This window comes from Vagococcus proximus (genome assembly GCF_029143285.1).
Classification (GTDB): Bacteria; Bacillota; Bacilli; order Lactobacillales; family Vagococcaceae; genus Vagococcus_D; species Vagococcus_D proximus.
The window spans coordinates 1-57,671 of sequence record NZ_JAPDSH010000010.1 but is presented as its reverse complement, the minus strand read 5'-3'; the positions used below and the strand labels follow the sequence as shown (position 1 = coordinate 57,671).

50 protein-coding genes, 2 tRNA genes and 1 riboswitch (1 of these 53 running past the window's edge) are annotated in these 57,671 nt (G+C 35.7%); of the genes, 12 read left to right on the top strand and 40 right to left on the bottom strand.

Translation table 11 applies throughout. The features are described 5' to 3' along the window. The 11 genes from dusB to pth all read right to left on the bottom strand — a co-directional run. On the bottom strand, positions 1 to 236 hold the beginning of the coding sequence (dusB, locus tag OL233_RS10830) for a tRNA dihydrouridine synthase DusB (RefSeq protein WP_275472321.1). It extends 757 nt beyond the left edge of the window; the window shows 236 of its 993 coding nt (coding positions 1-236); the start codon lies at positions 234 to 236; the stop codon falls past the left edge of the window. A 16-nt stretch (positions 237 to 252) separates the two neighbouring features. Continuing rightward, entirely contained in the window at positions 253 to 1,128 is an 876-nt protein-coding gene (gene hslO, locus OL233_RS10825; RefSeq protein ID WP_275472320.1) for an Hsp33 family molecular chaperone HslO, read from the bottom strand. Between the two features lie 133 nt (positions 1,129 to 1,261). Then, a complete protein-coding gene (gene ftsH, locus OL233_RS10820; protein WP_275472319.1) occupies positions 1,262 to 3,319 on the bottom strand; it encodes an ATP-dependent zinc metalloprotease FtsH in 2,058 nt (685 codons plus the stop codon). A gap of 72 nt (positions 3,320 to 3,391) precedes the next feature. Then, positions 3,392 to 3,940, bottom strand: a complete 549-nt coding sequence (gene hpt, locus OL233_RS10815) for a hypoxanthine phosphoribosyltransferase (RefSeq protein ID WP_126832957.1) — start codon at positions 3,938 to 3,940, stop codon at positions 3,392 to 3,394. A gap of 16 nt (positions 3,941 to 3,956) precedes the next feature. After that, a complete protein-coding gene (tilS, locus tag OL233_RS10810; RefSeq protein ID WP_275472318.1) occupies positions 3,957 to 5,360 on the bottom strand; it encodes a tRNA lysidine(34) synthetase TilS in 1,404 nt (467 codons plus the stop codon). A 63-nt stretch (positions 5,361 to 5,423) separates the two neighbouring features. Beyond that, positions 5,424 to 5,864 carry a S1 domain-containing RNA-binding protein gene (locus OL233_RS10805; protein ID WP_126832953.1) on the bottom strand — a complete coding sequence of 147 codons (441 nt, stop codon included), beginning with the start codon at positions 5,862 to 5,864 and terminating at the stop codon, positions 5,424 to 5,426. A gap of 46 nt (positions 5,865 to 5,910) precedes the next feature. Further along, positions 5,911 to 6,336: an FtsB family cell division protein gene (locus OL233_RS10800; RefSeq protein WP_275472317.1), complete on the bottom strand. Its 426-nt coding sequence runs from the start codon at positions 6,334 to 6,336 to the stop codon at positions 5,911 to 5,913. Positions 6,337 to 6,407: 71 nt separating this feature from the next. Next, positions 6,408 to 6,683, bottom strand: a complete 276-nt coding sequence (locus tag OL233_RS10795; RefSeq protein ID WP_275472316.1) for an RNA-binding S4 domain-containing protein — start codon at positions 6,681 to 6,683, stop codon at positions 6,408 to 6,410. Between the two features lie 15 nt (positions 6,684 to 6,698). Further along, positions 6,699 to 8,288, bottom strand: a complete 1,590-nt coding sequence (locus OL233_RS10790; RefSeq protein ID WP_275472315.1) for a putative polysaccharide biosynthesis protein — start codon at positions 8,286 to 8,288, stop codon at positions 6,699 to 6,701. Between the two features lie 19 nt (positions 8,289 to 8,307). Then, the gene (gene mfd, locus OL233_RS10785) at positions 8,308 to 11,853 is read right to left on the bottom strand and encodes a transcription-repair coupling factor (protein WP_275472314.1); all 3,546 of its coding nucleotides are present in this window, start codon (positions 11,851 to 11,853) and stop codon (positions 8,308 to 8,310) included. Between the two features lie 21 nt (positions 11,854 to 11,874). Next, complete coding sequence (pth, locus tag OL233_RS10780; protein WP_275472313.1) at positions 11,875 to 12,444, bottom strand: aminoacyl-tRNA hydrolase; 570 nt, start codon at positions 12,442 to 12,444, stop codon at positions 11,875 to 11,877. Between the two features lie 282 nt (positions 12,445 to 12,726). On the opposite strand from pth, the gene OL233_RS10775 reads away from it, so the two are divergent. Next, the gene (locus OL233_RS10775) at positions 12,727 to 14,118 is read left to right on the top strand and encodes a L,D-transpeptidase family protein (RefSeq protein WP_275472312.1); all 1,392 of its coding nucleotides are present in this window, start codon (positions 12,727 to 12,729) and stop codon (positions 14,116 to 14,118) included. A 17-nt stretch (positions 14,119 to 14,135) separates the two neighbouring features. On the opposite strand, the gene OL233_RS10770 is transcribed toward OL233_RS10775, so the two are convergent. Then, positions 14,136 to 14,417 (bottom strand): chorismate mutase, encoded by a 282-nt coding sequence (locus tag OL233_RS10770; protein WP_275472311.1) that lies wholly within the window; start codon positions 14,415 to 14,417, stop codon positions 14,136 to 14,138. Between the two features lie 15 nt (positions 14,418 to 14,432). Further along, positions 14,433 to 15,131, bottom strand: a complete 699-nt coding sequence (locus OL233_RS10765) for an NAD-dependent protein deacylase (RefSeq protein ID WP_275472310.1) — start codon at positions 15,129 to 15,131, stop codon at positions 14,433 to 14,435. Between the two features lie 148 nt (positions 15,132 to 15,279). Here OL233_RS10765 and OL233_RS10760 point away from each other — a divergent pair, with 148 nt between their 5' ends. Next, positions 15,280 to 15,579: a hypothetical protein gene (locus OL233_RS10760; protein ID WP_126832934.1), complete on the top strand. Its 300-nt coding sequence runs from the start codon at positions 15,280 to 15,282 to the stop codon at positions 15,577 to 15,579. 286 nt (positions 15,580 to 15,865) lie between these two features. On the opposite strand, the gene OL233_RS10755 is transcribed toward OL233_RS10760, so the two are convergent. After that, positions 15,866 to 16,477, bottom strand: coding sequence for a 50S ribosomal protein L25/general stress protein Ctc (locus tag OL233_RS10755; protein ID WP_126832932.1), 612 nt, complete (start codon positions 16,475 to 16,477; stop codon positions 15,866 to 15,868). Between the two features lie 466 nt (positions 16,478 to 16,943). Here OL233_RS10755 and OL233_RS10750 point away from each other — a divergent pair, with 466 nt between their 5' ends. Continuing rightward, a complete protein-coding gene (locus OL233_RS10750) occupies positions 16,944 to 18,683 on the top strand; it encodes an ABC transporter ATP-binding protein (RefSeq protein WP_275472309.1) in 1,740 nt (579 codons plus the stop codon). Further along, on the top strand, positions 18,683 to 20,437 hold the full coding sequence (locus OL233_RS10745) for an ABC transporter ATP-binding protein (RefSeq protein WP_275472308.1): 1,755 nt from the start codon (positions 18,683 to 18,685) through the stop codon (positions 20,435 to 20,437). Before OL233_RS10750 ends, OL233_RS10745 begins: the two co-directional genes overlap by 1 nt. Before the next feature lie 30 nt (positions 20,438 to 20,467). Here the strand turns inward: OL233_RS10745 and thiT are convergent, their stop codons facing one another. Beyond that, on the bottom strand, positions 20,468 to 21,028 hold the full coding sequence (gene thiT / locus OL233_RS10740) for an energy-coupled thiamine transporter ThiT (protein WP_275472307.1): 561 nt from the start codon (positions 21,026 to 21,028) through the stop codon (positions 20,468 to 20,470). Positions 21,029 to 21,120: 92 nt separating this feature from the next. Beyond that, positions 21,121 to 21,223, bottom strand: a riboswitch (TPP riboswitch). 276 nt (positions 21,224 to 21,499) lie between these two features. Here thiT and OL233_RS10735 point away from each other — a divergent pair. The 3 genes from OL233_RS10735 to OL233_RS10725 all read left to right on the top strand — a co-directional run bounded on the left by OL233_RS10735 (position 21,500) and on the right by OL233_RS10725 (position 24,424). Next, the gene (locus tag OL233_RS10735; RefSeq protein ID WP_275472306.1) at positions 21,500 to 23,038 is read left to right on the top strand and encodes a flavocytochrome c; all 1,539 of its coding nucleotides are present in this window, start codon (positions 21,500 to 21,502) and stop codon (positions 23,036 to 23,038) included. 88 nt (positions 23,039 to 23,126) lie between these two features. Then, positions 23,127 to 23,879, top strand: coding sequence for an exodeoxyribonuclease III (locus tag OL233_RS10730; RefSeq protein ID WP_275472305.1), 753 nt, complete (start codon positions 23,127 to 23,129; stop codon positions 23,877 to 23,879). 11 nt (positions 23,880 to 23,890) lie between these two features. Beyond that, positions 23,891 to 24,424, top strand: a complete 534-nt coding sequence (locus OL233_RS10725; protein WP_275472304.1) for a 3'-5' exonuclease — start codon at positions 23,891 to 23,893, stop codon at positions 24,422 to 24,424. Positions 24,425 to 24,458: 34 nt separating this feature from the next. Here the strand turns inward: OL233_RS10725 and OL233_RS10720 are convergent, their stop codons facing one another. The 4 genes from OL233_RS10720 to OL233_RS10705 form a co-directional block, all read right to left on the bottom strand. Beyond that, entirely contained in the window at positions 24,459 to 24,983 is a 525-nt protein-coding gene (locus OL233_RS10720; RefSeq protein WP_275472303.1) for a GNAT family N-acetyltransferase, read from the bottom strand. A 15-nt stretch (positions 24,984 to 24,998) separates the two neighbouring features. Next, on the bottom strand, positions 24,999 to 25,460 hold the full coding sequence (tsaE, locus tag OL233_RS10715) for a tRNA (adenosine(37)-N6)-threonylcarbamoyltransferase complex ATPase subunit type 1 TsaE (protein ID WP_275472302.1): 462 nt from the start codon (positions 25,458 to 25,460) through the stop codon (positions 24,999 to 25,001). Positions 25,461 to 25,562: 102 nt separating this feature from the next. Next, positions 25,563 to 26,537 (bottom strand): phosphate acetyltransferase, encoded by a 975-nt coding sequence (gene pta / locus OL233_RS10710; protein WP_126832912.1) that lies wholly within the window; start codon positions 26,535 to 26,537, stop codon positions 25,563 to 25,565. A gap of 156 nt (positions 26,538 to 26,693) precedes the next feature. Continuing rightward, positions 26,694 to 27,362 carry a uracil-DNA glycosylase gene (locus tag OL233_RS10705; protein ID WP_275472301.1) on the bottom strand — a complete coding sequence of 223 codons (669 nt, stop codon included), beginning with the start codon at positions 27,360 to 27,362 and terminating at the stop codon, positions 26,694 to 26,696. 121 nt (positions 27,363 to 27,483) lie between these two features. Here OL233_RS10705 and OL233_RS10700 point away from each other — a divergent pair, with 121 nt between their 5' ends. Together OL233_RS10700 and OL233_RS10695 are read left to right on the top strand one after the other, a co-directional pair. Further along, on the top strand, positions 27,484 to 28,353 hold the full coding sequence (locus OL233_RS10700; RefSeq protein ID WP_275472300.1) for a Cof-type HAD-IIB family hydrolase: 870 nt from the start codon (positions 27,484 to 27,486) through the stop codon (positions 28,351 to 28,353). 30 nt (positions 28,354 to 28,383) lie between these two features. Next, on the top strand, positions 28,384 to 28,917 hold the full coding sequence (locus OL233_RS10695; RefSeq protein WP_275472299.1) for an LURP-one-related/scramblase family protein: 534 nt from the start codon (positions 28,384 to 28,386) through the stop codon (positions 28,915 to 28,917). A gap of 35 nt (positions 28,918 to 28,952) precedes the next feature. Here the strand turns inward: OL233_RS10695 and OL233_RS10690 are convergent, their stop codons facing one another. From OL233_RS10690 to OL233_RS10675, 4 genes are all read right to left on the bottom strand, one after another. Next, positions 28,953 to 29,516: a GNAT family N-acetyltransferase gene (locus tag OL233_RS10690; protein ID WP_275472298.1), complete on the bottom strand. Its 564-nt coding sequence runs from the start codon at positions 29,514 to 29,516 to the stop codon at positions 28,953 to 28,955. Positions 29,517 to 29,636: 120 nt separating this feature from the next. Then, positions 29,637 to 30,800, bottom strand: a complete 1,164-nt coding sequence (locus tag OL233_RS10685; RefSeq protein ID WP_275472297.1) for a 3D domain-containing protein — start codon at positions 30,798 to 30,800, stop codon at positions 29,637 to 29,639. Between the two features lie 161 nt (positions 30,801 to 30,961). Further along, the gene (locus tag OL233_RS10680; protein WP_275472296.1) at positions 30,962 to 31,516 is read right to left on the bottom strand and encodes a flavoprotein; all 555 of its coding nucleotides are present in this window, start codon (positions 31,514 to 31,516) and stop codon (positions 30,962 to 30,964) included. Beyond that, positions 31,516 to 32,262 (bottom strand): phosphopantothenoylcysteine decarboxylase domain-containing protein, encoded by a 747-nt coding sequence (locus OL233_RS10675; protein ID WP_275472295.1) that lies wholly within the window; start codon positions 32,260 to 32,262, stop codon positions 31,516 to 31,518. The genes OL233_RS10680 and OL233_RS10675 overlap by 1 nt, the downstream gene beginning before the upstream one ends. A 257-nt stretch (positions 32,263 to 32,519) precedes the next feature. Between OL233_RS10675 and OL233_RS10670 the strand changes: the two genes are divergently transcribed. After that, positions 32,520 to 32,873: a GNAT family N-acetyltransferase gene (locus OL233_RS10670; protein ID WP_275472294.1), complete on the top strand. Its 354-nt coding sequence runs from the start codon at positions 32,520 to 32,522 to the stop codon at positions 32,871 to 32,873. A gap of 44 nt (positions 32,874 to 32,917) precedes the next feature. Here the strand turns inward: OL233_RS10670 and OL233_RS10665 are convergent, their stop codons facing one another. The 4 genes from OL233_RS10665 to trhO form a co-directional block, all read right to left on the bottom strand. Continuing rightward, positions 32,918 to 33,451 (bottom strand): DUF308 domain-containing protein, encoded by a 534-nt coding sequence (locus tag OL233_RS10665; RefSeq protein WP_275472293.1) that lies wholly within the window; start codon positions 33,449 to 33,451, stop codon positions 32,918 to 32,920. 2,354 nt (positions 33,452 to 35,805) lie between these two features. Beyond that, positions 35,806 to 37,608 carry a glucosaminidase domain-containing protein gene (locus OL233_RS10660; RefSeq protein WP_275472292.1) on the bottom strand — a complete coding sequence of 601 codons (1,803 nt, stop codon included), beginning with the start codon at positions 37,606 to 37,608 and terminating at the stop codon, positions 35,806 to 35,808. A 331-nt stretch (positions 37,609 to 37,939) separates the two neighbouring features. Next, a complete protein-coding gene (locus OL233_RS10655; protein WP_275472291.1) occupies positions 37,940 to 38,788 on the bottom strand; it encodes a YitT family protein in 849 nt (282 codons plus the stop codon). A 100-nt stretch (positions 38,789 to 38,888) separates the two neighbouring features. Continuing rightward, positions 38,889 to 39,839: an oxygen-dependent tRNA uridine(34) hydroxylase TrhO gene (gene trhO / locus OL233_RS10650; protein ID WP_275472290.1), complete on the bottom strand. Its 951-nt coding sequence runs from the start codon at positions 39,837 to 39,839 to the stop codon at positions 38,889 to 38,891. Between the two features lie 200 nt (positions 39,840 to 40,039). Here trhO and OL233_RS10645 point away from each other — a divergent pair, with 200 nt between their 5' ends. Next, complete coding sequence (locus OL233_RS10645) at positions 40,040 to 40,462, top strand: NusG domain II-containing protein (RefSeq protein WP_275472289.1); 423 nt, start codon at positions 40,040 to 40,042, stop codon at positions 40,460 to 40,462. Positions 40,463 to 40,500: 38 nt separating this feature from the next. On the opposite strand, the gene OL233_RS10640 is transcribed toward OL233_RS10645, so the two are convergent. Together OL233_RS10640 and OL233_RS10635 are read right to left on the bottom strand one after the other, a co-directional pair. Further along, positions 40,501 to 42,414, bottom strand: a complete 1,914-nt coding sequence (locus tag OL233_RS10640; protein ID WP_275472288.1) for a heavy metal translocating P-type ATPase — start codon at positions 42,412 to 42,414, stop codon at positions 40,501 to 40,503. Between the two features lie 143 nt (positions 42,415 to 42,557). After that, on the bottom strand, positions 42,558 to 43,460 hold the full coding sequence (locus OL233_RS10635) for a prenyltransferase (protein WP_275472287.1): 903 nt from the start codon (positions 43,458 to 43,460) through the stop codon (positions 42,558 to 42,560). A 142-nt stretch (positions 43,461 to 43,602) separates the two neighbouring features. Between OL233_RS10635 and OL233_RS10630 the strand changes: the two genes are divergently transcribed. Continuing rightward, a complete protein-coding gene (locus OL233_RS10630; RefSeq protein ID WP_275472286.1) occupies positions 43,603 to 44,580 on the top strand; it encodes a polyprenyl synthetase family protein in 978 nt (325 codons plus the stop codon). 40 nt (positions 44,581 to 44,620) lie between these two features. Here the strand turns inward: OL233_RS10630 and cydC are convergent, their stop codons facing one another. The 11 genes from cydC to OL233_RS10575 form a co-directional block, all read right to left on the bottom strand. After that, entirely contained in the window at positions 44,621 to 46,384 is a 1,764-nt protein-coding gene (gene cydC, locus OL233_RS10625) for a thiol reductant ABC exporter subunit CydC (protein ID WP_275472285.1), read from the bottom strand. After that, a complete protein-coding gene (gene cydD, locus OL233_RS10620; RefSeq protein WP_275472284.1) occupies positions 46,377 to 48,125 on the bottom strand; it encodes a thiol reductant ABC exporter subunit CydD in 1,749 nt (582 codons plus the stop codon). The genes cydC and cydD overlap by 8 nt, the downstream gene beginning before the upstream one ends. Positions 48,126 to 48,130: 5 nt before the next feature. Beyond that, positions 48,131 to 49,138, bottom strand: a complete 1,008-nt coding sequence (gene cydB, locus OL233_RS10615; RefSeq protein ID WP_275472283.1) for a cytochrome d ubiquinol oxidase subunit II — start codon at positions 49,136 to 49,138, stop codon at positions 48,131 to 48,133. 1 nt (position 49,139) lies between these two features. Beyond that, positions 49,140 to 50,540 carry a cytochrome ubiquinol oxidase subunit I gene (locus OL233_RS10610; protein ID WP_275472282.1) on the bottom strand — a complete coding sequence of 467 codons (1,401 nt, stop codon included), beginning with the start codon at positions 50,538 to 50,540 and terminating at the stop codon, positions 49,140 to 49,142. Between the two features lie 118 nt (positions 50,541 to 50,658). Further along, positions 50,659 to 52,008, bottom strand: coding sequence for a glutathione-disulfide reductase (gene gor / locus OL233_RS10605; RefSeq protein WP_275472323.1), 1,350 nt, complete (start codon positions 52,006 to 52,008; stop codon positions 50,659 to 50,661). Positions 52,009 to 52,096: 88 nt separating this feature from the next. Further along, positions 52,097 to 53,338 (bottom strand): peptidase U32 family protein, encoded by a 1,242-nt coding sequence (locus tag OL233_RS10600; protein ID WP_275472281.1) that lies wholly within the window; start codon positions 53,336 to 53,338, stop codon positions 52,097 to 52,099. Positions 53,339 to 53,350: 12 nt separating this feature from the next. Next, positions 53,351 to 54,274: a peptidase U32 family protein gene (locus OL233_RS10595; protein WP_275472280.1), complete on the bottom strand. Its 924-nt coding sequence runs from the start codon at positions 54,272 to 54,274 to the stop codon at positions 53,351 to 53,353. A gap of 143 nt (positions 54,275 to 54,417) precedes the next feature. Next, positions 54,418 to 56,877, bottom strand: a complete 2,460-nt coding sequence (locus OL233_RS10590) for an ATP-dependent Clp protease ATP-binding subunit (protein ID WP_275472279.1) — start codon at positions 56,875 to 56,877, stop codon at positions 54,418 to 54,420. A 3-nt stretch (positions 56,878 to 56,880) separates the two neighbouring features. Continuing rightward, on the bottom strand, positions 56,881 to 57,348 hold the full coding sequence (locus OL233_RS10585) for a CtsR family transcriptional regulator (protein ID WP_275472278.1): 468 nt from the start codon (positions 57,346 to 57,348) through the stop codon (positions 56,881 to 56,883). A gap of 142 nt (positions 57,349 to 57,490) precedes the next feature. Next, positions 57,491 to 57,564: transfer RNA gene (locus OL233_RS10580), tRNA-Pro, on the bottom strand. A gap of 10 nt (positions 57,565 to 57,574) precedes the next feature. Further along, a tRNA-Arg gene (locus tag OL233_RS10575) sits at positions 57,575 to 57,648 on the bottom strand. Positions 57,649 to 57,671 lie beyond the last annotated feature (23 nt).

The window sequence follows — 57,671 nt, the reverse complement described above, 5'->3', positions numbered from 1 at the left end:
TCTTTACCGCCACCCATAATTTGGACGCTGAGCGGGTATTCATTTTCTTCTATATGTAACATTGACAATGTTTTTTTATTTCGCAGTTGTATACCTTTGTCACTAATCATCTCGCAGACAACCAGTCCTGCACCAAATTCCTTCACTGTTACACGAAAAGCCGCGTTACTAATACCAGCCATAGGAGCGACTACTACAGGATTAGGGATATCAATATTTCCTATCTTCCAAGTCATATTTTATCTCCCTATCTTACATTTCTTGCAAAATGTTGTTTAAATCATCTTCAGTAAAGTTGTATTTATTATTACAGAAATGACAAGTCGCTTCTGCACCGTGATCTTCGTCGATCATCGCTTGAATTTCTTCTTTGCCAATAGATACTAACGCTTTAGAAAATTTTTCCATAGAACAATCACACTTAAATTGTACAGGTGTTTCTGTTAGGAAGTTTACATTCTCATCCCCTAATAAACGATTTAGAATGGTTTCCGGTGTTTCTCCTTGTTCAATCATACGAGAAACGAATGGCATATCTGCAATGCGTTTTTCAATTTCCGTAATTGTTTCATCCGTCGCACCAGGCATAACTTGAACAATAAAACCTCCTGCTGCTTTAACTGTATCATCATTGTCGATTAATACACTTAAACCAACTGCTGATGGCACTTGCTCTGAATTTGCTAGATAATAAGTAAAATCTTCACCTAGTTCACCCGAAACAAGCTCCACTTGACCTGTAAAGGGTTCCTTCATCCCTAAATCTTTTGTGACTGATAAAGAACCTACAGTTCCAACTGCTCCACGTACATCAATTTTACCTTTATCATTTAGAGGTAAACTTAATTGTGGGTTTTGAATGTAGCCTTTTACATTACCTCGACCATCACTCCCTACAACAATCGCTCCAGCAGGGCCGTTACCTTGTACTTTAACTGTGATGATATCATCACCTTTGTTCATCGCACCTAACATGACTGACGCAACCATTGTACGACCTAATGCTGCTGTAGATGTATTCCATGAATCATGGCGACGTTGCGCCTCACTAACTGTTTTTGTTGCGTTGACTGCATAGGCTCTAATTTGTCCATCGAAGCACAACGCTTTTAATAAATAATCTTCCATCAATACTCACCTTTATAATAAATTTTTTAGTTAACTCAGTTCATTCTTACTAATAGAAAAGTGGGTTGCCTAGGCAACCCACTTTATATTATAACGTATTTGATAGAACCTTCAATAAGATACGCTCAGTTTATTATTCTGCTGAGCCATCCTTTGTTTCTTCCACAACTTCTTCAGCTGTTTCCGTTAAAGATTCTTCTTTTTTAGCTTCTAATTCTTTTTGTGCTTCTTTTTCTTCTAACGCATGTTTCGCTTCTTCAAAAGAACCTGATTTTTCACTAGGAAACTCATCGTTCACAACATCTGCTGGCATTACACCCTCTTCAAATAATGATTTAATACTACGAGCATCTAATGTTTCAAATTCTAATAATTTTTCAGCAATTAACTTGTGTTGTTCTGAGTATTCTTCAATGATTTCACGCGCTTTTGCATGAGCTTCATTTAAAATAGCACGAACTTCTTGGTCAATTTCGTATGACACTTGATCAGAAAATGCTTTTGATTGTCCATAGTCACGACCTACAAACACTTGATGGTTTCCTTCGTATTGAACAGGTCCAAGTTTTTCACTCATACCATACTCAGTTACCATACTACGGGCAAGACCAGTTGCTTGCTCAAAGTCATTACTTGCTCCTGTTGTTTGAACACCGAAGATAATTTCTTCAGCTGTACGTCCACCAAGTAAACCTACAATACGCTCAAACATTTCATTACGAGTAATTAAGAATTGGTCTTCTTTAGGAAGAGCAATCATGTAACCACCGGCACGACCACGAGGAACGATAGTTACTTTATGAACCGTATTAGCATCATCTAAAACCAAACCACAGATAGTATGTCCTGCTTCATGATAAGCTACCAATTCACGTTGACGTTTACTAATCACACGGTCCTTCTTAGCTGGACCAGCAATGACACGGTCTTGCGCTTCATCAATATCAGAAGCATCAATAACTTTTTTATTACGACGAGCTGCTACTAGAGCCGCTTCGTTTAAGACATTTTCTAATTCCGCACCAGCAAAACCTGGTGTTTGTTGTGCTACGACTTTTAAATCAACATCGTTAGCAAATGGTTTGTTTTTAGCATGTACTTTAAGAATCGCTTCACGTCCCTTAACATCTGGACGACCCACTAAAATCTGACGGTCAAAACGACCCGGACGAAGTAAAGCAGGATCTAGCACATCTGAACGGTTTGTTGCAGCAATAACAATAACACCTTCATTGCCACCAAAACCATCCATTTCTACTAATAATTGATTAAGTGTTTGTTCACGTTCGTCATTTCCGCCGCCCATACCAGCGCCACGTTGACGACCTACAGCATCAATTTCATCAATAAAGATAATCGCTGGTGCTGTCTTTTTAGCATTTTCAAATAAATCCCGAACACGGCTTGCCCCAACCCCAACAAACATCTCAACGAAGTCTGAACCAGAGATTGAATAGAACGGAACACCCGCTTCTCCTGCAACTGCTCGTGCTAATAATGTTTTACCTGTACCTGGAGGGCCCTCTAAAAGGACACCTGCTGGAATTCTGGCCCCAAGTGCCGCAAAACGACGTGGGTCTTTTAAGAATTCAACAACTTCAACAAGTTCTTGTTTCTCTTCTTCAGCTCCCGCTACGTCAGAAAAACGAACAGTGCTTGCTTTTTTATCTGCTTCTTTAGCTTTTGATTTACCAAAGTTCATAACGCCACGGCCACCGCCGCCACCTTGTTGACCTTGGTTCATCATCATATAAAAGAAGAAAATCATCAGAAGTAATGGTAAGAATGATAAAATCATTGTCATCCACATCCCGTTGCTTGACTCTTCCTTGATATGAACTTTTGTTTCTGAACCTGCTGCATTTTTAGTGATTTCTGCTAACGTAGCATCGTTTGGTAACACAAGTGTTGTAAATCGATCTGACGTTGTTGCAGAACCAAAAATAGGTAGGCCATTATTCGATACTTTTTGTTTGTCATAATACGTTCCAGAAACTCTGTACGCACCGTTTCCAGGTTGAATGGTCAACTCTTTGATTTTATCATTTTTTAATTGTTCAGAAAATTTCGAATAGGTCACTTCTGAACCGGGGCTTTGGTTATCTCCAAAGACAAAAAATACTAGCATTGCCATTCCTAAAATCAATAGGACGTAATATAGCGTATTTTTCCCATTTTTCTTTTTATTCATACATAGCCTCCCTCTATCTTACCTAACTTATGTCTTATACATTAACCAGTTTAACATATTTTGGAAAAAACATTAGTTTTTTGATTCGTAAATTTCAGGCTTAAGTACCCCAACGAACGGTAAATTACGGTATTTGTTTTTGTAGTCTAGTCCATAACCAACAACAAATTCATTAGGTACGTGGAAACCAAAGTAATCAGGAGCGATTTCAACCATTCTACCTTCAGGTTTGTCTAACAGTGTGACTAACTTAACTGATTTTGCTTTACGGTATTTAAACAATTCCACTAAATATTTAAGGGTACGGCCACTGTCAATAATATCTTCAACAATTAAAATATCGCGCCCTTCAACGTTAGTGTCTAAATCCTTAACAATTTTGACTTCACCTGATGACACCAAGGCATCACCATAGCTTGAAACATCCATAAAGTCCATCTCTAAATAAACATCAATTTCGCTAACTAGCTCGGCCATAAACGGTACAGCACCTTTCAAAATACCTACAACTAAAGGTTCTTTATCCGCATAGTCTTTTGTAATTTCTTTACCTAGTCGCTTTGTTACTTCTTCAATTTGCTCTCTTGAATATAATGTACGTTCAATGTCTTTTTCTAACATAAAACTCTCCTTCCAACTAATGCTCTTCTTTAAAATAAACGAGCCTGTAATGTATTTTATCAGTTTCTTTCTTAATACTCAAATAACTTTTACCAATTGTAAACACTCCGAGAACTTCTCGTTCGGAATTTACTACAACCCACATTTCTTCCCTCATTGATTGAGGAATTTTTTCATCTATAAACAGCCGTCTTAATTTCTTATGATTCCCTTTCTCATTATAAATAATAGCATCACCTGGCGCTCTTCTTCTAATAGAAAGAGGAAAATCAGACGAAGTCAAATATAACGACACTTCTTCTTTACAGCCTGTAAATAAATGACAAAAATTAACGGCCTCCTCCTCTCGATAAAGCATAACTCTATCAGACTTCGTCAACTCATATTCTCCCGTTCTTGGCAACTCAGTACCTTCCGGTAAATCCCCAGTTTTTTTTTCAAAAACTTGCTCAATATAGCCAACACTGTACTCTTTCCTAAATCGCCAGTCAGCTTGGAGATCAATCCTTCCTTGTGATTTTCCATCTTCAATAAGCGATAAGATTGTCTCCACTTGTACTTCCGACATAGAGTATCCTTTTTGAATCATCACTTTCTGAATAAGCTTCGTTAGCAACAAATAACGCATCTCCTTGGATTGATTTAAAAATAATTCTAAATCTATTTTCCAACATTTTTTACTTTCTAAATGTGTCATATCATCCAAAATAGGGTCCAGCGTGGCTGTTAATACTTTATCTGTATAACTTATTTGCTTCGTTAAATTTTGAACCTGATTTAAAAAATTAGGGTTTTCTTCTTTCAATAACGGCACAACTCGATGTCTAATTCTGTTTCGGTGATAATCTAAACTATAATTCGATTGATCTTCATAATAGAATAGCCTTTTAGCTGCAGCGTACTCCCGTAATTCAAGCTTAGAAAAAGCAAGAAGCGGTCGGTAAATTTTCATACCTAAACGACTTGACTCCGCTTTTATACTTGCTAAGTTAGTCCACTGAGTTCCCTTTGTTAATTTCATAATCAAAGTTTCAGCCAAGTCATCTGCATGATGAGCCGTTACTAATCCCGTGTAACCCTCTTTTCTATATATATCAGCAAAAAAATCATAACGAACTTTCCTAGCTTTAGATTCCATATTCCCTTGTTCCAACTGAGATTGCCACACATATGTATAGAAAGATAAGTTTTTTTCTTCGCATAACCGTCTAACCATTTCTTCTTCTTCTTCGGACTCTCTTCTTAATTGGTGATTGACATGCGCAACACCAATTTCTGGTCGTTCTTCCTCCGGAATAGCTAATAATAAATCTAGAAGCACTATCGAATCAACTCCACCTGATACTGCGACCAATAACTTCGTTTGTTTAGACCACTGAAAAAACTGACTACTATCAGAAATAAATTTCTTTCGTAACATATCAACACCTCCTAAAAAAAGAAAAAAGGATAAGTTTCCTTATCCTTCATCGTATATTCTAAACTAGTTACGACGGCCGCCACGACCGCCACGTTTCCCTTCAGTATTACGTTTTAAAGAAGTTAAACGATCATCACTATCTTTTAAGAAAGAGTTCATTAATGAATCAAAATCATCTTTCTTAGGTGCTGGTTTAGCAACCGGCTTTTTATATTCTTTACGTTGTGGACGACTATACTCTTTCTTAGGAGCTCTTTCAGGAACTTCATCAGAAGAGGCACGACGAATTGATAAACCAATTTTCCCATCTGTTCCAACTGACATTACTTTAACTTCTACAGCTTCGCCTACTTTAAGAACCTCGTTGATATCTTTAATAAAACTGTTTGAGACCTCACTGATATGAACCAGCCCTGTTTTTCCTTCACCTAAATCAACAAATGCTCCAAAATTTGTAATTCCTGAAATTTTACCTGGAATTTTAGCTCCTACTTCGATTGACATAAAAAAGTTGTTCCTCCTTAAATTTTAACTCTCTTTAATAATTTTTCTAATTGCGAAGCGCTTTTTCCGCTTGTTTGTCCATCGCTTCCTCTGTTTGAGGAATGCTATAAACTAACTCATCATCTTTTGTATAAAAGAATTTTTGACGGGCGACTTTCGCTAAATAATCATCGCTATTCAATAACTTAACATCATACTCTAAAGAAGCAACCTGCTCAGAAAGTTGCGCTTGTTGTTTCTGTACCGCAATCTTTTCTTTTTTCAACTCTTTAATATGATGGTAACTTCTAAATATATTGAGTCCACTTACCAGAAAAATGATACTCGCTACTGCGGCTATCACTCCTAATCTGCGTCTCTTGAAAATTATTTTTTTATTAACTTGATTAGATTGATCCCACTGCTCTATCGTAAATTGATTTCCAATAGAAGATACATTATTACCTTCATTTTGTACTCTCTCTTCGTTCATTTCATTCATCTCAAAAACTCCGTTTCTGGATTTTGTATCATAGATATTATAGCAATAAGGACAAGCATTGTCTAATCTAATTTTTCAAATCCTTCTTCTCTTGTTTCACTGATAATCTCATACATTTTCTCAGCATCTTCTTTTTTCGTCGAGTCTTTTAACTGTAACACTTTAATCTCTAAAGTTTTATTACCAAATAAAATTTTAATGCTATCTCCTACTTTAACAGAAGTCGATGATTTAGCCATCTGACCATTCACTTGGATACGACCTTTATCTGCTACTTCTTTCGCTACAGTACGACGCTTTATAATACGTGATACTTTTAAAAATTTATCTAAACGCATATTTTCTACCTCACTCTATTTTTTTGAAAAATTTCTTACTTTACGAACTATTTTATTTCCCTTAGGAAGTAAAAGCCACTCTCTTAATGTAAACATCCTCATTTTAAAAACAAATGCCACATATACTCCACCGCCAATCACCACACCTACTAAAGCCTGTATAAATAAAATAAACCGCGATGTGGTGCTTTCAAAGACAGATAGCGTTAGCCAACGATAGAGGGTCAAGCTCACTATCATCATACCTAATGCTACTAGTAATTTCCAGATAAAGACAGAATTTGTAACACTTTTTTTTGTCTGAGCCTCTAGACCTGACACTAATAAAACTAGCGCACCTATTAATCCACACAGGGTTGCCAAACTAGCCCCTACTGTTCCGAATTTTGTTGTGAGTAGAAACCCGAGTATGATTTTTACTAAACAACCTACAAGTAAACTATACGCTGGTATTCTATATTGATTTTTTGTTTGATAAATAATTTGAAACATTAGGACAAGTGACATAAAGAAGACCGTTCCCATCAATAGTGACAGTGATAGACTTTCCTGATTATCACCAAACAGGCTACCATTCAAATAGGGCAACAACATAATCAACCCTACACTTGCAGCACTCGATACCGCCATAACTACCTTGACAAATAAAGCAATTGTTCGGCGGTAAGCCCACTCATTCTTCTCCGTTACATACCTTATTAACATCGGAAGAAAAGCTGTTGTTAAAGCTATACCTATTACCATGCCAACTTGTATTAATGGCTGTCCTCTATCATAACTTCCTTTAATAATCTTAGAGTGTTGGTCCGAAAACCCTTGTGCAACCAAGGCATTTTTAATTAAAAATGAATCTATCAATTGAAAAATGACTAATAGTGAGCTGTAACCACAAATCAAACCACCTTCAACTAAAAATCGTCTCAAATACTTCCTACTATTATATAATTCTAATTTTGAAGGAATGACTATCGACTTTAAATTCGGCTTAAAAAGCAGTAACGTTATTAAAGCGACTACTCCGCCAAGAATAGCACCACTCATCGCATATCGTCCCATCGTGTATACCGTCCAATTTGCCGAGGTATATAACCCAGCTACCGCCAAAATCATACCCACACGAACGAGTTGTTCGAATAATTGAGAGTAGGCAGTTGGTTCCATCTCTAATTTCCCTTGAAAATAACCTCTATAAGTCGTTAAGTACGGCACCAACAAAAATACTATAGCAGCCATTTCTATGACCGGAGCAAGTTTAATATCCCCCATCAATTGAGCTAATACGCTACTGGCTAAGAAAAATACAACAAATAAAATCAAGGATAATACCCAATATAATGGAAATAACCCTCGAATAACCGCTTCTTGTTTAGTGTGTGTCTCTTGCTCTGCCACCATTTTAGACACTAGAATAGGTAAACCTGACAACCCAAGCGTCATGGCAATACCATAAATAGGGTAAACCTGTTGATACACATAGAACCCTTCATCTCCGACTAAGTTTTGAAAAGGGACTCGGTAAACTGCGCTTAATATCTTCACAATAAAAGAGGTGAGTGTCAGAAGAAGAGCGCCTTCTACGACTGCTTTTTGTTTTGTTTTCAACATAGAGCCTGCCACTACCTCCTTATTCTTTAGGGTGTTGATTCACTCGTTCTAAACTTATATATTTTTCTTTACGTAGTGCCGACATAACTTTAGACAACTCTAATAGCCATCTCGCTTCACTCATATTTTTACCAATAGTCAACTTCAAGACCATCTTATCTTCTACTGTACCCACATCTGCTTTTAAATCTGTTGCTGATAATGCACGTAATAATTGTTCAATCGTGTACAGATTTGTTCCTGCTTTACTAATCGTAACGATTAATTGTTGCTTATCTCTTCTAATTTTATCAACTAAAGCGTAATCCCCATCCATCTTAATTAAACCTACTGATAATAAATAACCTACTTCATCAGGATAATCACCAAATCTATCAATCAAGTCATCTTCTAACTCTTCAAACATCACTTGATTTTCAAGCTGACGGACACGTTTATAAATTTCGATTTTTTGTCGCTCATCATTAATGTAGTCTGATGGAATATACGCATCCACCCCAACATCAATTTCAACAGACGTCTTACGGTCTTTCTTCTCATTACCTTGTTTGCGATCAACTGCTTCACTTAACATTTGCGTATACATATCAAATCCGACTGAATCGATAAACCCATGCTGTTGCGCCCCTAATAAATTACCCGCACCACGAATAGACAAATCACGCATCGCAATTTTAAAACCTGCACCCAATTCAGTAAAATCTTTAATCGCTTGTAGACGTTTCTCACTTACTTCATTTAAAACTTTTTCTGGCTCGTACATAAAATAAGCAAAGGCGACACGATTACTTCGACCAACACGGCCACGCAATTGGTACAGTTGTGACAACCCCATATAATCTGCATTTTCAACAAATAACGTGTTAACATTTGGAATATCTACACCCGTTTCAATAATAGTTGTGGTTACTAACACATCATATTCTTTAGCAATAAACTCTAATAGAACATTTTCTAGTTGAACTTCTGTCATCTGACCATGTGCAAACGCAACACGTGCACCTGGCACTAGTTCTTGAATCTCAGACACTTTTTGGTCAATCGTGTCAACACGATTATACAGATAGAAAACTTGCCCCCCACGGCTCATCTCACGCTCAATGGCATCTCTAATAGCGCCTGGATTTTTTTCCATAACATAAGTTTGAACGGGATAACGGTTAGAAGGTGGTGTTTCAATAACTGATAAATCCCTTACTCCTAACATCGACATATGCAGCGTTCTAGGAATCGGTGTTGCTGTTAGGGTTAGAACATCAACTTGTGATCGTAATTGTTTCAATCGCTCTTTATGTTTAACACCAAATCGTTGTTCTTCATCAATAACCAACAATCCTAAGTCTTTAAACTCAACATCTTGAGATAAAATACGATGCGTCCCAACTAATACGTCAACCTTCCCTTCAGATACTTCCTCTAGAGTTTCCTCTTGTTGCTTTTTAGACCTAAAACGACTCAACAAACCCACCGTCACAGGAAAACCTTCAAATCGTTCCATCATATTTTCATAATGTTGTTGTGCCAAAATAGTAGTCGGGACAAGTACTGCAACTTGCTTGCCATCCTGTACTGCCTTGAATGCCGCACGTATTGCTACTTCGGTTTTACCAAACCCTACATCACCTACCAATAGGCGATCCATCGGTTTTACTTTTTCCATATCTTTCTTGATTTCAGCTGTACTTCTTAATTGGTCTTCAGTTTCACTATAAGGGAAGGCATCTTCAAATTCTTTTTGATACGAATCATCTGGAGAAAAAGCATATCCTTTTTCTGCTTCTCTAGCAGCATACAGTTTAATCAAATCATCGGCAATATCTTCGATTTTAGAAGACACTTTACTTCTCGTTTTAGACCATTCCGTACCACCCAATTTATTAACTTTTGGTGATTTAGATTCTGAAGCTACATATTTTTGAATCATATCCAGCTGTGTAACTGGAATAAATAGCTTGTCATTATTTTTGTAGAGGATGCTCATGTAGTCTTGGTGAATACCATCAACTTCAAGCGTCTCCATTCCTAAATACTGCCCAATACCGTGATTCACATGAACAACATAATCGCCTGCTTTAAGTTCAGTGTAGCTTTTCAAACGTTCCGCATTAGAAATATTTTGTCTACGGGCCTTTTTCTTCGTCACTGTTTGAAGTATTTCTTTTTCTGTTACGACAACCAGTTTCTCTTCCGGCAACTCAAACCCTGCTTGTAAATCACCCAATGTTACTTGTAACTGACCTGGCAATAGCTCATTGGGTTTAGTCACAACAGCTTGAATATCATGATCCAAGCACATTTCTTCTATTTTTTTCAACTTTTCTTCAGTTGACACTAAAAAGACAACTGTATTTTTCTTTTTAGCCCATCTGTCTACTTCTACTTTCAAACTAGCAAATTGTCCAAAGAATTGTTGCATTGTTCTAAATTGGAAGGCATGAATTTCTTGAAACTTCAAATGCCCCATCCCTTTTTGGAACAATGAGAAGTACGATGTTGCTGCGGGATGTTCTTTTAATTTCTTTCTAAAATCTGTCCCAAGCTTCTGTTTTGGTAACGCTTTGTTGTCTGCAAGCTTTAGCGTCAACCATTCGCCCTCTTCTTTGACAACTTCTCTCTCTATTTCTAGCAACCTTGGGTAATCATCTATGATAATATCATCTGTCTCATCAAAATAATCTAAAATAGTGGTTTTATCTTTATACAAATAATCACTATATAAACGATCTTCTGATGTAGGTAGTCCTGATTTCCAAGTTTCAATAACCGGTCTAAACTGCGCTGATACTTGAACTTTATCAGACTCATCTGTTAAGTGAGCCACATATTTATCTAAAGCTTTCTCAAGTTTTACTGCCCCTTTTTGGTACGCGTCACTTGTTAATAACAAGTCTGATGCCGGCGTAATCAAAACGTTATCAATTTTTTGAACAGATCGTTGCGTGTCCGCTTCAAAATAACGTAGTGATTCGATTTCATCATCAAATAAATCCACACGAACAGGATAATCTGTCGTTAGTGGATAGATGTCCAAAATACTTCCTCTTAAACTGAACTCCCCTGGTTTTCCTACCATACTTTGACGTGTATATCCCATTAATACTAAATCAGTTATTATTTCTTCTAATGAAATTATTTCTCCTAAAGCAAATTGTCTTTCGAACCCTTGCCAACATTCTTTGCTTGGTAAGTACTTTCTAGCCCCCGCAAGTGGCGTTACAATAACACCTGGCTTATCACTCGCTAAAAATGATAAGGTTGCTACCCTCTCTGCCATTGTTTCAGGTGACGAATAAGACATTTCAATAGCTGTCATCTCATTGACAGGAAAAAAATGAACACTCTCATCTGGGATAACATTTCTTAGATCTTCCATTAAATTACTAGCGTAATACAAGTTCGGTGTAATAATTAATGTCTTCTTACGTTTATAATCATATAAACTTGCCATTGCTAACATCTTGGCAGAACCAGTTAGGCCTGTAACTAATTGTTGTTTACCTTCTTTGGTATGAGCCATCCAGTCTAGAACTTTTGGTGATTTCGATATAATTTCTAACATCTTCATTCTTTCACTAGCTCCTATTTTTTATTTCTTAACATTAAATTGATTCATAACATCTACGAAAGAGGCACCTTTTAACCACATCTCTGTTGCATCTGCTGCAGTCTTGACCGCAACCCCTATCTCTTCATGTGTTTCTTTAGGAAATGTTCCTAAAACATGTGAGACAACGTCTTGTCCTGGTTTAGGTCTATCAATTCCTATCTTAATACGGTTAAATTCCTTCGTATCTAAATGCGCAATCAAACTCTTAATACCGTTGTGACCACCTGCGCTGCCTTTCTCTCTTAAACGAATACGACCTACCGCTAAATCTAAATCATCATATATAACCAATAAGTCTGATACATCTAAATTGTAATAATCCATTAACGGTCCGATCGAACGACCCGATTCATTCATAAATGTTATCGGTTTAACGAGTAATATTTTCTCTCCCGCTATAAAATACTCTGCTATATCAGCTTCACATTGTTGTTTAGTAAATCGGCAACCCTCTCTTTGAGCTATCTCATCCAGTGTAATAAACCCAATGTTATGCTTTGTTGCCATATATTTTGTACCTGGATTTCCCAGACCAACTATCATCTTCATAAATCAAAATCTCCCATTCTATTCAATATTCCCAAATAACAGCCATTTTAAAAACGGACGTTAATTAGTCGTTTTCGTTTTACACATACTAAATACAAAATAGCCGAGAAGCGTTCAAAAGCCCCTCAGTTCTTGTTAATTATAGCATATAGTCACTGTTCTTGTAGTATTTTTACCTTCTATAATTCCTTAAAAAAACCAGGATTGTGCAAAAAATAGTTCTATAATAAATGTTTTATGTTACAATATGATTACAAATGATACATTGGAGGAATTTGATTCATGACGATTACACGGCGCAGATGGATTTATTTACTTGTAACCACCCTTATTTTTATCTTAGTTGCACTTTACACCATGCAAGCTAATTTTTATAAAACCCACTTTTTACCCAAGACGACCATAAATGGTCTAGCCGTTGGGCGTATGCCACTCTCTAAGGTCGAGAAGATGTTATACGACGAAGAAGAAAAAGGGACATTTAAAATTTTAAACGGTGAAAAAGTTTGGAAAGAGGTTCATAAAAAAGAACTTGGAATTGAAACCGACTTTAAACCTGGTCTTCATAAAATTCTTGATTCTCAAAATAAATTACTTTGGGTTACTTCATTATTTAAACCAACTACCCTTAGTATCGCAGCATCTTCTTTAAACGAAGATGGTCTAAATGACTTCATCACGTCTTTAGAGCCAGAAATCAAAGAATTTAATAAAGATAAAACCTCTTCTGTCAACGCAACCATCATTAGTGAAGAAGAAGGTTTAACTATTAAAAAAGAAAGTTATGGTAATGATATTGGCTATGACAATCTTTCAAAAGCTTTAAAAGAAGCTGTGCGAAATGGTATACCTGATGTTAACTTACAAGATTATGTTGCATTACCTGAGTTAACTACTAAGAGCCCTGAACTGAAAGACTTACTGACAAAAGCAAATGATTTAGTAGACCAAAAAGCAACCTACTTAATCAATGGCAAATCTATCACTATTCCCAAAAAAGAATTAGTAAAATGGGTAACTGTGGACCAAAAAGAAAAAAAAGTTGGTGTCAATCAAGAGGTCATCACTAAATACGTAACCGAACTTGGTGAAAAATACAATACAAGTACGGTTCCAACTGAATTCAAGAGTACAAAACGTGGCACAGTAAGCGTCCCCGCTGGAACATACAGTTGGACTATTCAAACAGAGGAAGAAGCTAAGGCATTAGCGGCAGACTTCTTAGCTGGTAAAGGCATTGATCGTTCTCCTATTAGTATGGGGAGTGCATCATCTGGCCCTGCTTTAATTGGTAATACTTACGTCGAAGTCGATTTAAAAAATCAACATATGTACTTCTATAAAGAAGGAAAAACAATTATCGATACAGACATCGTTTCAGGAAAACCTAAAACGCCAACACCTCCTGGTATTCATTACTTGTGGAACAAAGAATCTCCATCTATCCTAAGAGGTAAAAATGATGACGGTTCTGATTACGCAGCACCTGTAGACTTTTGGATGCCTATCGATTGGACTGGTGTTGGTCTTCATGATTCTAACTGGCAGCCCGTATATGGTGGCGCTCGTTGGAAAGATGGCTTCGGATCACATGGTTGTATCAATACACCACCTGATTTAGCAGCAAAACTTTACGCTGAAATCGAAATCAACACCCCTGTTATTGTCTTTTAATAAAAAAAGCGATGAGCTTACAGCTCATCGCTTTTTTTGATTAATTTAGATGATTGATACTCTTTCGATACTCTCATCATTTCTTGGTATAACGCTTTAATAGTAGAAGCATATTCTTTATTTTTAACTGCTCCTTCAACTTTATCGAGAACGCTCTTTTCTCTCTCACTATCTAATACCTCTATCTTTTCCTGCTCTTTAATCCCAACAACCTCACTTACAACATCTAAACGCGCCTCGAGTAAACGTATAATTTCTTGGTCAATTCTATCAATTTCTTGACGTTGCTTTTTTAACATCTTTCTCTTCTCCTCTTATACCTTACTAAAAAAATTTTGAGCATCACCTTTAATAAACAAGTGATTGTCGCTCGTTTCTATTTCCTCTTTATTAATCACCACAATCGGACTATTAGACTGGCGATATTCTATTAATTGACTGAACGGGTAGACTTTGAAACTCGTTCCTACAATCAAAATTAAATCTGCTTCACTCACTGCTTTAATCGCTGCCTCTATCCTATTATTAGGTAAGCTCTCTTCATATAGAACAATATCCGGACGTATAATCCCTCCACAATCCTCATGATAATTACTTACTAAATAATCATCAACTAAACAAGTCTTGTTACATTTAGTACAGTAACAGTGATATAAACTCCCATGAAAATTTATCAAATTCTTGGTATCAGCCTCTTCATGTAGATGATCAATATTTTGAGTGACCACTTTTGCTGATTCTTTTTCCTTCGTAAGTTTCGCAATTTTCAAATGACTCTCATTAGGCTTAGCCTCTGGATGATATAACTTTTTTACAAACGTATAAAATTTTTCTTGTTCCTGCTCGAAACAACTTCGACTCAGTAAATATTCAGGTAATTCTAAATCGTGATAAACGCCCCCTAAAGAACGATAATCTGGAATACCTGAAGGCACTGAAAGTCCTGCTCCTGTTAGAAATACGGGTCTCTTAGATTCGGTTAAAAGCTTCAACACTTGTTCCTCAACTGACATAATGTTCTCCCCTTTCCAAACATCATCGAATCACTTACTAACTCTAATAAATACCCCGTTACTTTTTGAAAAAATTTTCATATATTTTCAATGACAAGTTAAAAATAAGATGATAAACTATAAAGTGACAAAGAAAGAGGTGAAAAAAATGGTAGCATTTTTAATTTATTGGGCAAGTATTCTTGTAAGTATTGCTTGGATTATTATTAGCACTGGTTTTTCTATTTATTATTTAGCAAACAAAGAAAACGGAAATCTTTGGGCTTTCGGTTTCTTAAATGTTATTGCAGCAATTGTTTTAGCTATTGTTTTAGTTGTCTACAAAACTTGGGATTTCGACATCACTACATACAGTTCACTAATGTATGGCTTGATCGCTGCAGAATTAGTTTTAGCAGTTCTGAAATTCATCTTAGGTCGTGAACCAAAATTAGCACCCGCTAAATAAGACGACTATCTCGTCCTTATTATAGGCAATAAAAGTCTCGTTATCAAATTGATGACGAGACTTTTATTTTATTTTTACTAGTTATTCACATTATACCCAGAACTTACACTTTCTTATCCCCATTGTTATACACATCTAAAAGTCTATATTTTTAAGCTTTTATAGAGTTATCCCCTGTTAATAACGAGTTATCCACAGAAATCTGTTGATAACTTTCCTTTTTCGGTGGATAACTCTGATTAAAAGCAGAAAAAGAGCGAATCTGATTGATTCGCTCTTTTTTATATTATTCTTTTTCACCAATCACTTCAGGTGCAGCTGCGACACCATCCGTTTCTTCTTCTTCATGAACACGAGGTTCTTCAACAATTGCAATTTGTTCTTCCATATCCATTACAATGTCATATTTATCATTCTTAGGTAAATCACCTAATGTAATAGCATCACCAATTTCTAATTCACTTACATCCACTTCAATGACATCAGGAATATTATCTGGTGTTGCTGAAACCAAGACTGTGTATAAGTTTTGACCCAATGAGCCTCCAACTTTCACGCCTTTAGGTGTCCCTGTTAATAGTACTTCTGCTTCTAGTTCTGTTTTCTCTGACATATCAACTGCCAAGAATTCCACGTGCAACCAACGACGGTTAAAGGTATCTTGTTGTTGGTCAAAGATTAATGTAGGTGTTTTGGTTCCATTGATGTCTAATGTGTACACCGCATTCTGACCATTCTCTTTAATAGCCTTCATCAATTCTTTTTCATCAATTGAAATTGATGTTGTTGTCATTCCATTACCATATACAACCGCTGGAATTATTCCTTCCTCACGTAATTGTTTTTTCAATGATCTTGGACGTACCGCTCTTTCGTTTACTTTCAATAAGACTGCCATAAATAATCTCCTCCTTAAGATATTTTCCAAAAATGAGATCCTTTTGTTACTCTTGTTAATCCGTTTCATCCTCAATCAAATCACTAATACGACCAACACAGATAAACAACCGGTCCCTTTTTGTCAGTTCCTGAAAAGCGAACTAAACCTAACATTATAGAATGATCTTATTTACCAAAGGATAGTAGCAGTTTTTAATCTATCATTTGATTGCTCATCATGACTCTTTCATAAAAATCGCCCTTTTGAAATAGTCACACTATAATATAAGCTTATGTCTACACCATACTAGCCAATTGAAATTAAGTCAAGAAAAGAGACGTTTTTGGTAAAAATCCGTTTACAACTATATTTGTAGAATAAAAATTAACTCTATTTACTTTTCTTAACGGACTTTATTTATCTATTATCATGGAGTACAATAACAGTCAGTATATTAGATTTTACAACGAATAGGAGAAATTATATGGCAAAGCTCTTACGATTCACCAAAAACTACCGGAAAGAAGTACTCTTAGGCCCCTTTTTCAAATTTTTAGAAGCTGTTTTTGAATTACTTCTTCCTATTTATATGTCTTACTTGATTGACAATGGCGTAGCAAAGAATGACTCACATTACATTTTTAAAACAGCACTTATCATGATCGCCATGTCCATCATTGGTTTAATCTGCGTTATGATTTGTCAGTACTACTCTTCAGTCGCTTCACAGGGGTTTGGAACAGAGTTACGCTCTGCATTACTGGAAAAAATCAACACGTTTTCACATAAAGAGCTTGATAACTTCGGAACCTCAACCTTAATCACACGTATGACAAATGATATTAATCAATTACAATTGGCATTAGCCATGTTAATTCGCTTAGTATTTAGGGCACCTTTCTTAAGTATCGGCTCACTTGTCATGGCTTTTTACATTAGTCCTAAACTAGCTGCTATCTTTTTAACAGCCCTTATTTTATTTTGTCTAGTCTTATTTATCATGATGACTAGAACCGTCCCTCTTTACAAAAAAGTACAAGCAAAAGTTGATAACCTAAATACTATTTTAGTTGAAAATTTAAGCGGTGTTCGTGTTTTAAGAGCTTTTGGGCAGAAAAAATATAGCCAACAAAAAATGGCAGATACAACTGATGACCTTGCACGCGCATATAATCGCGTAGCTAACATCTCTGCTCTTTTAAATCCAGCTACCCTTTTAGTAATGAACGGCGCTACTATCGCTCTACTATATCTTGGTGGTGTTTCAATTAACAGTGGCAGTCTGACTCAAGGGGAATTACTTGCCCTTATTAATTATTTAATGCAAATGCTCCTAGCTTTAATTGTCGTCTCTAACTTAGTTATTATTTTTACCAAAGCTGCTGCTTCTGCAGAACGTGTCAATGATATCCTTGAAACAGAGTCATCTATTACGGATACTCACACTGATCAAACGGACATACCTCCCCTTACAGATACTGACTATGTCCTAACTTTTGAAGAGGTCTCATTTCGGTATACTGCTACAAGTGGTTTAGCTCTTGATGCACTTGATTTTTCACTACATCCTGGGGAAAGTTTAGGAATTGTTGGGCCAACCGGTAGCGGAAAATCTACCCTTACTCAACTAATCCCACGTTTCTATGACCCAACTGTAGGAACTGTTACGCTTTTTGGTCACGCATTAACTGACCTACCGCTAACCACTCTACGTGAAACTATTGGAATTGTGCCACAAAAGAGTGTTCTATTCACCGGAACTATTCGAGACAATTTAAAATGGGGTAAACAAGGTGCTACCGATGAGGACTGTTGGCAAGCCTTAGAAACGGCCCAGTGTTTAGATTTTGTTAGCACCTTACCTGATAAACTAGACACCATGGTCACTGAAAGTGGAAAAAACTTTTCGGGCGGTCAGCGTCAACGTTTAGCTATTGCTCGAGCGGTTATTAGAAAACCACTTATTTTAATTTTAGACGATTCGCTTAGTGCGCTAGATTATCAAACAGATTTAGAATTACGCCAAGCTTTAAAGCGTGACTTAGACCAAACAACTTTAATTATCGTGTCGCAACGCATCAGCTCCGTCCAACACGCTGAAAAAATTGTTGTCTTAGATGATGGCAAACAAGTCGCAAGTGGGACACACGAGGTTCTTATTAATGAATCTGAAACTTATCAAGCAATCTATGCCTCACAACAAGAAAAGGAGGATGAGAACTAATGAAACAGTCAACCAGACCTTCTTCATTTAAACGTTTTTTACCTTATCTCTCTCAGTATAAAAAAGAAATTATCGGTGCTATCTCACTTGGTCTTTTAGGAGGAGCTGCCACTGTTATGATGACGTACTACATCGGCCAAGCGATTGATACCATGCTTGGTGTCGGTCGTGTTGATTTCAAACAACTAGTAAGTTACTTACTAGTATTAGCTGGTCTACTAGGTGTGGCAAGTCTTTCCCAGTGGGGTGTTCAACTCCTTGGCAATAAAATGGCCTATCAATCTGTTGCTACCTTAAGAAAAGAAAGTTTTGATCACCTGAACCATTTGCCTGTCAATTACTATGACCAACACTCACATGGTGATATTATTAGCCGATTTACCAATGATTTAGATACAGTATCGGAAGCATGTGTTGCCATATTTAATAACCTTTTCTCAGGTATGACCATTGTTTTAATTGCTTTTGTTTCCATGCTTGCTTTGAGTTGGCAACTTACCCTTATCGTATTGATTGCCACACCACTTATCTTTTTAATCAGTTGGCTTGTCGCTCGCTCTAGTCAAAAACGCTTCGCTTCTCAACAGCGATTAGTCGGAGACATTTCAGGTTATGTAAATGAAGTTATCGGCAATCAAAAATTAGTAAAAGCGTTTCAGTACGAGGACCAGTCACAGCACCAATTCGATAAACTAAATCATGCGTTACAAATTGAAGGTCAAAAAGCGCAGTATGCTTCATCTTTAACCAATCCTTTATCACGTTTCATTGATCATCTGACATATGTTTTTATCGGGTTAATTGGAGGCCTTTTAGTTGTTAAAGGAAATACGACGTTAACAGTAGGAATGATTTCAAGTTTTACCATATATTCGGGCCAATTTTCTAAACCATTTATTGAATTATCTGGTATCACCACACAAATTCAAACTGGACTTGCTGGTTTAGATCGAACGTTCCAACTATTAGATGAGCCAATTGAAACGGAAGATACCCCTGGTAGCCTACCTCTGGAACAAGCCAATGGGGCTATTGAATTTAAACACGTAGCATTTTCTTACACACCGGATAACCCACTTATCAAGGACTTAAACCTGAGTGTTAAGCCGGGTGAAACCATCGCCATTGTTGGTAAAACAGGGGCGGGAAAATCTACCCTAGTCAACTTACTTATGCGTTTTTATGACGTGTCTGCAGGAGATATTTTAATCGATAACCATTCTATAAAAGACTATAAGCGTGATTCTCTGCGAAAAGCGTTTGGAATGGTATTGCAAGATACCTGGTTATTCGATGGTACCGTTAAAGATAATTTACGCCTGGGTAAGCCTGAGGCAACAGATGAAGCAATTATTGCCGGTGCCAAATCAGCTAATATCCATTCTTTTATCATGAAACTCCCTCAAGATTATGACACCGTTATTGGTTCTAGTGGTGTTAAAATTTCTGAAGGTCAACGTCAATTGTTAACTATTGCTAGAACAATGATTTCAGAACCTCCTATGCTTATTTTAGACGAAGCAACCAGCTCTGTTGATACTCTAACGGAGCAAATTATCCAAGAAGGCTTCTTGAAAATGATGACAGGACGCACGAGCTTTGTTATTGCCCATCGTCTCTCAACCATTCGAAACGCCGATAAGATAATGGTAATGGATCAGGGAGAAGTCGTTGAAATTGGCAGCCACAATGACTTACTAACCATTCCAAACGGGGCATATTCACAACTTTATCACTCACAATTTGCAAAATAAAAAAAGACGAAGCCATGGCTTCGTCTTTTTTTACTTCCCTATAACTACTGCTGGATATTTTTTAACAATCATAAATGAAATAATAGCTGTAACTATCGCAGTAGCTAGTCCACTTGCACCATTCATTACAAATGAGAAAGCCCATGGATTCAATCCCCACATTGCAAATTTCCCCCAAAAAATAACACCTGCGATAAAGTGCCAGAAGAAACGAGCTGCACACCCTACTAAACTAGCTAAGACAACTGTTCCTAAAACACTTTTCGTCTTATTTTCCGATAATTGCTTGGCTAATTTAGTTGCATATAACCCACCAAAACCTGCAAAAATAAAAGCAATCACATACTCGATTAACACTTGACTTACTGTTAAGAAAGCAATATTTCCTACTAAAAAGTGAAGTAACCCCCACAATAATCCCGAAAATAGCCCTGCCTTAAAGCCACGTCTTAATGAATAAATCGTAATAGGAATCATTCCTAAAGAAATAGTGAAGCTACTGCCGATATTTGTTGGTATCATGGATAAAACCATACATAATGCTGCCACGATAGCCCCTTCAATCCAAACTTGCAAACGCTGATTTAACATAAAAAACTCCTCCTTAAAATTGTATAGAACAAGAGCCATACAACAAAGGAGGAGCCTATCGTCTTAATTATTAGCTTCATATAATAAAAGAGTCTCTGCTCCATCACAATCCCTACGTAAGTCTCAACTTAATCAGGTTCGAAGGGTCCAAGCTTGCGCTCAATCTCAGCCTAAACGGCACCCCTTTGTGATGGTAAAGTTCTATTTAGTTTTTTGTAACACCCTTACATTAGCATGAATTGAGGAGTAAGACAACCTGTAAGTTTGTGAAATTTCATATACCTTATAATAAATAACACGGAACCCTTTCCATTGTGACAACTGTCAACTTTAACTTGTCATCTATTGCTACAATTAAACCAACCATATAAGAAAAGTTACTTAAATTACTTAATTAATATTGAAATACTATCAAACCCTTGATATTATAGGTTTGTGAAATTAATAACTAAATGTTTTGGGGGAATTAATATGAAAAGTAAAATCAAAGTTGGGTTAGCTTCACTTTTATCAGTTCTATTCATCGCAACTGGATGTACACCTGATCAACCAAAAGAAAGTGCTACAAAAGCAACCGAAAAGAAAGAAAAAACTGAGCAAACTGCCGATGCAAATACCGGTGCGTCTGAACAAAAGAAAACATCTCTTGACGATTTAAAAGATGAATACGATGTTGTTATCGTTGGTGCTGGTGGCGGCGGAATGTCAGCTGCTATTCAAGCAAAAGATATGGGAATGAACCCTGTTATCTTTGAAAAAATGCCTGTAGCAGGTGGAAATACAGTTAAAGCCTCTGCTGGTATGAATGCTTCAGGAACTAAATTCCAAAAAGAAGCTGGCGTGAAAGATTCTAACGATTTATTCTTCGATGAAACTCTTAAAGGCGGAAAAGAAACAAACGACAAAGAATTATTACGTTACTTTGTAGACAGTTCAGCTGATGCTATCGACTGGCTAGACGGTATGGGTATCACGCTTAATAACTTAACAGTAACAGGTGGCATGAGTGTCAAACGTACACACCGTCCAGCTGATGGTTCTGCAGTAGGACAATATTTAGTTGAAGGCCTACTACGCAACGTTCACGAACGTGATATTCCATTATTTACAGATGCTGACGTTAAAGACATCAAAGAAAATGATGGCGCTGTTTCTGGTGTTAAAGTTAAATTCAACAATAAAGATGAAAAAGAAATCAAAACAAATGCAGTTGTTGTCGCAACTGGTGGTTTTGGTGCTAACTTAGATATGGTGACAAGCTACAACAAAGACTTAGACGGCTTTGTTACAACAAACCAAGCAGGTAGCCAAGGTGATGGCGTGAAAATGATTGAAAAATTAGGCGGCGACACTGTTGATATGAAAGAAATTCAAATTCATCCAACTGTTGAGCAAGAAACATCATTCTTAGTAACGGAAGCGGTTCGTGGCGAAGGTGCTATCTTAGTTTCTCAAGAAGGCAAACGTTTCGTTAACGAATTAGAAACACGTGACAATGTTTCAGCAGCTATCATTGGACTTAAAGATCAATATGCTTATCTAGTATTAGATTCAGGTGTTAAAGACCGTGTTAAAGCTATCGACTTCTATGAAAAACAAGGTTTTGTTAAAAAAGGTGAGTCTATCGCTGACTTAGCAAAAGAAATTAACATGGATGCTAAAACACTAGAAAATACAATGACAACATGGAATGACACTGTCAAAGCTAAAAAAGATGCTGATTTTGGTCGTACAACTGGTATGGATAATGATTTATCTAAAGGTCCTTTCTATGCAATTAAGATTGCACCAGGTATTCACCACACAATGGGTGGGGCCAAAATTAATACAAAAGCTCAAGTCTTGAAAAAAGATGGCACACCAATTACTGGTTTATATGCAGCTGGCGAAGCATCAGGCGGACTACATGGTAAAAATCGTATTGGCGGAAACGCTGTAGCTGACATCATTATTTATGGTCGTCAAGCTGGAACACAATCTAGTGACTTTGTTAAATCATTAAAAAAATAAATAAGTCTCTTAAGAAGTAGTGAAATCCTTTCACTACTTCTTTTTTTTCGTTACAATAGAATCAGAAGTTTTTAAGGAGGAAAAAAGAGTGAAGTTTATTTCATGGAACGTCAACGGCTTACGTGCTGTTGTAAAAAAAGGCTTTGTTGATATTTTTAATACATTAGATGCAGATTTTTTCTGTTTACAAGAAACCAAATTACAAGAAGGACAAATTGACCTTGAATTACCTGGTTACACTCAATATTGGAACTATGCTGTCAAGAAAGGTTACTCTGGTACAGCTATTTTTGCTAAAGAACCAGCACTAAGCGCAACTTATGGCATAGGGATTGAAGAACATGACCAAGAGGGGCGTGTTATCACCTTAGAGTACACTGATTTCTATCTTGTAACTTGTTATACCCCTAACTCACAGAACGAGTTAAAACGTCTGCCATACCGTATGACATGGGAGGAAGATTTCCAAGCGTACATCAATGAACTCGACCAAACAAAACCTGTCATCCTATGTGGTGACTTGAATGTGGCCCATCAAGAAATTGACTTAAAGAACCATAAAACAAATAAAAAAAATGCAGGCTTCACACCTGAAGAACGTGAAAAAATGTCGCAATTTTTAAATAGTGGCTTTATCGATACCTTCCGTCATTTTTACCCTAATTTAGAAGGTGCCTACTCTTGGTGGAGCTATCGTTTCAATGCTCGCCAGAATAATGCTGGATGGCGTATTGACTATTTCTTAGCTTCACAAAAACTAGAAGACCGTTTAGTTTCAGCAACCATTCATGCCGATATTTTAGGCAGTGATCATTGTCCTGTAGAACTAGTGATTGAGTAAGGAGGATGACTATGAATTTTATCGCATTTGATTTTGAAACAGCTAATTTTAAAAAACACAGCGCTTGCTCTGTTGCCTTAATCATGGTTCAAAACAGCAAAATTGTCGGTCATTATTACTCACTGATTAATCCTCAAACTGATTTTCACTGGAAAAATATTGAAGTCCATGGTATTCAACCCGATGAGGTAAAGAATGCACCCACCTTTCCTGCAATCTGGGAAGAAATTAGTGAATTCTTTCAAGATAACCGTCTGATCGTTGCTCACAATGCCCCATTTGATAACGGCGTCCTTAAAGCATGTTTAGAACACTACAATTTAGAGCAACCTCACTATTTATCGCTATGTACCGTTCGTACAAGTAAAAAACTTTACCCTCAATTTGAAAATCATCGGCTTAATACCGTATGTAAAAACCTAGGGATTTCACTTGAGAATCATCACCATGCTCTCGATGATAGCATCGCATGTGCCAACATTTTACTTCAACAAGAACGTCAATTTGGCGTCGAACCTTTAAAGGAACTCGTTAAATATATGTAAAAAAAAGAACGTGCCGTAATTGGCACGTTCTTTTTTAATTAATCATCAAACTCATCATATAAACATCTAAAAAGTCACCTTCTGATGAAAGTGCCCCTCTTTTTAGTGTCGCTTCTATCTCAAATCCTAATTTCTTATAAAGATGTACCGCTCGTTCATTCCTAGCTTGAACACGTAATTCCAAACGGTGTAATACTTCCATCTCTTGTGCCCATAAAACAACCTCTTCTAATAGCAACTGACCTAAGCCCATACCCCAATAGTCTTTCAAAACACTCACACCAACATCTCCAATATGAGCAATACTATCACAGTCCTCACCTTTAACACTGACTAAACCTATCATCTTCTCTCCATCATAAGCTGCCAGTAAAAAATGTCGGTCACTCTCATAAATAGCCCCTAACTGAGAAGCTAATAAGTCATCTGATAACGTCAATTCTGCTTCACTTATCGTCACAAAATCTGTTTCTAAAGCAACTTTTGCTAATAATCCTTTCACATCCGCTGCTTCTTCAGGTGCTACTTCTCTAAGCGTAATAGCCACTTCTTCTGTCATGATTTCCCTCGCTTCCTACAAAACAGCCTTAATACGAGCAGCTAATTCTGCCCCTTGCTCACCTGTACTAGCAACACTTAAACTACGTGTATCTTGCTCTTCAAGATAACTTAATGTCAATTCAGCATAATCCTCAGGTAATTCATCACGGATTATTTGGCCCCATTCTACAATAGAGACACCCTCTGATTCGAAATATTCTTCTAAACCTAATTCACCCGCACCATCTTCTAAACGATAGACATCCATATGAAATAACGGTAGTCTCCCCTCACGGTACTCTCTCACAATTGTATACGTCGGGCTCTTTACCATTCTTTCAATCTCTAAGCCTTTCGCAATTCCTTTAGTGAAAGTTGTTTTACCGGCCCCTAACTCTCCTGTTAGTACAATACAATCGCCACTTTCTAATACTTCGCCGATTTTTGTTGCGACTGCTAACGTTTCCTCAGCGCTATTTAATAACCATTTCTCCATCTTTGGTCACCTACTTTTTCTAATCTCTATTATCTTTATTAGTATAACGATAATTCAAAAAAAAAACTACCCAATCACTAGGATTGAGCAGTTTCATTATAATTAACCCATTAAAGCTTGGCCAGCAGTAATTAAAGCTAATTTGTAAACATCTTCTTCATTACAACCACGTGATAAATCAGAAACTGGTTTGTTTAACCCTTGTAAAACAGGACCAATAGCTTCAAATCCACCTAAACGTTGTGCAATTTTGTAGCCAATGTTTCCTGATTGAATTTCAGGGAATACGAATACTGATGCTTGACCAGCAACTTTTGAACCTGGTGATTTTTGTTGACCAACTGATTCAACAAAAGCAGCATCAAATTGTAATTCGCCATCGATAGCGTATTCTGGAGCTAATTCTTGAGCAATCTTAGTTGCTTCAGCTACTTTTGTAACTTCATCAGATTTAGCTGACCCTTTTGAAGAGAAACTTAACATTGCTACTTTTGGTTCGATACCAAACATTTCAGCAGTTTTAGCACTTTCAACAGCGATTTCAGCTAACTCTTGAGCCGCTGGGTTGATGTTGATTGCACAATCTGAGAATAAGTATTTTTCTTCACCACGTACCATTAAGAACGCACCGCTTGTACGGCTAGCACCTGGTTTAGTTTTGATAATTTGTAACGCTGGACGAACAGTATCACCTGTTGAGTGAACCGCACCACTTACCATACCTGCAGCTTTTTCCATGTATACTAACATAGTCCCAAAGTAGTTAGGGTCTTTTAAGATTGTACGAGCTTGGTCTTCTGTTGCTTTGCCTTTACGACGGTCAACGAATGATGCAACCATTTCATCAAACTCACCATAAGTTTCAGGGTTAATAATTGTTAAGCCTTCCACTTTTAAGTTGTTTTCTGCAGCTAAAGCTGAAATTGCTGATTCTTCACCAATTACGATTGGCTCTAATAACCCTTCAACACCTAAACGAATAGCAGCTCCTAATACACGGATGTCATTTCCTTCTGGGAAAACGATTTTAACATTTTTTCCATCAATTTGTTGTTTTAAACCTTCAAAAATATCCATTGTAAAACCTCCAAGTTTGTTTTATTACATTCTTACCTATCATACACCTAAATTTGAGAAAATAACAGTTTAAATTCCTGTACTAGGTGTTAAAACCGTGACTGATTCATAAAACAATTTGTAAAAACATAAATACTGATACAGAACAAAAGATTGTTATACAGTTTCTGAAAGTTTCCAGTCTATTATTTCTTGATGACTCTCTTTTAAATACTTATTGATTGTCGAAAACGGCTTGCTTCCAAAGAAGCCTCTATAAGCTGCCAGCGGGCTTGGATGAGGCGCTGCTATAATTTTATGTTTCGTTTGATCAATCATTTTTATTTTTTGCTGTGCCGGCTTCCCCCATAAGACAAAAATAACAGGTGTTTCTTTCTCATTCAACGTTTCAATAATTCTATCAGTGAGCATTTCCCAACCTTGACCCTTATGTGAATTCGGCTCACCTTGTCTAACTGTCAATACTGTATTAAGCATTAGAACACCTTGTTTAGCCCACGACTCAAGGTAACCATGCGTCACAGGTTGATGGCCTAGATCTGATTCTAACTCTTTATAAATATTAACTAACGATGGTGGAACTTTATTTCCAGGTAATACTGAAAAACTCAGACCATGTGCCTGATTCGGTCCGTGATAAGGATCTTGTCCTAAAATGACAACTTTAGTCTCTTCATATGAGGTTAAATCCAGTCCTTCAAAAACTCGGTTCACCTCTGGATAAACTGTTTCAGTTTTATATTCTTTTTCTAAAAATAAATTTAGCTTTTTATAATGCTCTGATTCTAAACAATCAGATAGATATTCTGACCAATCATTCTTCATCTCTAACACGTTTACCCACTCCTTCGTCTTACTATCCTATCTTCATCTCTATTATATGCGAAAGCCCTAAAAAAATGGTACACTTATTTTACGAACAACTGATAATTAGGGGGAATACACTATGATTAAATTAATAGCATCCGACATGGATGGAACACTTTTAGGTAAGAAAATGGAGATACCTCAAGAAAATATCGATGCCATTCGTTACGCCACTGATAAAGGAATTACTTTTATGGTTGCAACTGGACGTGGTTCAACAGAAGCCATCCCTGTACTAGAGGAAGCCGGCATCACTTGCCCAATGATTACCGTTAACGGTGCCGAAGCCTTTGATGAAACAGGTAAGAAATTATTTACTGTTGGGCTAGAAAAAGATACAGCACTTTCGATTATTACTCTTCTAAAAGAAGCCGATGTTTACTTTGAAATTGCCACGGATAAAGGAATTTTTTCTGATAATCCACACTTAAGAATTGAAAATGCAGCTACTATGCTTGCAAGCCAACTGCCTCATTTAACTTTCAAAATGGCAATCGCTATGGCCTCTACGCACCTTGCTATGCTTGAGGTAGATTATGTTAAAGATTACCAAGAGCTTCTTGATGATCACTCTATTACTATTTTAAAAGTCATTGTTTTTGAGCAACAAGGGGATATAATCTTAAAACCTTTACGAAAGAAAGTCGAAACAATACCAGATATCGTTGTGACTTCTTCCTTCCCTAATAATATTGAAATCAACCATATGAATGCTCAAAAAGGGATCGCCGTTAAAAAATATGCAGAACAACTTGGTATTTCTATGGATGAGGTCATGACAATTGGCGATAACTTTAATGATGCTAGTATGCTTGAACTTGCGGGTGTGAGCTTCGCTATGGGAAATGCCGAAGATGGTGTTAAAAAAATTGCTCGCTTTGAAACGGATAATCATGATAATGGTGGTGTTGCCAAAGCCATTCGACGCGCTATTGATGAAGACTTATAAATTAAGGATTTAATGAAAGGTGTTGAAAGTATGGTTACTTATTATATTCGAAAAAATGTATTAGGTTCCAACTGTCGCTCCCTAATAAAGGATGAAAATGGACGTGATGTCTATCTCATGGTTGGAAGATGGGGATCTAGGGGCGATGTCTTTTCACTCTATCATCTTGATGGGACATTGATTGCTTCCATTAAGCAGGCAACTTTTTCTTTAACTATAGGCACACGTTTTGATCTCTTTTATGATAGTGAAAAAATCGCTAGCCTTAATCGTTTCTTATCCTTACAACGTGATTTTTACTATGTTAGAAAACTAAATTGGGTTGTTATCGGCTCTGTTGACACTCAACGTTATAATATCTATCACTTTAATCAAAAAATAATGACGATAGAACCGGTTACAAAAAATGACCGCCATGAACTTAAAATGACGGTCATTTCTGAAGCGGATACACCTATTTGCTTATGTATTGCGGCCATTTTAGATTATTGGTCACTACGTTCAGACCCTGATCCATTAACACTATTAAAAAAAGGCCCAGCGTCTTCTGCACCAGCCAAATAAAAAGAGGAGGTCAGTTAACTGACCTCCTCTTTTCTTTATATATTTTTTTGCATATGGTCATATAAGTGACCACTAATCGTTTTACGTCCGACTTCTTCAAATCCTTCACGCATATAAAGTTTTTTGGCACGAGGATTAGCATCATCTACGCTTAAGCCTAATTTATCAGCGCCTTGGCTTCTAGCAAACTCTGGCAAAGCATTTAATAATAATGCGCCAACTCCTCGACCACGTTGGTCTGAACGTACTGCAATACTGTCCAAGTACCATTCATTTTCAAATGCTTCTTTATCCGTAAACATCTTCTCAGCTTCCTCGATTCCTTCTTCTTTAAGTATCGGGAACAACGGATCATCAATTGTTGCTTCTTCAGACTCATTATAGCCAAAAGCTACACCTAAAATTTCTCCTTCTTCTTCCACTACTAACGCTCTTTTATAACTATAACGGTATGTTTCTGTTGAAAAACCTTTTTTTAGTACCGTCATCACTTTCTCTTCTCCATACTTCAATAAGAAAGGTAACTCCATATCTTTCAAAATAATCATAATTAGTGGCACAACTTGTTCTGCGTCACTTATTTTAGCTGAACGTAACATATCTATCTCATCCTCCTATATCATGTCTAAAAGTTTACGTGTCCCTAGGTTATAAGTCAAATGAATCTACTAAAAAAGAACGATGGTTGGAAAATCGACTCTCCAAACATCGTTCTAATTTTATAAAATAGTGAAAGTAATCGACTGTCTTCCAAATGAAACAGCTTCTCCTTGGCTTCCCACAAATATATCGATAATAGCTCCTTTAACAACGCCACCTGTATCCTCAGCAATATAGACTCCTGAATAAGATGGTGCTCCAGGAACTGTAATTTGAACAGCTGACCCTAATGGAATAAGTCCGGGATCAACCGCAATTGTTCTTCCTACTTGTGGAACAGTTCCTGTTGCAGTCTGATTACCTGTTGCAATATAAGCTGTTGCCTGTCCAGACATCCCACCCGTTGATGGTTTTTCTTCTGGTTTTGGCTCTTTAGGTTTAGGTTCAGTTTCTGTTGTCACCTCAGATTCTGTAGACTCTGTTACTTCTTCAGATGTTTGATTTTCAGAATCTGATTGCGTTGATTCTGTTGTCTCTGATTGTGTTTTAGGTGACTCTTTTTCAGCTTTTACACTCACTTTAGGCTCCGCGCCCTTACTTTCTTTTTTCTTAGTTCTTTCTACCTTTTCTGCCTTCACTAAGGCTTCTTTACGTATTTTTTCTTTTTCAATTCGTTCACTCACTAATTTTTCAAGTATATCTTTATTATTTGCTAACTTATCTTTTAAACCAGACATTCTACTATCTAGCTCTTCTTTCTCAACAATCGCAACTTCCTGCTGCTCTTTTAAACCTTTTTGATTATCTTCTAACTTTTCTTGTAACTTTACCAGTTTTTCCTTGTCTTGATGCAAGGATTCAACTTTATCTTTTTGAGCAAATGACAACACACTAATGGCATACGCTCTGTTGAAAAAATCACTCACACTTTTTGAATCAAGTAGCGCCAATATAGTGGGCTTAGTTGTCCCTCTTAACTGTAAAATCTGCATTTGTTTCGCAACATAATCACTGCGTTTAGCTATATGATCTTCAGTTTGAACAATGTCTTGCTTAGCCGTTTTTATCGTTTCTTTTGACTTCGCGATTGTCGTATCAATCTCATTTAATGCTTTATATTTCTTATTAATAACAGAAACTAAATCTTCTATTTCTTGGCTAATAACTTCTCCTTCGGCAGCCACTGAAGATTCTTCTGTCCCCGCAGCTATCCCCACAACTGGGCTCACTAATAAACATAGAACAGTGATACCTTGAACTACTAATAATTGTTTTAATTTCATAAATCTGGACACCTCCATATGTCTCATACTAACCCTCTAATTATACTTTATAAAAAAAATATATAGATAACGAGAACATTACAAAAGATGTCATTTAATGCATTACTATTAAAATTAGAAAACAAAAAGAGACGTTTCCATTTTGAAACGTCTCTTTTTATTTAAACTATGGGGCTTTCATTTAATTTAGCCATAACTAAATCTACAATTTCAGAAACTGGAGCCATTGCACCAATACCAACATCACCACAAGCTAACTTCTCTGTTATTGGTTTAATTTCTTCGTAACCATAACGTTTTAACTTCTCTAGATTATCTTGCGTAACAGGTTGCTCATACATTTTTGTATTCATTGCTGGTGCAAATAGTCGAGGAGTTGTCTGTGGTGTTGCCATACACACTGTCGAAAGCATATCATCAGCAATACCATTTGCTAACTTACCAATCATATTGGCCGTGGTCGGCGCTACCAATAGTAAATCCGTATTTTGAGCCAAGAAAATATGATTGATTCTCTCAACTGAAGGCTCTGTCATAACATCGACATGAACAGGATTACCTGATAAAATTTGTAACGTCAGTGGTGTAATAAATTCTGTACTGTGCTCTGTCATAACAACATGTACATCAACACCTCTTTTATTCAACTCTGATATGATCGATGCAGCTTTGTATGCTGCAATACTTGCACTTACTCCTAATACTATACGTTTCATTATCTATTCTCCTTCATCAACTCTACTGCTATTCCTTCAGCAATAGATTCTTTTGTATTAAATCGCTGAATGTTTCCATCAGAACTCACTAAAAGTCCGATGTGTTGACCAGCTTTAATCAATGACTTATCGTTTGCTAAAACATAATCACAGTCATTTTTTTCCATTAAAGCTTTTGCCACAGATACTAACTTTTCTTCAGGAACATCCACTAATAATTTAAATCCAACCAATGTAGTAGTTGGTTGTAATTGCTTTATTTCTCTAATCACTTTTGGTGTTTCTTTTAATTGCATATAAAGCGTCGACATATCCGATCCTAATTTCCCTACAGATTTAACTTTACTAAACGCCTCATTAAGTTTATCTTCAAACTTTTCTCTGTCTAGTCTATCTCCCTCGGAAAATAATTGTGTGGTTAAGTCTTCCTCTCCTATAGAACCTACCAAATAATAATCACTTACAGCCATAGCATGTACAATCACATCATATGATTTTTCAGTTAGCTTTTCTCCAATAACCTTTAACAAATCATCAACAGACACTATCTGAGTTGCAACAATATTATCACTCTTTGGCATCTTAGATCCCAAACCATGAACATAATCTACCTCAACTAAACTTTGAGAAGCAAATTCATCAGCTATTAAGCTGCCTAATGTCCCTGTTGAAAAATTAGTAATCCCTCTAACATTATCTATTTTTTCAGTCGTGCCTCCTGCGGTAACCAATACATTAATAGTCATAATATTCTTCCATTCATTATTATTTTATTCTTATCCTTCTAGTTTAGTCTAGAAGACTAAAAATATAAAGTACTTTGTTTAGTATTAAAAAAAAATTAATCACTCTCAATTCAAAATATGATATTATCATATTGAGGTGAATCACTATCGATAAATACATAAAGTTAACAGACATTACCAAAGAAAATTGGCGAACTATTGTCAATCTAAAAGTTAATCTCGCTCAACAAACACATATCGAGAGTAACGCAGATTCGTTGCTAGAGGCCGCTTATGATATCAACTACTCTTGGATCCCTAAAGCAATATTATTCAATCAAGTCTATATCGGTTTTACCATGTATGGTGACTATAATATAAAAGATAAATCAATCTGGTTAGACAGATTAATGATTGACTCTCATTTTCAAGGGCTTGGATATGGTAAAGCCGCTCTTGATTTTATTATAAAGCACCTCAAGGAGACCTTTAATCTTGAAACAATCTATTTAAGCGTCCATGATATGAATAATCAAGCAATAAGTCTATATGAAGACTTTGGTTTTTTCAACACTCAAAAAAGAGATCCTGACAATCATGAGGTAATCTTCTCATATACTGTATTAAAATAAAAAGGTACTGTTGAATTAAGGTAAAAAAATTCAACAGTACCTTTTTATTTAATTGGAAATGCTCTTATAATATAAGTAATTCCAACATTTAATAAATTAAAACCAACCAAAAATGATAGTGTTAAAGCAGAAACTATTGGAGATACTAAAAGCATGAATCCTATGATAATTCCTATAGTAGAACTCACTAATGTTAGCCAAAAAAATGTCATACTCACTTTTTTAATCCAACCTAGATCAAATAATCCCATAAACGCATCGATCAAAAACCAAATAGAAAATACATATGGCGCTATCATGATACCCTTACTTAAATTAAAAATGAAATAACATCCCATGAGAATATCAAGAATGCCTACTATCAATAACGGCGTTACTGATATATCTAAATATAATTTCACTCTAGACCGAATAACCAACATTGAAATTCCTTTAGTAATTAATAGTAGTGTGAAAAAAACAACTACAATCCCTAAATTAGAAATAGGCGATGCTTTTAATGAAAACAAGGCTGTTACTATAAATAACATTCCTAATATTAAACTTAACCAATCAAAACTTTTTTGTCTTCTGTTCATACCAACCAGCTCCTTCGAATATAATAATATTATAATGTTATTATATAAAAAAATGACAAATCTGTCACTCAATATCTCTAGCTTATTTCTATTTATTTATTTAAAAAAACACAAATAAACCTGCTAAACAAAAAATTTAACAAGATCGACTTAACTGTATAAAAATATGTAAAACAAATAAACCTTTTGCTATCAAAAAACAAAAAATTAAAAACAAATCAAAACTATTCGCTTTTGTCATAAAAAATCCACATCAAATAAACTGATAGTCATTTACATATAAAAAAAATCAAATCCCATGAAAAAAGATATTCTAATACACTAAAGTACACTTAAGAACTCTTAACATATTACTTACCAATTCTATTTTCGATATAACAATCGACAATGTAAGGAAATATTTTCATGACAAATAGGCCGCTGTGCTAGCAGATTTTATTATCATACTGACGTGTCTAAATTCCCCTTATTTTGAAAACGTTGGAAATTTATATAATATTAAACATTTAGGAATATTCATTCTACTTAGCCTGATCATTTCAATACTGACATACTTTAGCATTGAACATAAACATAATTCATATGATATTAACTTTTAATTGTTATATTCATATGCTTATCACAATTTTTGACATAATAACTTTGCAAGCTGTTTTATTTCTTTATTGTACTACTATGTTACTATTACTTATATTTTAACACTGACATATTTTATCAATCACTAAAGTCTATGGTCATTTATTTGATTATATAATTCGGCATATTTTGATAGTTTTACTACTCTATTATACTGGTGTGTTTATTACTTTCGTATTCTAATAATGTTACACTTCGTTTGTTTAATTACATAACTTGGCATATTTCAATACTTGTTCTGATACTTTTGTATCACTTCATTATACTGGTGTGTTTGCTACTTTGGCATTTTAATACTATTACGCTTCTTTTATTACTGCTTTCTAATTTATACTCGTTTGTTTAATTACATAAATCGGCACATTTCCATACTTATTCTAATACTTTTGTATTACTTCATTATACTAGTGTGTTTGTTACTTTGGCATTTTAATACTATTACGCTTCTTTTATTACTGCTTTCTAATTTATACTCGTTTGTTTAATTACATAAATCGGCATATTTCCATACTTGTTCTGATACTTTTGTATTACTTCATTATACTGGTATGTTTGCTACTTTGGCATTTTAATCCTGCTATACTTCATTTTTTATTGATCTCTAATTTATACTCGTTTGTTTAATTACATAAATCGGCACATTTCCATACTTATTCTAATAATTTTTTATTACTTCATTATACTAGTGTGTTTGCTACTTCGGCATTTTAATCCTGCTATACTTCATTTTTTATTGATCTCTAATTTCTACTCGTTTGTCAATTACATAAATCGGCATATTTCCATACTTGTTCTGATACTTTTGTATTACTTCATTGTACTAGTGTGTTTACTACTTTGGCATTTTAATACTTCTATACTTCTTTTGTTACTGCTCTCTAATTTATACTCGTTTGTTTAATTACATAATACGGCATATTTTTTCTGCTTATTCTGTTGCTTTTCTTCATTATACTAGTCTGTGAACTACTAAGGTATTTTAATACTATTATACTAGAGTGCATCTTATCTTTTATTTAATATACGTGTGGTATTTCTATACTTTTATTATAACATTGATAATGAATTAGCGCAAACTATTTCACCATACGAAATATGTTACTAAGTGATTACCGCTAAATAATCACTTAGTACATATCCTAGCAGTCTGAAAATAGCTGCTCTAAAGTTTGTCTTTTAGAAAACTCGTAAAAACTAGTTTGATCTTTCACTCATAATGAATTATCTCGAATTACAGTCCTATTCTTATTTAACAGCTTACCGACCAAACTTATGCCGGAGTTTAATCAGTGAACTGATCACTAATTATATTACTGTATTTCTAGAAAGACTTTATTTATAAAATATCATTCTAATATATTACTTATTCTCAAAAAGATGTGTACCTTATACTAGTGGTTTGTCTATCACAAGCCTGTTAAATCTAAAATCAATTAGTATCTATCTCAGTAAGGAAACCCAACAAATGATTTCACATGATTACTATTATTAGAAAAGCATAGCTTTTATCAGCACCTATTCCTATCAATAAAATTTTAGCTAGAAATCATATTAATACGATTAAGTTCAAGTATAATCGGTGAGTAAAATATTATCTCGAGTAATATCTATTCGTCCAAGTAACTTCCTAACAAGAGGATGATTAACTACTAATAAAATCAAGTCAATCACTATTAGATTTCATCACAGTCGACTTCAAACTAAAAGTTTTTTCATTATCAATCTGGTGAAAGACGGTTCTGTTTAATCTTAATTGCAAAATCTGGCATAAATTGATTCATCGGTAATTCTTTAACAAATTCTCCTGGTTGAGGGGCCATAATCATATTGCCCTCTCCTGAGTAAAACGCAACATGCCACGTACTTCCACGTTGTCCCCAGAATAATAAATCTCCTGGTTCTAATTGTTCGAATGGGATGATTTTCCCAGCATATTCTTGATCATATGTAACTCTTGGTAACGATACGCCTAATTTATTATAGACATATTGAACTAATCCTGAACAGTCAAACCCTTGCGGTGTTGTTCCGCCCCATACATAAGGTACTCCTATATATGTTCTTGCTAACTCAATTACTTTATTTGGATCTTTAAGCATTCTTCTATTTGAAGTTTTTTTACGTTTAATAATTTTTTTGATTTCTTTTTCTTTTGCTACTTTAATTTTTTGACCCGGATAAATCATATTTGGATTTTCAATTTCTTCGTTCAAATCAAATATTTTATCTAACTCAACTTTTTGTTTCGTTGATATTTTTTGTAAGCTATCGTTATTTTGAACACGATAAAACTTAGCTGGCATTTTTACTGTTGTTTCAATTGTTTCGAATTCACTTGATTCAGTCCCATTATCGTACTTAGTTAAGTCATACGCTTTAATGATTCCGTTTAATTTTTGATCATAACTTGTATCTGTAGCATATCTTCCTGTAAGGAAACTTGTTGCTTCTTTATATGTCTTAGCATTCTTTTTCCAAGTTCCGGCATAGAAACTTGAATTTCCAGCAATTCCATTTTTAATTAAATCAGCATAATCTTCAAGTGATTCTTTGTAACTTGGGTAACTTCTAAAACCTGCAACAATTTGGTACATATTCCCTGCACCTGAATCTTCTAAAGTGGCAAAACTTACTGAAGAATTCTTGTATGATCCTTTAATACCAAATAAATTATGGTTTGGAGGTGAAGCTAAACCGCTTTTTCCATAAGCACTTTCTAAAGCAGCTTGGGCAATCATAACTGATGCATATAAACCTTGTTTTTCACCAATTTCAGCAGCTAACGGCCCAATTGTATCGATAAACTCTTGTGATGTTTGGTTAGTGGTTATGTGAATTTCTCCACCTGACCCACCTACATTACCATTTGGTCTTGAAGGTTTGGGAGAAACATTTCCACCTGGCTTTGGTTTTTCTGGCTTCGGTTTGGTTGGTTTTTCTGGTTTTGGTTTATTCGGTTTTTCCGGCTTCGGCTTGTTTGGCTTTTCCGGTTTTGGTTTATTCGGTTTTTCCGGCTTCGGCTTGTTTGGCTTTTCCGGTTTTGACGTCTCTGGTTTCTCTGTTTCCGACGTCTCTGGTTTTTGTGTTTCTGACGTCTCTGGTTTCTCTGTTTCCGACGTTTCTGGTTTTTGTGTTTCTGACGTCTCTGGTTTCTCTGTCTCCGACGTTTCTGGTTTTTGTGTTTCTGATGTTTCAGGCTCCGTGATTGGAGGTTCTGTTGTTTCTGTCTCAGATATCCCAGGATCTTCTGTTGTTCCTGTTTCAGGCGCTTCTGTTGTTCCTGTCCCAGGTAATTCAGTTTCTCCTGTTGGCGGGGTTGGCACTTCTATCTCCCCTCCCGAATTTTCAGTACTACCACTTCCAAGTGGTAAACTTTCTTCCGTTGGATTATCAGAAACTTCTGTTGTCGCAGTCACACTACTATCGCTTGAAGTAATAACATCAGCTAATCCAATTGCTGGAGTAACCAAGTTACTTACTAACATCAACATAGTGGCGAATATAAGCGTCGTCCGTTTCATATTACCACCTATTAATTTTTATTTTTTTTGGCATTTTTTGGCATTTGTTATTTTCCCTTATTTCTATATTAGTATAACATAGAAATTCTTAATACGTCTCTTTTTTATTTTGAATTTTTTAAAATTTATTAAAATAATATAAAGAATAAGAGACTTCTTACTCAAAATAATAACAAAACACTTAACTACTATGTTATCTTTTAAATTTGAAGAAAGTATGAACTTTTAGTTATTTTTGTTCATTTGTTATAATAAATAAATTGAACAAAAAAAACTATTATAAAGACTTATAAATATATGTCTTTATAATAGTAGAAACACGTCAATCTTTTTATTTTGAAATACTAAAACCTTTTCCCATCACTTCATTAGCAGGCATAACGACAACAAATCCATGACTATCTACTTCTAAAATTCGTTCTTTCAGATCATGAAATTCTTTTTCTGGCAACACACACATCAGCATTTCTTTATTTTTTTGTTCAAATCCACCGGTTACTGGTATTCTTGTTGTACCTCGGTCCATCTCTTTTAAAATAGTTGATTCTATTTCATCTAATTTTTCTGAAATAATAAGAACATTCTTAGAACGATCTATACCGACCTGAACCATGTCTACAACACGCCCGATTACAAATAGACAAATTAAAGAATATAATACTTTATCAATATCAAATGCTAAACATGCTCCCAAAATTACAAAACCGTCAACAACTGTTACTGCAATCCCTAATGGTAATTTCAAATATTTATGGACAATCTGAGAAATAATCGCTGTACCGCCTGTTGATGCATTACCCTTGAATACTAACCCTAAACCTAATCCGGTAATCACACCGCCAAAAATACTGGCTAGCAATGGATTAGAACTAAGCGTTGGTAAATCTGTTGTAAGTCCTACAAACAATGGATAGATCATACTTCCAAAAATAGTTTTCATTCCTACTTCTTTTCCTAATAACGCAAAGCATAGTAACAATAAAGGAATATTTATCGCATATAGTGTAACTGCTAGCTCTATTCCAAATAGCTTTTTAATAATGATACTAATTCCATTTGCTCCACCTGCAACCAAGTCATTTGGTTCTAATAGTAGATTTATTGATAATGCTAAGACAAAAGACCCTACTATAACATAGGCCAAATCTATTATTCGTTGTTTTGTAAAAAATTTCTCCATTTTGACAACCCTTCCATTTTATAAACTAGTTTAAACTCTTCTGTTCATTATAACGAAGATACAATAAAAAGGAAAGTACAGTCGTACTCTCCTCTTTATATTAAAGACTTTCACCAAGCATTTCTAATCTTTCTTGCCATTCATCTTTTGTTAAATTATGTTCTGATACATATCTATTTTTTTCTTGACAGCGGCATTCTGCAGAACACCCTCTAAGATATTTATCTTCATTTTCCTCTGAAGCAAAAATTTGTTTATTACAGAAAGGATTGGCACAGTTCACGTAACGCTCACACGGTTCACCATCGAACCAGTCTTTCGCTATGACAACATGCTCAACATGATTAATCGGAACACTAATACGCTCATCAAAAACATACATCATACCATCCCACAACTCACCACGAACTTCGGGATCACGACTGTACGTTGCAATTCCACCATGAAGTTGTCCAACATCTTTAAAGCCTTCACGAACTAACCAACCAGAGAATTTTTCGCAACGAATACCTCCTGTACAATAAGTTACTACTCGTTTGTCCATGAATTTTTCTTTATTATCTATCATCCACTGTGGTAATTCCCTAAAGCTTCTGATATCTGGTCTTACTGATCCTCTAAAATGTCCTAAGTCATACTCATAATCATTACGAGCATCAATAACAACAGTATTTTCATCAATAATAGCTTCTTTAAATTCTTTAGGTGATAGATATTGTCCGGTTAAATCTAGTGGATTTAAATCATCCTCTAAGTTTAATGATACAATTTCTTTACGCGCACGAACATGCATTTTTTTGAAGGCATGCTCTTCCGCAGCATCAATTTTGAATAACATCTCTTTAAAACGTTCATCTTGATGCATGGCTTCAATATACTTTTCTGTATCTTCTACTAAGCCTGATAAAGTACCATTAATTCCTTCACCACCTACAAGAATACGACCTTTTAAGTTTATTGAGCGACAAAATTCTAAATGTTTTTTTGCAAATTCTTCTGGGTCCTCGATTGGGACATATTGATAATATAATAATACTTGATAGTTAGCCAAGGCTAGTTCCTCCTAATCTTTGTTCGAAAAAATTATACATCATACTAAATATAATAAGCAATTTAAATGCCTGTTTCACAAACAAAAACTGGTTTGTTTTAAGTATTATTTTTAATTTTATTGACTAATGCTTCTATTATAGTTACTCTATATAGAGTAATTTATCTTAAATAAACCGCCGATGGTTTGGAGTGAGTCTTATGTTTTGGAATGAAATAAAAAAACAATTTAAATTATTTGATGGGATTATCATTATTTGTCTTATCATTTTATCTTTTATACCTTATGTTTTGGTTGGCTATAATGCCCTAGGTGAAGATATTAAAACAGATGAAACAACTGCTGTCATCTCTATTGATGGTAAAGAAGTGGACCGTTTTAAATTATCAGATGCTACAAAACATAAAGAAGTAACTTATCGTCCTAAAGGGAAACAATATAATATAGTAGAAATGGAGGGACATCGTATCCGCGTGAAGGAAGATAACAGTCCTGATCAAATTGCCGTTCATACTGGCTGGATAAGTAAGCCTGGTCAAACTGCTATTTGTTTACCTCATCGTCTCATCGTTGAAATCATCGGTGTCCCTGATGAAGAAGACGATATGATTATCACATACTAACAAAAAAGATACCAATCTATAGATTGGTATCTTTTTATTTATTCTTTTATTGGTAATAATAATCTTAATCCATTTAAAATAACTAAGATTGTACTTCCTTCATGGGCAATAACCCCTAAAGGTAAATCCATTTTACCAAAAATATTTAAAACAATCAGTAAGGCAATCACTGCTAATGAGAAGTAAATATTTTGCCATACAATCTTATCTAAACGTTTGGCAACTTTATGAGCGTAGCTCAATTTTGTTAAATCATTTTGCATCAATACTGCATCAGCCACATCAATGGCAATATCCGTTCCTTCACCCATTGCAATACCAATATCCGCTTGCACTAAAGCAGGGGCATCGTTTACACCATCGCCTAACATCGCAACCACACCATACTTCTCTTGTTGTTCTGTTACAATAGCCGCTTTGTTCTCAGGTAAAACATTTCCAATAATCTCATCCATACCTAATATTTTCCCTACAGCTTGACCAGTTTTTTCTGCATCACCTGTAATCATAGTCGTATGCACACCTTGAGATTTCATATAACTGATTACTTTTTTAGCATCTTCATTTGGGACATCCATCATTGCAATGAGTCCTACAACTTTTTCATCTTCAGAAAAATAGACAACTGTTTTTCCTTCACTTGCATAATCATGATTTAATTTTTCAATATCATCTGAATGTGTTGTGAATGAATCGGGTTTACCAATTCTATAAGCTTTACCTTGATAAGTTGTCACCAATCCTTTACCAATTTGATTATCTACCTCTAAAGTTAACTCATTTTTAGCTGTAAATTTTTCTAAAATGGCATTTGCTAGTGGATGATTTGCTGTTTTTTCCATCCCAACAATAATATCAATATAAGTATCTTCAGTTAAACCTTCAAAAAAATAATCTGTTACTTTAGGTTTACCCTCAGTTAAAGTACCTGTTTTATCAAATGCGACAGCTTTGACATCTGCTAAATTTGATAAGTAGGCGCCACCTTTAAATAAAACACCACGTTTGGCTAAATTTGATACAGCAGATAATGTTGCTGGAACTGCACTAGCAGCTAAAGCACACGGTGAAGCTACTGTTAGCAAGACCATGCCACGGTAAAAACTTTCGTACCATGACCAACCAAAAAGTGTTGGCGCTAATAAGATAAAAATAGGAACAACTACTAGAACTGTTTTAACATACACTGGTTCTAATTTTTGAATCTTTGTTGCTGTTTTTGTCATGTTGGATTGAGATTGATCAACCAATTCAATAATTTTAGCAAATAATGTATCACTTGAATCTTTAGTTACTTCCATTGTAAATGAACCATTACCATTAATCGTACTACCGAATACTTCATCGCCAACTGTTTTTTCAGCCGGGACACTTTCACCATTAATTGATGACTCATCGATTGAGCTATATCCAGAAATAATTTTACCATCTGTTGGAACTTGGTCACCATTTAATACTTTTAATTGGTCTCCAATTTTTAATGAGGCTACTTCAACAACTTCTACTGTGCCATCTACTTTAATCAGACGTGCTTCTGTTGGGTTCATTTGCATTAAATTAGTAATTTCTCTCTTACTCTTACCTTCAGCATAATCTTCTAAGAAATGTGCTGCTGCAAAAATAACAATCAATAACGCTCCTTCTTGGAAATCACCAATAATCATCGCACCAATAGCTGCCAATGTCATTAGAATATGAACATTAGGAGTAAACTTCCCTTTTTCTTTAGTAGAAGAAATAGTATCTAAAATACCTTCTTCAATAATATGAGAACCTGCGGCTAACATTGCTACTACATATAACACATTTTTTAATACACCTGCACTCATAAATAAGGCAATAATAAAGGCAATAAGTCCTACGAAAAATAATACAAGTGGCATCTTTCCATGATTATGCTCATGTTCGTGATGCTTCTCTTTGGTTTCAGTTGCTCCGTGGTCATGTGACATGTGACGTCCTTCTCTCTTTTGATTAATTTAAGATTAACATATGAAATCTTTTTCATATGTTAATCTTACAACACTTCATAAAAATGTGCAAATAATAACCGAATAAAAAAAGGAAAATGAGGTTTCTCATCTTCCTTTTGAAACTAAATTATAACTCCAATAACAAATAAAATAGCATATAAGAGCATCGTGAGAGCTAAATTTTTAATTGCTAACGGAAATGTTTCTGTCTTAATTTGTTTTTCTGAAAAACGTTTTGTATTTTTTAAAACAATTGGGAAAGCTAACCACATTAATAACACTGTCCAAGGGACAATTCCAGAAAAAACTGAAAGTGTCGCTATTACAAATGGTGCTAATGCTAAAAACCAAAATAGCTGGATTGCTTTTTTCTTACTAATATAATAAACCAGAGTATGACGATTATTCAAAATATCTTCTTCTAAATCACACGTATTGTTGGCCAACATCAGATTAGCAATAGCAAAAACTGCAGGCAATGACATCATTAAGACATCTCCAGCCAATCCCCATGTAAAGGGTGTGCGATCATAGATATTCAAATACACACAAATTAATGGAATAACATACCCCATTGTGATACCTGAGGCAACTTCTCCTACAGGTAAGCTCGATAAGGGAATCGGTCCTGCGGAGTAAAAAATCCCCACCGAATAACTTAAAATCCCTAACCATAAGACTACCCAACTTGTTTGCGAGGCTAAATAAACACCCATTGCAGCTGATATTCCAACTAAGAAAATAATCATATTCTTGACTAAAGACAATGATAGGTTTTCTCGCCCAATAATATTAGTTTCCTTTTTATAGTCATGTTTATCTGTCGCATTATGATAATCCATGTAATTATCTAAAATATCTACCGCCATATTAAACAACAACATTGCAATAAAAAATAACAGCATATTAAGCCAATCCACTTGTTGGTAATGATACCAACTGTACGCCATTCCTAATACAAATGGAAAGACACTTGCTGTTTTTGCCTTTAATTCTATTAACTCAGCAAAAATCTTAAATGACATCTCTATCGCCCTACTTTCTCATACTTGATAGTCACAAACCGACCAAACAATTATATTTTAATTTTATGTATCAATCAATTGACACTTGCTTCATTTTAAGCTAAATTGAAGACAGTGTAAAGAATAGTGTAGGAGGCCTAACATGGCGATTCATCCAATCTGGGACCAGTTCCCAACCATCCAAAAAGAATTAACGGAAACACAAAAAATAATGCTGTCCTCTGTCAAAATTCGTAACAAAGAAATGACAGAAGCCCTTCAATTATTTTTTAAGTCTGGCGGAAAATTATTAAGACCCGCTTACTTTTTATTATTTTCAAAATTTGGTGAAGCGCCTAACGGAAAGCGTCGATTTCAGTACGCTGCCTCATTAGAAATTTTACATGCAGCGACTCTCGTTCATGATGATATTATTGATGAATCACCCGTTAGAAGAGATTTACCATCTATTCAAGCCCTATACGGCAAAGATATTGCGGTCTATGCTGGTGATTTCTTATTTACCGTCTATTTCCAACTACTAAGCGGAGCATCGAAAGATCTTTCTACCTTAGAGCGGAATTCTGTCAACATGAGAAAAATCTTAATTGGTGAATTAGACCAGCTCCATCTAAAAAATAATCCAAATATTACGATTAAACAATATTTACAGCATATCCAAGGTAAAACAGCACAATTATTCCAGTTGAGCTGTTACGAAGGCGCTCATTTTGCTAATACTTCAAAACGTGTTCAGCTAATTGCCCAACGCATTGGATATAATATCGGCATGGCTTTCCAAATACTAGATGACGTTTTAGATTATTCTTCTACTGAAGAAGATTTTCATAAGCCTGTTTTAGAAGATATTAAAAATGGGAACTACACACTTCCCCTTATCTATGCTATTAAAGAAAATCCGGATTATTTTTCAATCTTAAATGATAACCGTGATTTAACAGATGATGAAATCACTTATATCGTTAAAGGTATTCAAACATTTGGTGGCATCGAAAAAGCCTCAAAACTTGCAGAACGTTATACTAATAAGGCTCTTTCTGAAATTAATAAACTACCTAATATTCCAGAAAAAGAAATCATCTTAACTGTTACGACAAAACTACTTCATCGTAATGATTAAACAAAAAAGACCTATTGCTTGTGCAACAGGTCTTTTTTGTTTAATTATAATCCAAACTCAATAAATGACGATAATGCTCATTCGTTTGTTTCAACTCTTGTGGTGAACCATCCATCTTGATAGCTCCCTCTTCAATAAAAATAACACGATCCGCTTTCTCAATCGCCATCAAGTGATGAGTGACCCAAATAACAGTTTTATCCTTTAATACATCAAATACTGTTGTAAGTAAAGCATTTTCAGTAATCGGATCTAAACCGATTGTGGGTTCATCTACAATAACAACCGGAACTTTCTGTAATAAAATACGAGCTAACGCAATACGTTGTTGCTCTCCACCAGAAAAACGCTGACCCGCTTCTTCAACAACTGTATCTGCACCATTAGGCAAAGTATCAACAACAGGCTGTAATCCAGCTTGCTTAATCGCTTGTAAAACTTCCTCATCCGTTGCCTCAACATTCCCTAGACGAACGTTATTTAAGATACTTGTATTAAATAAATGAGGCGCTTGGTTCAGAACTCCCACATACGGTGACATATCTGCTATGTCTGAAACAGCATGACCTCCAATAGTGATCGTTCCTTTATCCGGAACTAAATCATGACGAATGAGTTTCGTTAAAGTCGTTTTACCCGTTCCACTTTTTCCTAACACCGCAATTTTTTGCCCTGTCGGAATAGTTAGATTAAAATCAGATAAAATTACTTTACCTTTAGATTGATAGCTAAACGAAACATCTTCTAAACAAACATCATACTGGTCAAATGACACATCCGTCTGTCCTGAGATAATAACATCTTCTTCATCTTCAACTGGAGGTAAGTCATGTAGACGCTTTGTTGAATCTTCATACATCGGTAACTCCGTCACACCTTGACTAATAGGAGAAAAAGCATCCATTAATGGAAATACTGCTAAAGTAAAGGCCGCGACCCAGTTCAAAGCACTTCCCCCTTTGTCGCCAAAGTAAGTTCCCGCCCAGAAAAATATAGCCAGTACAATTAACCCAAAAACAAATTGAATAACTAAATCTTGGAAACGAGTGTAACGATTTAATTTAATATCTTCTTCTCTAACAGCTGACTCGGATTCATTGTAGCGTGTTAAAAATTCGTCATAGCGACCACTATATTGCCAATCTCCCACGCCTAAAATAGAATCTGTCAATTGGTTATATAACACATGACGTTTATACTTACGGCGGTAAATTTTCGCACGATTAATCGCAACAGAGGTTAGAGGTAACACGACTATCAAGATACCTAATAGTAACCCAATCATCAGTGCAAATGGTATTGAGAAAAATCCTAGCATGATAACAATTAAAACGTACAGTAACAATCCAATTAATGTTGGAAAAATCGTTCTCAAATAGAGATTTTGAATATGCTCAATATCCTCTGCTAAAATTCCCAAAATACTACCTGTTTGAAACTCTTCCTTTGATTGGCTTGCTCGTGATTCCAATGAACGATACAACTTATAACGTATATCTGATGTCATTTTTAACACCCAGTTATGACTTCCTAATCGTTCGGTATAACGAAAAACTGGACGACCAATCCCGAAGGCACGCGTCAAAACGATCGGAACATAGACCACTAAAACATTCCATGGTCGCGTTGCTGACTTGCTAATCAAAAAACCTGATGTAAACATCAACGCACTACCTGCAAAGAAAGTCATTAGTCCTAAAAATAACACTAATGCTAATAGACGTTTGTATTTTTTAAAGAAGGGGCGAACCCATGTATCTTGTTTGGTTAATAATAAACGATCTTGTTTTGGTTCATTAGCCATTGTTTTCGCTCCCTCCTCTAATTTCATTTACAAATTCTTTATAAACACCATCTTGAGCTAGTAACTCTGCATAAGTCCCTTGCTCAACAATACAGCCATCTTTCATGACTAAAATATAATCCATTTCTTTCATCCAGTGTAAACGGTGAGTTGCAAAGAAGACTAGTTTATCTTCCATTAATGGCAAGATTGTTTCTTTTAAGTCTGCTTCTGTTTCAATATCTAAATGCGCAGTTGGTTCATCGAACAACATAATTTTACGACTGTTATCTAAAAATGCTCTAGCAAGAGCCACACGCTGCATTTGACCTCCACTTAACATTTGTCCACCTTCACCAATAATCGTATCTAAACCTTCTGGCAGCTCGCTTAAAAGTGATGTTAAACCAGCTTGGCTAACTGCCTCTAACACAGCATCATCTGTTGCATTAGGAACATAGAAATTGATATTTTCTCTGAATGAACCATGGAATATGTATGGATTTTGAGGAACATAGAATAAATTCTTTTGCCAGTTACTGTTATTTAAACTAGTTACTGTTTCATCATTTACTCTAATTTCACTCGATGGTGTTCCATTTAAAAACCCACCCAAAACTTTAATTAATGTTGATTTACCTGAACCAGATAGACCAACCACACCAATTTTACCGTAACCCTGCCACTTAAAGTTAAGTCCTTCAAGCGCATCTTTTTCAATAGAAGCATCATAACTCGCCGCTACATCTTTAAGCTCTAGTTCACTTGTAGATGTCCAACCTGTAAACTGTGTCAATGCATCTGAATTATCAATAGGTTCTTCAACATCCAGTACAGCATAAATACTCTTCAGTGTATTGCCACCATTTAACGTAGCATGATAATCATTCGCAAAATCACGAATCGGTAAGAAAAAGTCTGGCGCTAGAATTAAAACTGTTAATGCTGGGAACAAACTCATTTGTCCTTCAATTAAATTTAACCCTAAAAATAACGCAATAACCGCTACAGATAAGGTTGTGAAAAAATCTAAGGCAAACGTTGATAATATCGCAATCTTCAATGTACTCATTGTTGCTTTACGATAATTTTCACTCACTTGGTAAACATTTTTTCCATAACGTTTACTTAATCCTAGTAAATTCAGTGTTTCTAATCCTCTAAGCGAATCAATAAAATGATTACTTAAACGTTGAAACCCTTCGTACTGCTTATCAGCTTTAGCTCGAGCGGCATAACCCAATACAATCATAAAAATGATAATAATTGGAAAAACAATAAGTAACGTAATCGCTGATTTAATATCTTGAGTAAAAACAAATGCTGCAATAATCCATGGTACAATCATCATATTTGTAATCTTAGGTAGGATGATTGTGATGTAATCCTCTACCTGACTAATTCCTTCAATTGCCATCGTTACCATATTACCTGTTCCTTCTTTTTGAACAAAATTAGGTCCCAGAGAAAAAACTTTTTTTAATAACTGTTGGCGAATAATCTTTGTTTCCTTGTAAGCATAGCTATCTAAAAAACGATCCTTGCCATAATTCGCAACTTGTCGCATCATAAAACATATAAAAAATAAACCGACGTACGTCAATTGGGCCTTCACTGTTTTACCCGCCCATACATTACTGATACCTTTTGCTAAAAAATAAGCCTGACCTATAATCAAAAGAGCCTGCAGGACAGCAAGTCCCGCAAGCCCTATCAATACAGGTCTAATTTTATTGATCTTAAAAAGATTTTTATCAATCATTAGAATTATCCCTCGATTTTTTCTGCGTGTATTCTCTTTCTGAATGTGTAATACGTGTAAACTAAGTAAGCAAGAACAACCGGTAATAAAATACAAGTTACAATTGTCATTACTTTTAATGTGTATGGTGTGCTCGCAGCGTCTGTGATTAATAAATCATGACCTGTTGAACCAATCATAACACGTGGGAACATACCGTTGAATAACAAGATAACAATACCTGCTAAGATTCCGCTTGTTCCAACAAATGATACCATCTCTTTATCTTTGTAAGTACCGTAAGCTGCTATAACAGCCATTAATACGACAACTACTAACAGGATTAAAGTTGATACCGGACGTTTGTCGAAGAAGTCTGTATTTGCCCATAGAAGACCTGCAAATACTACTAAACCAACAAATAATACTGGGTATAAACGTTTTGCTACATGGTGAGCACGATGACGAATTGGCCCATCTGTTTTCAAGCGAATATAGTTTAAACCTTGTAAGAAACATACTAATGTTACAGCAATACCACCTACAACTGAGAAGATATTAACATAGTCGCTAAAACTAGCGTAAATGTTTTTATCATCTGCAATAGGCATACCGCGAACTAAACTTGTAAACATTAGACCAAATAAGAATGGTGTTGTAAGACTTCCGATAAAGGTTGCCCATTCCCATATATTACGGCCACGTTTTGTTTCCATGTGATGACGGAATTCAAATGACACCCCACGTAAAATCAAGCCGAATAAAATTAAGAATAAAACGATGTAATACCCACTAAATAACGTAGCATACCACTCTGGGAATGATGCAAATAAAGCACCTCCCGCAGTAATTAACCATACTTCATTTGAATCCCAAACAGGACCAATTGAACTAACTAATACGTCACGCTCTTGGCGGTTTTTAGCAACTAATTTCATCGCCATACCGACACCAAAGTCAAAACCTTCAAGAACAAAGAAACCAATAAATAACACGGCGATTAAGATGAACCATAATAATTCTAAACCAGTCATATTAGAACGCCTCCTTTGACATTGGATCAATTGTTTCTTCTTCTTTTTCTTCAGCGTATGGACCATATTTAGCTGTACGTTGGATTAAGAAGACTAACACGCCACCTAATAAAGCAAAGATTAAGAAGAACATAATATTCGAGAACATCAATTGCCCAGCTGTCACACTTGGTGAGACACTATCTGCAATTGTGAATAATCCATAAACAGTCCATGGATAACGACCTAATTCAGTAATTAACCATCCTGATGTATTCGCAATAAATGGTGCAAATGTACATAAAGACATGATGACTAATAACCATTTCATTTTTTGTAATTTTTCTTTTCTTAATAAGAATAATCCAACGACAGATAATAAAGCCATTAATGAACCAAAACCTGCCATAAAGCGGAAGCTCCAGAACAATGCATTAACCGGAACATAATAATCGTTTGCTTTATCCCCATACTTTTCTTTTAGCTCTTCATTAATCGTATTCATACCTTTGAAACGTCCTTCATGTGAACTTCCTAAAATACTTAATAAATACGGAATTTCAATTGATGGTCCCTCTGTATGATTTTTTTCATCCATCAAACCGATTAATTTCCACGGCGCTGGATCTTCAGTATCTTGGTAAATACCTTCTGTTGCAGCAAATTTCATTGGTTGATCTTCGATAATAGCTTGAGTTTGTTCGTGACCAACAGCAATTGTTGCTACTGAGAAAATTAAACCAATTACTAAACCAATTTTCATTGATTTTTGGAAGAAAACAGTGTCCTCTTTACGTAACATCTTCCAAGCTGAGATACCTGCGATAATGAAACCACCTGTAACGAATGCTCCAAAGATAACGTGTGGGAATTCTAACCATAGTTGGTGATTTTTTAATAACGCACCAAAACTTTCTAATTCCGCACGACCTGTCACTTCATTAATACTGAAAATTTCTTTTGAAGGATTTTGCATAAATGAGTTCGCTGCTAAAATCCATAAAGCTGATAATGTTGACCCTAAAGCAACTAACCACATGAACACAACGTGAAGTTTTGGACTTACTTTATCCCAAGTAAATGCCCACAACCCAATAAATGTTGATTCCATAAAGAATGCTAATAATGCCTCTACTGCTAACGGTGCTCCGAAGATATCACCCATGAAACGAGAATATTCAGACCAGTTCATACCGAATTGGAACTCTTGAATAATTCCTGTTACGACACCCACTGCAAAGCTTAATAGGAAGATTTTTCCCCAGAACTTCGCCATGTCTTTGTAAACCTTGTCTTTCTTTACGACGTACATCGTTTCCATGATGGCAACAGCTAATCCTAAACCAATTGATAATGGCACAAAAAGAAAATGGAAAACTGTGGTCATCCCAAACTGAATACGTGCTAATGTTAATACATCCACGTAAAGAACCTCCTTTAAGTTTTTTTATATATTGTAATTATTATTATTACCTAACTATTATAAAACATCTTACTATAAAATAGAAATTTAATTTTTTTGATGATTATTAAATTTCGAACTATCTTAATGTGACAAATTCTTCAGAAGCAGTTGGATGAATAGCAACCGTGTCATCAAAGTCTTGTTTCGTTGCACCCATCTTAATAGCAACAGCAAAACCTTGGATGATCTCATCCATTCCGACTCCAATACCGTGTAAACCGACAACTCGTTCTTCCGGGCCAACGCAAACCAATTTAACAGTTGCTTTCACTTTACGTTCTTGAAGAGCGTACTGCATTGGATTAAATTGTGACTGATAGACTTTAACATCGTCTGAACCATACTGCGTCTTAGCCTCCGCCTCAGATAATCCAATCGTTCCAATTGCAGGATGACTAAAGATAACCGTTGGAACATTTGTATAGTCAACCTTAGCAGTTGGTTTCCCATTAAATAAACGTTCTGCTAATTGACGGCCAGCCGCAATCGCAACAGGTGTCAAGTCAACCTTACCGATATTATCCCCCACAGCATAAATTCCTTCTTGAGAAGTTTGCTGATACTCATCGACCTCAATATACCCTTCTTTTGTTAACTGAACATCAACTTTTTCCAAGCCAATACGGTCTGTATTCGGAACACGACCAATTGCCCAAATTACTTTATCTGCTGTTAGTTCTATTTGATTATCAAAGGACACTGTTACTTGGCCATTAGCTACCTCTTCAACTTTAGTCGGGACTGAATTAGGATGTAATTTAATCCCTTCTTGCTTATAGATAGCTAACATAGCTTCGACAATAGTTTCATCAAACTGTCTTAACGGGCGGTCATGACGGTACGCTAGGTGCACCTCGCAACCCAATCCATTTAAAACGCCTGCTATCTCAACGGCAATATAGCCCGCTCCAACAATCACTACCTTTTCTGGTAAACTGTCTAAAGCGAAGAAGCCATCAGAATCTATACCCAACTCGCTACCTGGTAAATCTGGAAACCGTGATCGTCCACCTGTTGCTATTACAATATGCGGAGCCGTGTACTCATTTCCATTTACCTCAATAACTCGCTTGTCTTTAAACTTAGCATAACCTTTTTCAACTGTTATATTATTTGAAGCTAATCCTTTAGCATAAAGACCTCTTAAACGTTCAATATAGCTATCTCGGTTGGCTACTAATTTTTTAAAGTCAAATTGATTGACCGTTGCATCAAGACCGTAACTCCTACTGTCTAAGACTAACGCCTCTCTCATCTGTGCAGCATTCCACATTACTTTTTGGGGGACACATCCAACATTGACACACGTTCCGCCAAAATGTTGCCCTTCTACTAATAATACACGCGCGCCATACATGGCAGCTCTATTGGCCGTGGCAATACCACCACTACCGCCACCTACGACAATGTAGTCAAACTCTTTAATAAGCCAGTCCTCCTTTCCTCTACACTATTACCCAATTTGATTATACTCATCACCTACTGCGTAACGCAATTAATCTGTTTGGTAACCACTATTTTTTCTTGCGAATCATATCTCCCGTTTTTACAGGCTGCTCCACTGGCATTGTTAATAACATCATTGGATTTGGAGCACGGTCAATCGCTTCGCCTTCCTCATTCCACATCTCTTCAACACTTTGATAAAAATGATTGAAACCAGGACCATAAAACTCGATTTCATCCCCAATTTTAAAATGATTACGTTGACGAATTGTAGCTAAACCAGTTTCTTCGTCATAGCTCATCACTTCACCGATAAATTTGTAAACTGGAATCTTACGACGCTCACCGAATAATTGCTCTTCTTCAGTTGGTGTTTGATAATAGAACCCAGTTGCTAATTCACGCTGTGCAACTTTCCATAGCTCATCGACCCATTCTTGTTTACAAACATAATTTTCTGGATCTTCCATATACGTATCTACTGCTTTTTTATATACATTAGCTACAGTAGACACATAGTGAATAGACTTCATACGCCCTTCAATTTTAAAACTATCTACCCCATTTTTAATTAAGTCAGGGATATGTTCAATCATCGACATATCAACCGCACTCATTGAAAATGGTTCATCTTCAATTTCACCATTCGTTAGAAGAGAACGATGCTCACCTGCGTACGGCATATCAAACAAATCATACTTCCAACGACAAGATTGAGAACAACCACCTCGGTTAGCATCACGCTTAGACATATGGTTAGATAATGTACAACGACCTGAATATGAAATACACATTGCGCCATGAATGAACGCTTCAATTTCAATATCCGTATTCTCACGAATTGCAGCCACTTCTGCCATTGATACTTCACGCGCCAATACAACACGCTCTAATCCTTCATTCTTCCAAAACTCTAACGTCTCATAGTTTGTTGCCGATGCTTGCGTTGACAAGTGGATGGGTAAACCTGGCGCTTCTGTGGCACAGATCTCAATCAAAGCTGGATCAGATACAATAACCGCATTAATACCAATATCACGCAAGGTTCTAAAGAACTCACCAGCACCTACTTCATCACCTTCATGAGTTACCATATTAGCTGCTACATAAACTTTGGCATCATACTCTTTTGCAAAAGCCACACCTTCTGCCATTTCTTCAAAACTAAAGTTACCTGCTCGACTTCTAAGGCCGTAAGCGTCTCCCCCAATATATACGGCATCCGCTCCGTAGTGAATCGCTGTCTTTAATTTCTCTAACGTTCCAGCTGGTGCAAGTACCTCTGGACGTTTTAATGTTGTTTTATCCATTACTATATCCTCCTATTTCACTTCATCTGGATCCATTAAGAAGAATCCTGTATCTAAACTACGCTCATCTGGATGTAACTCAATGACTTTATTAGTCAAACTTTGAGCAACACCTTCTGACCATTCACCTTTTTCAATTAACTCTTTCGCTTCAATAAATAACGTCGTAATCTCAACAAAGTTTTCTCCTGGGCTATATATACCATCTAACTTCCAATGCGTAATCCCAATCTCATTTAGCTTATCTAACTCTGTCATCAAGTTAACATCGCTATCCGCAAAGATATGTGTCCCATGCTCATCTTCATAAACTGAATAATGTGTATCTTCTTTCTTAGGTTCAGAGATAAATAAACCACGCTCCTTACCAACACTGTCCTCACTCTTAATGTACGAGAAGAAATTCTCTACTAAAGGACGTTTTGATTGATGAATACATGTTGCGCCGTAAACCAATACTTCACCGAAAACTGTTAATTTTTCTGCCATTTCTTTCATTTCTAAGTAAGGAACCTCTCGTGCGACTACAGCACCTACAGCACCACGTTTTCCCCAAAAATTAATTTGACGCGCACTTGTTACTAACGTATGGGCATCGTAAATATACGGAATCTTAACTTTATTTTTCTGAAGCAAGAAAATAACGCCTGTATCTCCTACTGTAATTTGATCCACTTCAATTTCTTCCAAAAATGTTAAGTATTCTGGAATCTCTAGCATTTTCTCTGGATGCATAATTCCATTTACTGCAATAATAGCCTTCTTACCATGGAAATGAGCCAACTCAACTAATTCTTTTTGCTCTTCTCTCGAAAAATAAGTGGGTAATCTCAAACCAAATCTTTCATCTCCAAAATAAATAGCATCTACTCCGCTTTCAAGTAAAGCCTTCGCTTGAGCCATCGACTCAACGGTTGTTGTAATCTCAATTGCCATTCTACTCGCCTCCGTTTTAATAAAATGCGTAAAAAAACGCAAAAAGTTGGTAGGAGCTTTGGTTTTGCACCTACCAACTTATAAAAGTTTTGTAATTTTATACCTTAAATTTTAACCCTTTTTGTGAATTTTCGCAAGTGCTTTTAACCTACTGTTAACGTAATCTCACCTTTCGTTGCACCAATTGTAACCTTATCACCTTGTGCAATCTTTCCAGCAAGTAACGCCTCACTTAATCGGTCCTCCACTTCTTTTTGTAAGGCACGTTTTATTGGACGCGCACCGTACTCTGGATCAAATCCTTCTTTTCCAATAATGTCTAGCGCTGCAGTTGTTAACTTAAGCTTCACATCTTGTTCAACCAAACGTTCTACAATTGATTGACTTAAAATCTTAACAATTTCTCTTAACTCTTCTTTATCTAAAGATTTGAAGACAATCGTTTCGTCAATTCTATTTAAAAATTCTGGCTTGAACGCCTTCTTCAATTCCTCTAAAACGCGACTCTTCATTGCACTATGATCTTTAGTCACATCAGAAGCGTTAAACCCAACTGATTTTTCTTCTTTAAGAGCTGTCGCCCCCACATTAGAAGTTAAAATAATAATAGTATTTCTAAAGTCAACTTTTCGACCTTTAGTATCCGTTAAATAGCCATCATCCAATACTTGAAGCAGGATATTGAAAATATCAGGATGAGCTTTCTCAATTTCATCAAATAATATAACTGAATAAGGCTTTTGACGAATTTTTTCTGATAATTGTCCACCCTCATCGTATCCAACATAACCCGGAGGAGATCCAATTAGACGGCTTGTACTATGCTTTTCCATAAATTCAGACATATCCACTCTCACAAGAGATTCCTCAGAACCAAAAACAGTTTCAGCTAACGCCTTAGCTAATTCTGTTTTACCAACCCCTGTAGGACCTAAGAAGATAAACGACCCAATAGGTCTCTTAGGATCTTTAAGCCCACTACGCGCTCTTCTAATGGCTCTAGAGACAGCTCCTACAGCTTCTTCTTGACCAACTACTCGTTTATGTAATTCCGATTCTAAATTTAACAAACGTTCACTTTCTTTTTTCTCTAATTGTTGTAGAGGAATAGCTGTCCACTGTGATACTACTTCAGCAATATCTTCAGCTTGAACTTCAATTTCATAATTAATAACTTTATCAGCTTGTGCTTCAATATATGCTTCTAATTTTTTCTCTTGTTTCTTTTCTTTTTGGCGTAATTCAGATGCCGCCTCAAAATCTTGACGCTGAATCGCTTCTAATTTTTCTTGTTTGATTGCAACTAATGCCTCTTCTAAAACAACTAGGCGTGATTTTTTACGAACAATACTTAGTCTCACCTTTGATGCTGCTTCATCGATTAAATCGATAGCCTTGTCAGGTAACTGACGTGTTGGCAAATAACGAACCGATAAATTAACCGCAGCCTCTACCGCCTCTTCAGTAATCGCAACCTTATGATGTGACTCATAATGCCCTTTTAAACCGTCTAAAATTTGGATTGCCTCAGCAGCTGTTGGTTCATCAACCATAATCTTCGCAAATCGTCGTTCAAGAGCTGTATCTTTTTCAATATATTTTTGATACTCATTTAACGTGGTTGCACCAATTGTTTGAAGTTCTCCACGAGCTAAAGCTGGTTTCAAAATATTTGAGGCATCAATTGCCCCCTCAGCGCCACCTGCCCCAATAACAGTGTGTAACTCATCAATAAATAGAATAACATTGCCATCTTGATAAATTTCTTCAATAATTTTTTTCATTCTATCTTCAAATTCACCCCGATATTTTGTTCCCGCGACCATAGAACCCATATCAAGCATCATTAGGCGTTTCTTAGCAATTTCTTCTGGCACTTCACCCATAACTATCTTTTGAGCTAACCCTTCTGCAATAGCTGTTTTACCAACCCCAGGCTCACCTACTAGAACAGGATTATTTTTTGTTCGTCTACACAAGACTTGAATGATTCTCTCAATTTCTTTACTTCTACCCACAACTGGATCAATCTTATTAGAACGAGCATAGCTTGTTAAATCACGTGCAAGTGAGTCTAACATAGGAGTTAAACTACCTGAAATATCATCAGATTTATCTTGAGAGAATCCTTTTTTAGTAGTCTTCATCCCTCTACTTTCAGTAACACCAATGGTTTTAAGTATATATTGACGCGTCTTAGCTAAACTTAATCCAAAATTTTGGAGAATACGAGCAGCTAATACCTCTTCATCTCTCAATAAACCTAATAAAATATGCTCTGTCCCAATGCTAGGGGCACCCAACCGTTTAGATTCATCACCTGAAAAAGCCAAGACTTTTTTAGCTCGAGGTGAATAAGGTAAGAAACGATCATTAGATCTCCCTTTAGAAGAGCCGTATCCTGTTATTTTTTCTATCTCTTCAATAATATATTTTTCTGACATACCTGACTGTCTAAGGATTTTACCAGCTATTCCATTTTCTTCAGCTACTAGTGCAAATAAAAGATGTTCCGTTCCAATCGATTGGTGCTTAAAATATTGCGCATTATCTTGTGCTAAGACTAATACTGTTTTTGCTCTTTCAGTAAAAAATTGTTCCATTATTTATTCCCTCTCTTCATAGCCAAGACGTTCTAATAACGTCTCCATCATATTTGCTCTTATTTTTGAATCTTTTTTAGAATTATTAGATAACACAGACCTTACAAATATAGCCTTCATTAACTCTTCTTCTCTAATTGTTATTAATTCAAACTCTACCAATTTATGAAGCATCCACTCTGCTTCTTGTTCAGTTAGTTCACCTTCTAAGTTCCTTTTTAAATCGAGTAGTACGCTATGTTCCGTATGGATAACTTTTTTTATCCTTATAAAACCACCGCCACCACGCTTACTCTCAACAATATAACCTTGACTTATTGTAAAACGTGTATTTATAACATAATTTATTTGAGACGGTACGCAACAAAAATAGTGAGCTAACTCCACACGCTTAATTTCAATCATATTTTTTTCATTTAAAACACTTTTTATATGACTTTCAATAGCATCTGACATATTTTTACCACCCACATCTATTTCCCTCCCACATAAACTGACTTTATTTGACTTATTTCATTATACTAAAACCATATCTATAAATGCAAAAAAAAGACACGTTATTGTATACAAAAAAAGCTAAACATTAAATGTTTAGCTTTTACCGGTTATAATATCGGGAAGACAGGATTCGAACCTGCGACCCCTTGGTCCCAAACCAAGTGCTCTACCAAGCTGAGCTACTTCCCGGGATAATACATGCACCCAAGAGGAGTCGAACCTCTAACCGCCTGATTCGTAGTCAGGTACTCTATCCAATTGAGCTATGGGTGCTCATTTATTAGTTTACTAATAAA

Excerpts from the sequence above, each read along its gene's own strand:
- hslO (WP_275472320.1), bottom strand. The coding sequence starts at position 1,128 with ATGGAAGATTATTTATTAAAAGCGTTGTGCTTCGATGGACAAATTAGA.
- ftsH (WP_275472319.1), bottom strand. The coding sequence starts at position 3,319 with ATGAATAAAAAGAAAAATGGGAAAAATACGCTATATTACGTCCTATTG.
- hpt (WP_126832957.1), bottom strand. The coding sequence starts at position 3,940 with ATGTTAGAAAAAGACATTGAACGTACATTATATTCAAGAGAGCAAATT.
- tilS (WP_275472318.1), bottom strand. The coding sequence starts at position 5,360 with ATGTTACGAAAGAAATTTATTTCTGATAGTAGTCAGTTTTTTCAGTGG.
- OL233_RS10805 (WP_126832953.1), bottom strand. The coding sequence starts at position 5,864 with ATGTCAATCGAAGTAGGAGCTAAAATTCCAGGTAAAATTTCAGGAATT.
- OL233_RS10800 (WP_275472317.1), bottom strand. The coding sequence starts at position 6,336 with ATGAACGAAGAGAGAGTACAAAATGAAGGTAATAATGTATCTTCTATT.
- OL233_RS10795 (WP_275472316.1), bottom strand. The coding sequence starts at position 6,683 with ATGCGTTTAGATAAATTTTTAAAAGTATCACGTATTATAAAGCGTCGT.
- OL233_RS10790 (WP_275472315.1), bottom strand. The coding sequence starts at position 8,288 with ATGTTGAAAACAAAACAAAAAGCAGTCGTAGAAGGCGCTCTTCTTCTG.
- mfd (WP_275472314.1), bottom strand. The coding sequence starts at position 11,853 with ATGAAGATGTTAGAAATTATATCGAAATCACCAAAAGTTCTAGACTGG.
- pth (WP_275472313.1), bottom strand. The coding sequence starts at position 12,444 with ATGAAGATGATAGTTGGTCTGGGAAATCCAGGTACAAAATATATGGCA.
- OL233_RS10775 (WP_275472312.1), top strand. The coding sequence starts at position 12,727 with ATGACGATTACACGGCGCAGATGGATTTATTTACTTGTAACCACCCTT.
- OL233_RS10770 (WP_275472311.1), bottom strand. The coding sequence starts at position 14,417 with ATGTTAAAAAAGCAACGTCAAGAAATTGATAGAATTGACCAAGAAATT.
- OL233_RS10765 (WP_275472310.1), bottom strand. The coding sequence starts at position 15,131 with ATGTCAGTTGAGGAACAAGTGTTGAAGCTTTTAACCGAATCTAAGAGA.
- OL233_RS10760 (WP_126832934.1), top strand. The coding sequence starts at position 15,280 with ATGGTAGCATTTTTAATTTATTGGGCAAGTATTCTTGTAAGTATTGCT.
- OL233_RS10755 (WP_126832932.1), bottom strand. The coding sequence starts at position 16,477 with ATGGCAGTCTTATTGAAAGTAAACGAAAGAGCGGTACGTCCAAGATCA.
- OL233_RS10750 (WP_275472309.1), top strand. The coding sequence starts at position 16,944 with ATGGCAAAGCTCTTACGATTCACCAAAAACTACCGGAAAGAAGTACTC.
- OL233_RS10745 (WP_275472308.1), top strand. The coding sequence starts at position 18,683 with ATGAAACAGTCAACCAGACCTTCTTCATTTAAACGTTTTTTACCTTAT.
- thiT (WP_275472307.1), bottom strand. The coding sequence starts at position 21,028 with ATGTTAAATCAGCGTTTGCAAGTTTGGATTGAAGGGGCTATCGTGGCA.
- OL233_RS10735 (WP_275472306.1), top strand. The coding sequence starts at position 21,500 with ATGAAAAGTAAAATCAAAGTTGGGTTAGCTTCACTTTTATCAGTTCTA.
- OL233_RS10725 (WP_275472304.1), top strand. The coding sequence starts at position 23,891 with ATGAATTTTATCGCATTTGATTTTGAAACAGCTAATTTTAAAAAACAC.
- OL233_RS10720 (WP_275472303.1), bottom strand. The coding sequence starts at position 24,983 with ATGACAGAAGAAGTGGCTATTACGCTTAGAGAAGTAGCACCTGAAGAA.
- tsaE (WP_275472302.1), bottom strand. The coding sequence starts at position 25,460 with ATGGAGAAATGGTTATTAAATAGCGCTGAGGAAACGTTAGCAGTCGCA.
- pta (WP_126832912.1), bottom strand. The coding sequence starts at position 26,537 with ATGGATATTTTTGAAGGTTTAAAACAACAAATTGATGGAAAAAATGTT.
- OL233_RS10705 (WP_275472301.1), bottom strand. The coding sequence starts at position 27,362 with ATGAAGAATGATTGGTCAGAATATCTATCTGATTGTTTAGAATCAGAG.
- OL233_RS10700 (WP_275472300.1), top strand. The coding sequence starts at position 27,484 with ATGATTAAATTAATAGCATCCGACATGGATGGAACACTTTTAGGTAAG.
- OL233_RS10695 (WP_275472299.1), top strand. The coding sequence starts at position 28,384 with ATGGTTACTTATTATATTCGAAAAAATGTATTAGGTTCCAACTGTCGC.
- OL233_RS10690 (WP_275472298.1), bottom strand. The coding sequence starts at position 29,516 with ATGTTACGTTCAGCTAAAATAAGTGACGCAGAACAAGTTGTGCCACTA.
- OL233_RS10685 (WP_275472297.1), bottom strand. The coding sequence starts at position 30,800 with ATGAAATTAAAACAATTATTAGTAGTTCAAGGTATCACTGTTCTATGT.
- OL233_RS10680 (WP_275472296.1), bottom strand. The coding sequence starts at position 31,516 with ATGAAACGTATAGTATTAGGAGTAAGTGCAAGTATTGCAGCATACAAA.
- OL233_RS10675 (WP_275472295.1), bottom strand. The coding sequence starts at position 32,262 with ATGACTATTAATGTATTGGTTACCGCAGGAGGCACGACTGAAAAAATA.
- OL233_RS10665 (WP_275472293.1), bottom strand. The coding sequence starts at position 33,451 with ATGAACAGAAGACAAAAAAGTTTTGATTGGTTAAGTTTAATATTAGGA.
- OL233_RS10660 (WP_275472292.1), bottom strand. The coding sequence starts at position 37,608 with ATGAAACGGACGACGCTTATATTCGCCACTATGTTGATGTTAGTAAGT.
- OL233_RS10655 (WP_275472291.1), bottom strand. The coding sequence starts at position 38,788 with ATGGAGAAATTTTTTACAAAACAACGAATAATAGATTTGGCCTATGTT.
- OL233_RS10645 (WP_275472289.1), top strand. The coding sequence starts at position 40,040 with ATGTTTTGGAATGAAATAAAAAAACAATTTAAATTATTTGATGGGATT.
- OL233_RS10640 (WP_275472288.1), bottom strand. The coding sequence starts at position 42,414 with ATGTCACATGACCACGGAGCAACTGAAACCAAAGAGAAGCATCACGAA.
- OL233_RS10635 (WP_275472287.1), bottom strand. The coding sequence starts at position 43,460 with ATGTCATTTAAGATTTTTGCTGAGTTAATAGAATTAAAGGCAAAAACA.
- OL233_RS10630 (WP_275472286.1), top strand. The coding sequence starts at position 43,603 with ATGGCGATTCATCCAATCTGGGACCAGTTCCCAACCATCCAAAAAGAA.
- cydC (WP_275472285.1), bottom strand. The coding sequence starts at position 46,384 with ATGGCTAATGAACCAAAACAAGATCGTTTATTATTAACCAAACAAGAT.
- cydD (WP_275472284.1), bottom strand. The coding sequence starts at position 48,125 with ATGATTGATAAAAATCTTTTTAAGATCAATAAAATTAGACCTGTATTG.
- cydB (WP_275472283.1), bottom strand. The coding sequence starts at position 49,138 with ATGACTGGTTTAGAATTATTATGGTTCATCTTAATCGCCGTGTTATTT.
- OL233_RS10600 (WP_275472281.1), bottom strand. The coding sequence starts at position 53,338 with ATGGATAAAACAACATTAAAACGTCCAGAGGTACTTGCACCAGCTGGA.
- OL233_RS10595 (WP_275472280.1), bottom strand. The coding sequence starts at position 54,274 with ATGGCAATTGAGATTACAACAACCGTTGAGTCGATGGCTCAAGCGAAG.
- OL233_RS10590 (WP_275472279.1), bottom strand. The coding sequence starts at position 56,877 with ATGGAACAATTTTTTACTGAAAGAGCAAAAACAGTATTAGTCTTAGCA.